Annotated in this window: 51 protein-coding genes (1 of these 51 cut by a window edge); 10 read left to right on the top strand and 41 right to left on the bottom strand. The window is 46.4% G+C overall.

Annotation, left to right across the window (positions count from 1 at the left end; genetic code table 11):
• Positions 1-30: 30 nt before the first annotated feature.
• A complete protein-coding gene (locus BMW94_RS30985) occupies positions 31-225 on the top strand; it encodes a DUF6366 family protein (RefSeq protein ID WP_091000973.1) in 195 nt (64 codons plus the stop codon).
• Between the two features lie 219 nt (positions 226-444).
• Here the strand turns inward: BMW94_RS30985 and BMW94_RS21580 are convergent, their stop codons facing one another.
• From BMW94_RS21580 to BMW94_RS21565, 4 genes are all read right to left on the bottom strand, one after another.
• Complete coding sequence (locus BMW94_RS21580; protein WP_091000972.1) at positions 445-975, bottom strand: HAD family hydrolase; 531 nt, start codon at positions 973-975, stop codon at positions 445-447.
• Positions 976-1,202: 227 nt separating this feature from the next.
• The gene (locus BMW94_RS21575; RefSeq protein ID WP_091000971.1) at positions 1,203-1,649 is read right to left on the bottom strand and encodes a phosphotransferase; all 447 of its coding nucleotides are present in this window, start codon (positions 1,647-1,649) and stop codon (positions 1,203-1,205) included.
• A 385-nt stretch (positions 1,650-2,034) separates the two neighbouring features.
• Positions 2,035-2,622, bottom strand: coding sequence for a hypothetical protein (locus tag BMW94_RS21570; protein ID WP_091000970.1), 588 nt, complete (start codon positions 2,620-2,622; stop codon positions 2,035-2,037).
• Between the two features lie 5 nt (positions 2,623-2,627).
• Positions 2,628-4,211, bottom strand: a complete 1,584-nt coding sequence (locus tag BMW94_RS21565; RefSeq protein WP_091000969.1) for a glycosyltransferase family 39 protein — start codon at positions 4,209-4,211, stop codon at positions 2,628-2,630.
• A gap of 246 nt (positions 4,212-4,457) precedes the next feature.
• On the opposite strand from BMW94_RS21565, the gene BMW94_RS21560 reads away from it, so the two are divergent.
• Positions 4,458-5,033: a dihydrofolate reductase family protein gene (locus BMW94_RS21560; protein WP_091000968.1), complete on the top strand. Its 576-nt coding sequence runs from the start codon at positions 4,458-4,460 to the stop codon at positions 5,031-5,033.
• A 381-nt stretch (positions 5,034-5,414) separates the two neighbouring features.
• On the opposite strand, the gene BMW94_RS21555 is transcribed toward BMW94_RS21560, so the two are convergent.
• Positions 5,415-7,061: an RNA polymerase sigma factor gene (locus tag BMW94_RS21555; RefSeq protein ID WP_175480799.1), complete on the bottom strand. Its 1,647-nt coding sequence runs from the start codon at positions 7,059-7,061 to the stop codon at positions 5,415-5,417.
• Between the two features lie 165 nt (positions 7,062-7,226).
• Here BMW94_RS21555 and BMW94_RS30250 point away from each other — a divergent pair, with 165 nt between their 5' ends.
• Positions 7,227-7,475: a hypothetical protein gene (locus BMW94_RS30250; protein ID WP_139209384.1), complete on the top strand. Its 249-nt coding sequence runs from the start codon at positions 7,227-7,229 to the stop codon at positions 7,473-7,475.
• A 182-nt stretch (positions 7,476-7,657) separates the two neighbouring features.
• On the opposite strand, the gene BMW94_RS21550 is transcribed toward BMW94_RS30250, so the two are convergent.
• From BMW94_RS21550 to BMW94_RS21540, 3 genes are all read right to left on the bottom strand, one after another.
• Positions 7,658-9,220, bottom strand: a complete 1,563-nt coding sequence (locus BMW94_RS21550; RefSeq protein ID WP_091000966.1) for an IS1182 family transposase — start codon at positions 9,218-9,220, stop codon at positions 7,658-7,660.
• A gap of 208 nt (positions 9,221-9,428) precedes the next feature.
• The gene (locus BMW94_RS21545; protein WP_017690565.1) at positions 9,429-9,638 is read right to left on the bottom strand and encodes a helix-turn-helix domain-containing protein; all 210 of its coding nucleotides are present in this window, start codon (positions 9,636-9,638) and stop codon (positions 9,429-9,431) included.
• 78 nt (positions 9,639-9,716) lie between these two features.
• Entirely contained in the window at positions 9,717-9,932 is a 216-nt protein-coding gene (locus tag BMW94_RS21540) for a helix-turn-helix domain-containing protein (RefSeq protein WP_064642162.1), read from the bottom strand.
• A 119-nt stretch (positions 9,933-10,051) separates the two neighbouring features.
• Between BMW94_RS21540 and BMW94_RS30980 the strand changes: the two genes are divergently transcribed.
• Both BMW94_RS30980 and BMW94_RS31370 read left to right on the top strand, forming a co-directional pair.
• Positions 10,052-10,339, top strand: a complete 288-nt coding sequence (locus BMW94_RS30980; RefSeq protein WP_091000965.1) for a hypothetical protein — start codon at positions 10,052-10,054, stop codon at positions 10,337-10,339.
• Between the two features lie 97 nt (positions 10,340-10,436).
• Entirely contained in the window at positions 10,437-10,517 is an 81-nt protein-coding gene (locus tag BMW94_RS31370) for a putative holin-like toxin (RefSeq protein ID WP_363928414.1), read from the top strand.
• 180 nt (positions 10,518-10,697) lie between these two features.
• On the opposite strand, the gene BMW94_RS21530 is transcribed toward BMW94_RS31370, so the two are convergent.
• Genes BMW94_RS21530 through BMW94_RS21520 form a run of 3 tightly spaced genes read right to left on the bottom strand, consistent with a single transcriptional unit; the run spans position 10,698 to position 12,118 of the window.
• Entirely contained in the window at positions 10,698-11,231 is a 534-nt protein-coding gene (locus BMW94_RS21530) for an isochorismatase family protein (protein ID WP_091000964.1), read from the bottom strand.
• Between the two features lie 45 nt (positions 11,232-11,276).
• A complete protein-coding gene (locus tag BMW94_RS21525) occupies positions 11,277-11,459 on the bottom strand; it encodes a hypothetical protein (protein WP_139209382.1) in 183 nt (60 codons plus the stop codon).
• A complete protein-coding gene (locus BMW94_RS21520) occupies positions 11,456-12,118 on the bottom strand; it encodes a M48 family metallopeptidase (RefSeq protein WP_091000963.1) in 663 nt (220 codons plus the stop codon). The genes BMW94_RS21525 and BMW94_RS21520 overlap by 4 nt, the downstream gene beginning before the upstream one ends.
• Positions 12,119-12,288: 170 nt before the next feature.
• Between BMW94_RS21520 and BMW94_RS21515 the strand changes: the two genes are divergently transcribed.
• Entirely contained in the window at positions 12,289-13,047 is a 759-nt protein-coding gene (locus tag BMW94_RS21515; RefSeq protein ID WP_091000962.1) for a GNAT family N-acetyltransferase, read from the top strand.
• Positions 13,048-13,086: 39 nt separating this feature from the next.
• Here the strand turns inward: BMW94_RS21515 and BMW94_RS21510 are convergent, their stop codons facing one another.
• Both BMW94_RS21510 and BMW94_RS21505 read right to left on the bottom strand, forming a co-directional pair.
• On the bottom strand, positions 13,087-13,443 hold the full coding sequence (locus BMW94_RS21510) for a hypothetical protein (RefSeq protein ID WP_175480798.1): 357 nt from the start codon (positions 13,441-13,443) through the stop codon (positions 13,087-13,089).
• A gap of 154 nt (positions 13,444-13,597) precedes the next feature.
• The gene (locus BMW94_RS21505) at positions 13,598-14,017 is read right to left on the bottom strand and encodes an ester cyclase (RefSeq protein ID WP_063567144.1); all 420 of its coding nucleotides are present in this window, start codon (positions 14,015-14,017) and stop codon (positions 13,598-13,600) included.
• 317 nt (positions 14,018-14,334) lie between these two features.
• Between BMW94_RS21505 and BMW94_RS21500 the strand changes: the two genes are divergently transcribed.
• Positions 14,335-16,842, top strand: coding sequence for a transglutaminase domain-containing protein (locus tag BMW94_RS21500; protein WP_091000960.1), 2,508 nt, complete (start codon positions 14,335-14,337; stop codon positions 16,840-16,842).
• Positions 16,843-16,967: 125 nt separating this feature from the next.
• Here BMW94_RS21500 and BMW94_RS21495 read toward each other — a convergent pair whose 3' ends face one another.
• From BMW94_RS21495 to BMW94_RS21435, 13 genes are all read right to left on the bottom strand, one after another.
• On the bottom strand, positions 16,968-17,870 hold the full coding sequence (locus BMW94_RS21495; RefSeq protein WP_024631293.1) for an SDR family oxidoreductase: 903 nt from the start codon (positions 17,868-17,870) through the stop codon (positions 16,968-16,970).
• A gap of 547 nt (positions 17,871-18,417) precedes the next feature.
• Complete coding sequence (locus tag BMW94_RS21490) at positions 18,418-19,797, bottom strand: amino acid permease (RefSeq protein ID WP_091000959.1); 1,380 nt, start codon at positions 19,795-19,797, stop codon at positions 18,418-18,420.
• Positions 19,798-20,026: 229 nt separating this feature from the next.
• Positions 20,027-20,935, bottom strand: a complete 909-nt coding sequence (locus BMW94_RS30615; RefSeq protein ID WP_175480797.1) for a DUF1186 domain-containing protein — start codon at positions 20,933-20,935, stop codon at positions 20,027-20,029.
• A 195-nt stretch (positions 20,936-21,130) separates the two neighbouring features.
• Positions 21,131-22,885, bottom strand: a complete 1,755-nt coding sequence (locus tag BMW94_RS21480) for a SulP family inorganic anion transporter (RefSeq protein WP_091000957.1) — start codon at positions 22,883-22,885, stop codon at positions 21,131-21,133.
• Positions 22,886-23,052: 167 nt separating this feature from the next.
• Complete coding sequence (locus BMW94_RS21475; protein ID WP_091000956.1) at positions 23,053-23,382, bottom strand: ArsR/SmtB family transcription factor; 330 nt, start codon at positions 23,380-23,382, stop codon at positions 23,053-23,055.
• Positions 23,383-23,506: 124 nt separating this feature from the next.
• On the bottom strand, positions 23,507-24,406 hold the full coding sequence (locus BMW94_RS21470; RefSeq protein ID WP_091000955.1) for a carbohydrate ABC transporter permease: 900 nt from the start codon (positions 24,404-24,406) through the stop codon (positions 23,507-23,509).
• 15 nt (positions 24,407-24,421) lie between these two features.
• Complete coding sequence (locus tag BMW94_RS21465; protein ID WP_175480796.1) at positions 24,422-25,396, bottom strand: ABC transporter permease; 975 nt, start codon at positions 25,394-25,396, stop codon at positions 24,422-24,424.
• 137 nt (positions 25,397-25,533) lie between these two features.
• Entirely contained in the window at positions 25,534-27,207 is a 1,674-nt protein-coding gene (locus BMW94_RS21460) for an extracellular solute-binding protein (RefSeq protein ID WP_254790320.1), read from the bottom strand.
• Between the two features lie 158 nt (positions 27,208-27,365).
• Positions 27,366-28,970 (bottom strand): response regulator transcription factor, encoded by a 1,605-nt coding sequence (locus BMW94_RS21455; RefSeq protein ID WP_091000953.1) that lies wholly within the window; start codon positions 28,968-28,970, stop codon positions 27,366-27,368.
• A gap of 11 nt (positions 28,971-28,981) precedes the next feature.
• On the bottom strand, positions 28,982-30,784 hold the full coding sequence (locus BMW94_RS21450; RefSeq protein ID WP_091000952.1) for a sensor histidine kinase: 1,803 nt from the start codon (positions 30,782-30,784) through the stop codon (positions 28,982-28,984).
• Between the two features lie 408 nt (positions 30,785-31,192).
• Positions 31,193-32,554 (bottom strand): HAMP domain-containing sensor histidine kinase, encoded by a 1,362-nt coding sequence (locus tag BMW94_RS21445; protein WP_091000951.1) that lies wholly within the window; start codon positions 32,552-32,554, stop codon positions 31,193-31,195.
• Positions 32,551-33,225 carry a response regulator transcription factor gene (locus tag BMW94_RS21440; protein ID WP_063567131.1) on the bottom strand — a complete coding sequence of 225 codons (675 nt, stop codon included), beginning with the start codon at positions 33,223-33,225 and terminating at the stop codon, positions 32,551-32,553. The genes BMW94_RS21445 and BMW94_RS21440 overlap by 4 nt, the downstream gene beginning before the upstream one ends.
• 53 nt (positions 33,226-33,278) lie before the next feature.
• Complete coding sequence (locus BMW94_RS21435) at positions 33,279-35,252, bottom strand: serine hydrolase domain-containing protein (protein ID WP_091000950.1); 1,974 nt, start codon at positions 35,250-35,252, stop codon at positions 33,279-33,281.
• A gap of 168 nt (positions 35,253-35,420) precedes the next feature.
• Between BMW94_RS21435 and BMW94_RS31365 the strand changes: the two genes are divergently transcribed.
• Together BMW94_RS31365 and BMW94_RS21425 are read left to right on the top strand one after the other, a co-directional pair.
• A complete protein-coding gene (locus tag BMW94_RS31365) occupies positions 35,421-35,786 on the top strand; it encodes a DUF6713 family protein (protein WP_017690584.1) in 366 nt (121 codons plus the stop codon).
• A 33-nt stretch (positions 35,787-35,819) separates the two neighbouring features.
• Positions 35,820-36,809, top strand: coding sequence for a DUF4003 family protein (locus tag BMW94_RS21425; RefSeq protein ID WP_091000949.1), 990 nt, complete (start codon positions 35,820-35,822; stop codon positions 36,807-36,809).
• Positions 36,810-36,940: 131 nt separating this feature from the next.
• Here the strand turns inward: BMW94_RS21425 and BMW94_RS21420 are convergent, their stop codons facing one another.
• The 14 genes from BMW94_RS21420 to BMW94_RS21355 all read right to left on the bottom strand — a co-directional run bounded on the left by BMW94_RS21420 (position 36,941) and on the right by BMW94_RS21355 (position 56,038).
• On the bottom strand, positions 36,941-40,294 hold the full coding sequence (locus BMW94_RS21420) for an ATP-binding protein (RefSeq protein WP_091000948.1): 3,354 nt from the start codon (positions 40,292-40,294) through the stop codon (positions 36,941-36,943).
• Between the two features lie 88 nt (positions 40,295-40,382).
• Positions 40,383-41,333: a substrate-binding periplasmic protein gene (locus BMW94_RS21415; protein ID WP_175480795.1), complete on the bottom strand. Its 951-nt coding sequence runs from the start codon at positions 41,331-41,333 to the stop codon at positions 40,383-40,385.
• 2 nt (positions 41,334-41,335) lie between these two features.
• Complete coding sequence (locus BMW94_RS21410; RefSeq protein WP_091000946.1) at positions 41,336-41,551, bottom strand: hypothetical protein; 216 nt, start codon at positions 41,549-41,551, stop codon at positions 41,336-41,338.
• A gap of 48 nt (positions 41,552-41,599) precedes the next feature.
• Positions 41,600-42,331, bottom strand: coding sequence for a hypothetical protein (locus BMW94_RS21405; protein ID WP_091000945.1), 732 nt, complete (start codon positions 42,329-42,331; stop codon positions 41,600-41,602).
• A 38-nt stretch (positions 42,332-42,369) separates the two neighbouring features.
• A complete protein-coding gene (locus BMW94_RS21400) occupies positions 42,370-43,113 on the bottom strand; it encodes an SDR family oxidoreductase (RefSeq protein ID WP_091000944.1) in 744 nt (247 codons plus the stop codon).
• Positions 43,110-43,415 carry a phosphopantetheine-binding protein gene (locus tag BMW94_RS21395; protein WP_091000943.1) on the bottom strand — a complete coding sequence of 102 codons (306 nt, stop codon included), beginning with the start codon at positions 43,413-43,415 and terminating at the stop codon, positions 43,110-43,112. The genes BMW94_RS21400 and BMW94_RS21395 overlap by 4 nt, the downstream gene beginning before the upstream one ends.
• Before the next feature lie 37 nt (positions 43,416-43,452).
• Positions 43,453-45,912 (bottom strand): beta-ketoacyl-[acyl-carrier-protein] synthase family protein, encoded by a 2,460-nt coding sequence (locus BMW94_RS21390; protein ID WP_091000942.1) that lies wholly within the window; start codon positions 45,910-45,912, stop codon positions 43,453-43,455.
• 16 nt (positions 45,913-45,928) lie between these two features.
• The gene (locus tag BMW94_RS21385; RefSeq protein ID WP_175480794.1) at positions 45,929-46,765 is read right to left on the bottom strand and encodes a GNAT family N-acetyltransferase; all 837 of its coding nucleotides are present in this window, start codon (positions 46,763-46,765) and stop codon (positions 45,929-45,931) included.
• A 7-nt stretch (positions 46,766-46,772) separates the two neighbouring features.
• Positions 46,773-48,074 (bottom strand): dicarboxylate/amino acid:cation symporter, encoded by a 1,302-nt coding sequence (locus BMW94_RS21380; protein WP_091000940.1) that lies wholly within the window; start codon positions 48,072-48,074, stop codon positions 46,773-46,775.
• Between the two features lie 169 nt (positions 48,075-48,243).
• Positions 48,244-48,612, bottom strand: coding sequence for a hypothetical protein (locus BMW94_RS21375; protein WP_091000939.1), 369 nt, complete (start codon positions 48,610-48,612; stop codon positions 48,244-48,246).
• Positions 48,613-48,712: 100 nt separating this feature from the next.
• Complete coding sequence (locus BMW94_RS21370; protein ID WP_091000938.1) at positions 48,713-51,631, bottom strand: NHLP bacteriocin export ABC transporter permease/ATPase subunit; 2,919 nt, start codon at positions 51,629-51,631, stop codon at positions 48,713-48,715.
• Between the two features lie 25 nt (positions 51,632-51,656).
• Positions 51,657-53,813 (bottom strand): NHLP family bacteriocin export ABC transporter peptidase/permease/ATPase subunit, encoded by a 2,157-nt coding sequence (locus BMW94_RS21365; RefSeq protein ID WP_217648195.1) that lies wholly within the window; start codon positions 53,811-53,813, stop codon positions 51,657-51,659.
• A gap of 43 nt (positions 53,814-53,856) precedes the next feature.
• Positions 53,857-54,816: an NHLP bacteriocin system secretion protein gene (locus BMW94_RS21360; RefSeq protein ID WP_091000936.1), complete on the bottom strand. Its 960-nt coding sequence runs from the start codon at positions 54,814-54,816 to the stop codon at positions 53,857-53,859.
• Entirely contained in the window at positions 54,809-56,038 is a 1,230-nt protein-coding gene (locus BMW94_RS21355; RefSeq protein WP_175480793.1) for an ABC transporter substrate-binding protein, read from the bottom strand. The genes BMW94_RS21360 and BMW94_RS21355 overlap by 8 nt, the downstream gene beginning before the upstream one ends.
• 268 nt (positions 56,039-56,306) lie before the next feature.
• Between BMW94_RS21355 and BMW94_RS21350 the strand changes: the two genes are divergently transcribed.
• On the top strand, positions 56,307-57,026 hold the full coding sequence (locus BMW94_RS21350; protein ID WP_091000993.1) for a response regulator transcription factor: 720 nt from the start codon (positions 56,307-56,309) through the stop codon (positions 57,024-57,026).
• Positions 57,027-57,122: 96 nt separating this feature from the next.
• Here BMW94_RS21350 and BMW94_RS21345 read toward each other — a convergent pair whose 3' ends face one another.
• On the bottom strand, positions 57,123-57,671 hold the 3' portion of the coding sequence (locus BMW94_RS21345; protein ID WP_091000934.1) for a phosphotransferase. 441 nt of this gene lie beyond the right edge of the window; only the last 549 of its 990 coding nucleotides appear in the window; its start codon lies beyond the right edge, outside the window; the stop codon is at positions 57,123-57,125.

The following is a 57,671-nucleotide window of genomic DNA, read 5'->3' as shown; positions in this document are numbered from 1 at the left end:
AGAGCACAAAGCGTTCCTGACTTACTTTGGATCACCTGTGCTCTTTTTAAACGTTTGAGACAACAAGAATTAAAGGGAAACCCCCTGGGTACGTTCGGTGATGGCATAAATCGTACTCAATTAGGAAGCTTCGCAGATTTAGTTGGCGGTTGGGGATGGAAAGGCACTGGAATCCTCATTATATTATTGGTAATAGGGTATGCAATTTATAAATTAGTGTTCTGAATAAGGATTGGGATAAATATACATTCTTCGCCACTTGAATAACTCCTTGACGAGCTCGCCTTCCGATGTGGTTTCTCCATGTGAACACCTACCCCAGTTCCGGTTTTAACGATCATTCTATCATTTTCTCACATAAAAAAGTAAAGATAGCCCATGAAGCAGAAGGTTGAATGACATTCAATCCTTCTCTGCTCATGGGCATGGCAAGCAAACATTTATTTATTTGACCTCGGCATTTAGCCGTTCAATAAGTTCAAGCAGCTCCAGCGGTTCACCAACTGTGTAAGTCGGACGCTCTGTTTCATCCACCGGCTCATGAGGATAACGCGGCGTCCAGCTTTGAAAGATGCTGGTGATGCCAAGTGCGTTGGCTCCCTTCATATCACGACTCAGGTTATTACCAATCATCACTGTTCTTGAAAAATCCCCTTCCGACAAATCAAGGGCACCAATGGCTGCCTTAAACATCCGCGGGCTTGGCTTGCTGGCTTTAATATTCTCCGAAATAATCATTGTACTAAAATAATCATGAAGTCCATGCTGCTTAAATACGTTCTTGAAGGATTGTGCATCGCCGTCAGCAACCAGGGCCAGCGTGTACCCTTTTTCATGAAGCTTTTGAATCGTGATATCCGCACCCGGAATCAGGTCCGCACTCAGAACAATTCCTTCTTCGTCCCGAATCTCGGTCGATTCATCAACGATGGTATCGCCGCTGTCAAAAAAGATAATTAACTTTTTGTCGTCCATGTTCGTTATGACCTTCCTTTTCATTCAATTGGTGATACGGCTTGCCGGTTTCCATGTAATCAACATTGATTTCTAATAAAAGGTATAGCGCTTAATCTAATGTTACAATGGAGACGAATAAAAAATCAATCATTATTTCGTTGTGCATATGCAGATGCCTGATTTAAGCTAAATCATCTTGGCCAAAAAAGTAATGAGGATCATTTGGCCGGTAGTTGGAGGGTCTGCTACTGACCAAACTGTTTTGCTTTCACTGTCATCGCTTTATCCAGCCTTGCTCTTAATCCACTCATCCATTCCGGCTCATGCGTCCATTGTTCTGCCCCAGATCGAAGCACACGTACATAACCGTACAGATTGGCAAAGCGACGACATGCCGGGAACATCGACTTCATATCATAGGCGTCTCCTACTTCCTTCCAGTACCCTTGCAAGAATATTCGCTTCTTCTGCTCCCATTCATCCGGCTGAATTTCATCCCGTAAACTATCCAGACTCTGCTCTACATCCATTGCGTACCAGTGGTACATGGCGTCATCGAAATCAATGGCGTAACAGGAATGACTCTCCTCGTCATAGAAGACATTATCCAGTTCAAAATCATAATGAATTAACCCGAAGTTTTGCTGTGTAACGGGCCAATTCGCAAAACCATCCCAATCAAGTTTTAACATGGGCTTATCTCCTTAGTGGTCATTTAATATAGAACGCTTTTAGAGTTCCGAATCCTATTTTTGAGCGCAAAAAGCCGCAGGCTATGCCTGCGGCTTTAAAAATTCTGGACGTACGAGAAATTGCATAAGCAAACAAACCTCGTGCACTCCAGGAAAAATGAGCAGTTATATCCCTATATGTCGGCAGACTTCAGATCGTCACATTAGCGAACTTTAAAACTTCACCATGCGTCCGTTGCTCTGCCGGATCTATTCAGTTCGCAATCACCTTAATTGTTGTAGTCACGCTTTGCATCATCTTAGCCCGTCGTTTCATGACGCTCACTCCTTCCGAAAAACAATTTATTTCCATAATACTCCATCAGATAATCATAGGCAACGAATATCAAGACTGTGTAACAACCATTCGTTCTACGATCTGGGTGCTCTCCTTATACCAAACCCTAACGACATCTCCCTCTTTCAGATCAGACACCTGAATGGATGAATTAGCGTTTTGGTTGTTGCCTGGGGCACCCATGCCCATGCCTTCCGTGATATCCACATCCCCACTGATGTTCAATTTCATTTCGATGCCCGTATCTTTCAAATCCATGCTTCCGCCTCTGGTGGCGCCTGGTTGTCTTCCATTTCCATTCGTGGAGTCTGTGGATGAGTTATCCTCCACCTCAAGCAACGAGATCGTGACGGTACTGCCTGTGGCAGAGATCACTCTGCCTGTAAGATCGGCATTCATCATCCCCCGCATATTGTCCTGACCACCTGTTCTGCCATTCATCCCTTGCCCCCCGCCCCTCTGTGTTCCTCCATTCATACCCGGGCCACCGCCATTCATCATTCCGCCACCGTTTATGCCTTGTGCAGAACCGGTATTCGTAATGTTCTGGGCAGTAATAACATCACAAGCAGAGAGCAAAACGGAGCAGGTCAGCAGCAAGAGCATAGCCGATGTGAGATAACCATTTTTTCGCATATGGATCACCCTTTTCTCAGGGAAGAACGTTCCCAGCCAAGTTTTCTATGAAACATGAAGTTATACACATCTTTAAATCCCATGTACGACAATACAACCAGCAGCGGGTATACGGGGTAGATATACCTCGATTTAATCTCCCACAGAATGTAGAACCCGATAAATCCGAGAATAACCAGAATCAAAGAGACTTCGTCATACCGCTTTCCACGAATCCCACCGACCAAGCGAATGAAAATAAAACAGTACATCATGAAATTCATCACATAAACGATCCAAAGCACCCCCGTCCGGTAGACGGAATCTCCCTTGAATAAGTCTGTTACCGCATTGGTATAACTGTAGGAGCCGGCAATTCCGCCACCTCTTCCTCCTCCCATTCCCGAGGAGCTTTCGTTGCCAAGGCCATATCGATCCATTTGGTAGGTCCCTTCGGTCCAGGTCCAAATGATCTTTTTGTAATACATCTGGGCCAAGTCACTTAAGCTGGCTTCCGATAGCTTGCGTTCAATCTCCTGCTTGTACAGTTCTGTACTTTCAGCTTTATTATAGTTGGCCTGTCTCTGGTAGATATTGTAGCTCTCCATGTTATCCCAAAAGCCGAATCGTTCCAGATTAATACCCATGTTCAGCCACATATAGACCGGTGCCGAATTTTCCCCAACAGGTTCACTTACAGCACCTGAAGATTTCAAGACCGCATTCTGAGTCCACCCTGGGACGTTAATCAAAATAGCCAGCACGAAGATGGAGGCAATCACTTTCTTCAATCCAATACTTCGCATATTCAGCAGAATGGTTAATATAGCAGCAATCAGCACAATAACGCCAATGCTTCGGAAGTAGTTGCCAATGGCTAGTAGAATGGCGGCAATGACGATTGTCTGCCAAGACTTTTCACGTGTAAACCGAATCAAGAAGTATAAACAAGACGTCAGAAGTGCCGTAGCAATGACATCGTTATAGATCAGGTTGTTCAGAAACAGGGATGGCAGATACGTCGCTGCAAAGATCAGAACTCCGTAATCACGTTCCGTGGACTTAGGATTTAACTGTTTATAAATGAGATAAATCATTAATGTCGTTACCGTTGCAAACAAAATATTGAACAGCTTAATCACCAGATAATTATCCGGAAACAGGTACAGCAATGTTTTTAAATACAAGACGGTGGAAAAGTTAAACGGGAACATGTGCAGATATCCGCCCGTTTCGAACGAAGAATAATCCTGATCGTAGAGCATGTTCATCGTGAGTGAAAGCACGGTCTGTGAATCATCCGTAGGCACTCGTGGAAACACGAAGATAATGATAATTTGAATAGCAATTGAACATAGCAGCACCCCCGGAATGACAACTTTGGGACTGTATTTGTTCAGCTTCAGACAAAGGCGGTACAATCCGATTCCCAAAATTAGAAGCAAAGCAATCACCGGGATAAAAATACTCCACTGCTGTGTACCCAGAATCGGATTATCCCCGTACAAGGCGTAGTTGTACTGTGCTCGGATTAACAGGGACGAAACGATAAACACGCCGACAAAAACAAGCAGAATGAGATAAAGCGACTTATGGATCACCTTAGACATGCCAAAACTCCTTTTCCAGTACAGGATTCGGGAATAGTATAATGCCTCTACCTGAAAAAAGTCTGAATATAGATTCGTGCTTAAGACTGCTCATTAAGACAACAAGGAATATGAGGATACCTCATCGAATAAGAAAAATATGTTGGTCGGATCGTGCCAATCCATAAGAATCAACCCAAGTTGAATTAGGGTAAAATGTAGTAAGTGTAAAGTTAGATATCCCTTATGCACAAAGGAGAACTGAAAATGAGAAAACTCGTTCTATTTCTGCACGCATCGCTTGACGGTTTTGTAGAAGGGCCGGAAGGTGCAATGGACATTGGCTGGGTTGCCTACGATGCTGATTTGGAGAGACACGCGAAAGAAATTCTGAGTACTGCCGACACTGTCTTATGGGGGCGTGGGACATATCAGATGATGCACAGTTACTGGCCATCTGTGCCTTCAAACCCATCAGCTTCGGAACATGAGCGGAATCATGCCGAGTGGATCGAAAAGACAGCCAAAATTGTTTTTTCCACGACGCTGGATACCGTTGATTGGAATAATTCAAGACTCGTGAAAGAAAATATCGAGGAAGAGATCAATAACCTCAAACAGCAGCCAGGCAACGATATGGTCATCCTCGGCAGTCCCAGGTTCGCACACCACCTTATGCAGCTTGATTTAATTGATGAGTATAAAATTACGGTTTCTCCCGTGCTGATCGGTAAGGGATTGCCGCTATTCCAAGGCATCACGGAGAAGATCAATCTTAAGCTGATTGAAAATAAAACTTTTGATTCCGGAGCCATAGGTCTCGTTTACCAGACGGTTAGATGACCTTGTCACTTAAGGTGACTGCGCTAAAAGAAAGTTCAATAAGACCAAAAAAGCAGCTGATCAACGTGATCGGTTGCTTATTGAATAGATCTGCTGAGTAGTGGAGCATCTAGCCTCTCACGGTTGGTTGCGGACAAGAAAGAGTAAAAATCGTAAGGTTAAAGGAGATATCCGGCAGATACGATTGCGATTAAAAACTACCCGTGACGCACATGCGTCATGGGTAGTTTTTAATCATTTTCGTACGTTCAGGAGGGGGCCATCGTGAAATAGCGATGTCCTAATCACTTCGTTGGACAGACAGAGTGGAAAGAAAGAGTTTTGTGTAAAAATGGCCACCGCCCGGGAACAGCTATTCTTCGTATACATTTCCGAACCGACTTACTTGACCGGCCCCATCCAGGTCGAAATCGTCTTCTGCTGGTGCGGCAACGGCGGTTTCAACTTCCCGTTATCGATCAAATGCTTCAAAATATAAGCGACCAGCCGGCCTCCGCCGGTGTTGCCTCTCACCATGTAAGCAAGCTGCGGCTCCAAATGCTTCGGCTGATTTTGCAGGAACAGGTTGAGCATTTTGTCGTAGAGCTTGCCGACAGCAGGCGCGTACAAAGCGGACAAATCCGGCATTGCCTTGTTCAACCGATCCAACGTTTGCGGAGAGTCGATCCAAATCGCATTGAACTTGTACCCCTCCTCCGTCTTGCGGATGTATCCCTTCTCCAGTAGGAACGAATATTGCTCAGCGTTCTCTTCGTTGTCGGACAGTTCCCCTTGTTGGAACGCATGACAAATCTCGACATTCCGATATTCCAGGGAACGCCAATCCATCTGGCGGTCGCTCCAGTACGTATTGAATTGCCACAAGTATAAGGGAGAGTCTTCGACGTAGCGGAGCGACGGACCGAAGGTGACGTAACTGCTCATATCAAAACCCGGTTCGGCATAGTGGCTCCGATTTAACGCCGCATAGGCAATATATTGACCTCCGTCCTTTCGCATTGGTGCGACCGCATCGAAGTTTTCGCCAGCCGGCATGCTCCGCCAAGATTGCTCCTCGATGTTCTTGGGCAGCAAGGTCCAGAGCAGGAAGTTATAGTCGCCGTCTGGAACGTACACTCCGCTATCCTCGACTTGCCGGCGAACTTCCATTAACGCGTCAAAATGAACATCAGCCACTTCGGCAGCGCAATCTTGCCAGAATTGATGGCCGGTTACGGCCAACTCGAAGAGGTCCCAGACGATGGTATTGCTTTGATATTTGCCGGGAGAGGTTTGGATGAGAAAATTGTAATCGGCCAGATGCTGGACTTCGCCTTCCAGCAAAGACGGCGGCATTCCCAGCTCCTCCGCGATTTGATGTACGGTACGCGCCTTGTGATAGGCTGCGTAAACGATATTTTGCGCCAAGGCGCGTCCAAGAAAATCGTTGGTTTCGCCCAGTCTGCCGGCCGAACCGGAATGGCCCATTTCCCCCATACTGACTGGATTGACACTTAAAGTTCCTGTTGCACGCATACGTTTCATCCCTTTCCTTAACTTCTTTTTAGCCTCGCTCAAATGCCACTTCACCGTGCCTACAGGAATGTTCAGAGCAATCGCGATATCGCCGATTTTAACCTCGTCGTAGTAATGCATGACCACGATCCGGCGATGGATGTCGGACAGAAACGCGACTTCTCGGCGCAGCTCGCGTGAAGCTTCGGTTGCCAGCAGCCGGTCAAGCGGCTCCCGGGAAGGGGCGGCAGACAGTTCGGACATACCGTTGATTTCGAACGCTTGGGGAGCGTGTGCACGCTTTTTCAACCAATTCACCCAAGTGTATCGAGCAACCGTCCAGACGTAAGCTTCAAGGCTTCTAATGTCCCGCACCCCAGAGAAGGATTTCAACAACTGCAGCATAATCTCCTGAGCCAGATCCTCCGCCTCGGCCCGGTGCTTGACCCGGTTTAACGCAAAACCGAAAATCGGTTTGACATAGCTCCGAATCGCTTCCGCGGCTTCTTTTCCGTTTTTACTAATTGAATCCATTTTTTCCTCCATAGTTGCATCTGTAATTCCTGACAATTATATAGTGTGCCAGGCGAAATAAAGGTTGGGATTATTTCAAAAAAATTTGGGCGTCCTACCGGATTCCTTCATACATGTATAACGGAAGGACAAATATAGGTCAGGTATGAAGTGAATGGATTCATTTTGAAAGAGTATAATGTTTCTTGTAAGCTTTATAATGACGGAAATTTAATTTCATCTTCTGGCTCGACAGATGGAGGCTTAATAGAATTAGACGAACAGCATTATTACTTTGTCGGATTTGAGAATATAGATCAAGTTAATCTGCCTGACTCTATAAATCTAACTGTGGAAATTACAGGGATACCAAATGATTCTGGACAAAAACCTTTAACAGCATTATTCAATGTGGATCTTGATAAAGAAATGTAAATAGAATCAAATATCATAATAGTTTTTCGTTTAATTTCCTTCTACACTAGTTGGTCTCCGTAGTGAAACCATTCAACTAACGGGAAACGATAGCTCAATAGGGGCTGTCTCAAAAGCCCTTAAAAACGAAAATCGGTGAAGAGAATTAACACCGATCCGTCCAAACGGGACCAAGCAGAGGTTCATCCTGCTTGGTCCCGTTTGCGTTTTTCCGCCATTGTCGCTTTTTTGAGCAGATTGTGGGCAAGACAAAGCCAACCGACCTCAAGGCTTACTTTTTGCAAGCCACGAAGCAGGAATCTTCGGAATCCCCGATTGTTTTTTATCTGCCCAAACACGCTTTCAGGCTCGATCATGCGCCGAACGGAAAGCGTGTATCCTTCCTCGCTGCGCAGACGTTCCCGCATTTCATTTTTTTGACGCATGTAGGTCAGGCTGATCGCAATCTCCCGGTCGCCTTTTGCCTTAGTACATGTGCCTTTCAGAGGGCACTGGCTGCAATCCTCACTTCGATAATGACGTGTCCGAATCGTATAGCCAGTCTCCGTCACCGTCCGGCTTTCATACCGAAAATGCAACGTTTGTCCAGCCGCACAGGTCCACGTATCTGACGATTCGTTGTAGTTCCAGTTCTCCACTTTACCGATGGCTTGCTGAAAGGCCCTTGTTTTTTCCTTGTGATACGTCCCGTATTTCACGATTCCCTGAATGTTTTTTTCTTTTAAATAACTGTAGTTCTCTTCGCTGCCATATCCCGCATCGGCAATGACGGTCTCCGGTCTTCTTTGGCCCAGCGTTTTTTCCAGATGATCCAGATGGGGTTTCAGACATTTGGTGTCCGTGGGCCGCTGATGCACACTGTAGCTCAAAATAAACTGATTTTCCGTTCCGATCTGTACATTGTATCCAGGCTTCAATTGGCCATTTCGCATGTGGTCCTCTTTCATTCGCATGAATGTCGCATCCGGGTCGGTTTTGCTGTAGCTGTTCCGCTCACCGGCGGTTTGAAGCTGATATTCATATTTTTGCAGCCGCGGCAGCAAGTCCTTCCGCAACTGGCGCACAGCTTTCTTGAGCGTTTTGTCCTTGGGTTTTTCGAGCAGTTTTTCCTCCAATTGCTGGACGGCTTGCTCCAGCTTGTCTGCCGTGAGAGCCGAGGCTTCGCCAAGCTCCGGCAGGTCGGTTCCGGTGTGAAGGGCATCTTCGTCGTTTTCCGCCTCTTCGATGGCTTGAAACAGGGTATGTACTTTTTCTTGCAGCTTGGCCTGGTGCTTGACGACGGCTTTTTTCCAGACGAATGTGTAGCGATTCGCATTCGCTTCAAGCTTGGTTCCGTCCAGAAAATAGTGATCCAAGGATACGTATTGCTCCTGAACCAGCAGCTCCAGCACATGGGTAAACACGGTTTCCAAGACCTCTTTCATCCGCTCGGAACGGAAGCGATTGATGGTCCGGAAATCCGGTTGTTGCCGCCCGGCGAGCCACATGAACATGATATTTTCGCGAACGGCCTTCGCGATTTGCCGGGAAGAGTAGATGCGCTGAGTGTAGGCGTAGATGATGACTTTAGTAAGCATTTTGGGATGATAGCTATGGCGGCCCCCGCCAGGATACGCCGAGTTAAAAATGGAATCGCTCAGGCGATTGATGGCGTCATTCACAACACGAACGAGGTGATTTTCGGGGATATCTGTCTCCAAATCCATTGGCAAGAAAAGTTGATCCATGGTATATTGAATGTACAAAAGAAGCCCTCCTTAGAAATGGTTGCTCGACACTTCCATTTTACCAAGGAAAGGCTTCTTTTTGTTGTATAACTTTGGAGATCGGGGCTATCCCAAGTCTTTTTATGACTTATGGGACAGCCCCTTTCTTATGGTCACAAATCAACTTTAGAATTTAACATAGCCATTTTTTTAAAAGAGTATAGGGCTTTAAGCTAATCGTTGAAGATCACTTTTCGTCCTTAATAAACTCAATAATATCCTGAATCTCACAATCCAAAGCCTCGCATATTCGATTCAGCGTATCAAACTTCACACCATCTGTCTCCTCATTATATAATTTGGCAATCCCATTTCTATGTAGTCCGGTTAGTCGGGATAAATCGGCAATGTTAATTCTTTTCTCTCCCATAATGCGAGATAAATGAATCTTAATCATACATGTTCTCCTCCAAACAAACAGGTATAACCCCATGATTGTAAAAGTGCACCTCAGCCTAATATTGCCTGTTAAACATCACTTCTCGTCAATATACTTGATTAAGTCGCCTGGCTGACATTCCAGTGCTACACAAATTTTCTCAAGGGTTTCGATTGTGATCGATTTGACTTCAAAACCGCTATCCGTTACCCATTGTCCAATGGTATTCGGACGAACTCCTGTTTTTTTAGCCAAAGCATACATAGACATACCCTTATCCTTCAGAACTTGTTCGAGAGTGAATTTAATCATCTGAAAACATCCCTTAACATAAAATATAGTAACTCTTTACGTTAATAACTAATTAAGTTATCATAACTCTATGAGTTATTAAACCTCTATAGTTCAATTCATAGAAAGTAGGAGAATGCATGATAGAATCTCTTGAATCTTTGGCAGAACCGTTAATCCCAACGCGCTTAGAGTTATTATACAACAATTTGTCTCACACGCAGCCTGATTATACCCAACTATCTGAAGAATCTGATCATTATTTTTATACCATTCGCCAAGCTTTACCTGAACATCTGAATCAGACCATTTTTTTATATGAAGATACTCAACTTTCTATGCAAACACTTCTGGAAAGAGAGATTTATTTACAAGGGTTTCGGCATGCCCTGCAACTAATGAGCGAGTTACATATACACAGATTCTGACCCCATAGCTTCTTACAAAATATGCTATAATCAACAAAGCAATAGAATAGGCTTAAAGGGTCGGTCGGCTACCTCGCCATGAAGGGAGGGATGCCCTGTGACAGTGTTTGAAGCAATTATGCTGATGCTTACCTTCGGTTTGCTCATCGTTGCTATTCTGTCCGATAAACGCAAATAGACCGCCCCCCCAACAAAGGTAGCGGTCTATTTGTCGTAATCCTGTTGTTTGAAGCCCACCGCCCTTAAAAGCGGCTATTGCTCGGAGAGTCGTGTTACCAGCACGGCTCTCTTTGCATTTTACGTCTAATCTGCTCTAATTATACCATACTCAAATCTTTGAAGTCACATATAAACCGTGTTAATCAACGTACATTTCCTTATATTCATGCAAATATAGAACCTCAATACAATTGGACCAGTTTAGAATCGAACCGACAAAGTCCTGAATATCCAACCCTGGCATTTCATACGTCTCTTCTGTGTTTACAGAACCCGTTGCATCCTCGATCAGAGTGACTTTGAATCCTTCATATTCCGCAGTAATTGCCGTAAACAGGCAACAATATTCTGTGTTAAATCCAACAATAAACACATGTTCCACATGATGTTCATGAAGCCATTTCTTCAACTCCGGGTTGCTAAAGGCGTTAGGTTTACTTTTTTCCAGAATCGTATGCCGCCCAGTGTCGACTACAATCTCCAGACCCGCAGCATTCTTGTAAAAAAGTGAAGACCCCTCGTGATCATAGTCTACATGTTTCAAGTAAATGATCGGCTCATTCCGCTGGTCAAAATCAGCGATAACCGCTTCAATTTTGCCTAGCTGTGCTGTGAAATCTCTCAATGACGTAATCCCGTATTGCACATCCAATACAATCAGGGCTTTGTTCATGCGCTCTCCCCTTGCTTTAGTAGATCGATAGGCGTTTCCCCAAATCTACTCCTTCTTTCGCTTCTTTTCCCGAGCCTTTTTCACATTCGCTTGTACTCGAAATTCCAAGATCCGGCGGATCAATTCTTCTGGCAATGGTTGATCCAATGGAAATTGAACCGATCCTTTGGCTCCTTTATACCGTGAGAGTTCTTCCTTAAACGCTTCAATCCCACTGGCATTTTTCACAACGTCATGGCTCGGCCATTTCGCATCAGATAATCTTCCTTCGCTTTGTAGTCGGGCATAATACTGCCCACACGACGCCAGAACGAACGATCATGATTCATGTGGTGAATATGGCACAATTCATGAATGATGACATAATCAATAACTTCCAGCGGTGCCATCGCCAAACGGTAGTTAAACGTCAGCTTTTTATCCCAACTGCAGCTTCCCCACTTGGTCGTCGATTCTACGATATCCACAGACTTCGGCTTCACCTTTAACTCCTGCTGGTAACGGCCGATTCGCTCACCGATCATTCTTTTACACTCGGCAAAATAAAACTTCTTCAGATTCGCACGCAAATCCTCTTCCGAACATCCCTCTACGTCAATTAACTCATGCAGCGCATGTTCTTTGCCAAAGAGCAGAAACTTCCCTTTGCCTTCCTCTTCATATTCTTTCGCTTGAGGACCATCCAACGCCTGCTGCATCAGAGCTGATTTCGTCAAAATTACTTCCCCATGTTGCGCAACAAGCTGCCGGATCATGTCTTCGCTGGTACCATTGGGAGCCTTGATTGTGACCATATAGGGTAAATCCATCGTAATGGAAGCTTTCTTCCGTTTCCCATATTCGATGTGACAGTTAATGATGTGATTGTTTATTTCAATAGATAGCATAACCTGCTCCACTTCTTTCGATATTTCAATTTCAAAATTTGGATTTATTCATTCAAATTGTAACCCATTCTGTGACTCTATGCATAATGTTCCGCGCTATTACATATCTTATATTGAATTTTTATTCATTAATATGTATTATTATAAAATTATGAGATAGGAGGATAGATATGATCCCTACATCGAATCCGGATTATAAAACCATTGAGGAACTATCACTCAACCATTGGCAGCCCTTATCCACCTTGCTTTTTGACGGATGGGTACTGCGTTTTGCACAGGGATATACGAAGCGGGCCAACTCCATTCAACCCCTCCACTACTCTACCCAAGATGTGCATGAAAAGATCGAGCAATGCGAGCGAATCTACGCTTCCAATCAGTTAAGTACCATATTCAAGATTACGCCGTTTATCCAGCCGGATCATCTCGACGAGCTTTTGCATGAAAAGGGGTATGATGTTGTAGATCTGAGCCGGGTCCAGACTCGGAGCCTGGAAACCATTAAGGAGCCTGAGCACTCTGCTGTAAAAATGGACGAACAATTAACCGGAGAGTGGTTGGATCACTTTTGCAGACTGAATCAGGTAAATGATCTGCATCGGGGAACGATGAAACAAATGTTGACCAACATCCGTACGCGCACAGGTTTCATCTCGCTGTTCATCGACGGACAAGTTGTTGCTTGTGGATTCGGTGTGGTGGAACGAGGTTATATTGGACTGTATGACATCATTACGGACGCTAACTTTCGGAATCGGGGATTGGCTGAACAAATGATCCTTCATCTATTGCATTGGGGAAAAGAGAATGGCGCTACCTCCAGTTACCTGCAAGTCGTTGCTAATAATACTCCCGCAATAAAACTGTATGCCAAGCTTGGATTCTCGGAAATCTATACATACTGGTATAGGGTCAAGAAAGCTTAAGCTTTTCTACAATCACTTACCAGCATGAGTCGATGGCTTTTACAAACTTTTCAATTCATTGAGGTCGTTACCCACAAGCACACTCAATCTGCCGGACATCCCTTGTGCAGAAGACACGCTCACATAAAACCAACCCGTTGACCAAGCTTGGTCACTCCAATACGTATGCTCTTTCCCATCTGCTAGGACAGTATAAGACATTTTTGCGGTTCCATCAGTAGATCCTTGGTTCATCGTGAACGTAAACACTTTCGAACCTGTGTTTTTAAAGCTCACCTTCACATATTCAAATCCCACCGGGATATTAAACTGTTTCGTAGTCGCAGTACCTGCGAGCTCCTCGTTATTAATTACTGATAATGTCGTGGATGTAGTGACAACTGTTTCATTATTCATTGATGCTGTTGTTATTACTGTAGTAATGATCGCGGTGGCGGCTAGAACAGCCATTGCCATTTTTGTGATGTGTTTTATGATGTCACCTCCACCTGCTATATCTCTGTATTATACAGTTTAAGAAATCTCTCCTGTGAAAGAGCTGGTTATCTTATCAGCTCTGATTGCGCTCCAATTGTTTTTCGATCCCCAGCCTGTCGATCTGAATCCAGTATTCTGCAATTCTCTCATTCTCCACTCGATATACCGCACTCGCCATTTCAATCACGGGCAGGTTGGTCGGCGCATATCCATCCACTTCTCCAACATGAGTACCCACTTGTCTCCAGCGTACATATACTTTATCCCCCTGTGCAAGCAACTCCTGAATCTGCAGCGAAAAATCTCCGTACGCCTCGATCATTTCCCTCACATGATCCGCATAGACGGAGGGCGTTCTTGTGACTGTCACTTCCTCTTCCGAGATCACCTGGTGAGCCAGTACCTGCTCGGCCATCAGTGTATTGGCATAATCAAGATTGCGACCCGAGCGCACTTCTTCAAAAAAAGTTCTGACAATCTGTTCTGGCGTCATCCGATACACTCCATTTTTCGTTTTATCATGCATTGTACCAGAAGTCTCAACAATTCTCACTCTCTCGCAAAGATCAATTCAACTAGGTTTTATACCGGACTCTCGCTCTATTGTATATAGTCATAATATACCATTACATATCTTGACAATAAGTCTATATAACCATAGACTAGCAAAAGACATTAGGGAATTAATAGGAGGTTTTGCTGAGAAGAGGTTCGAAAATGGGTTTTAACCAGAAATGATAATCTTCGGTGTTTAGATTTTTTAGAAATTAGCCTTTGCAACAACTTAGAAAAACGAGAAAGTGGTGTACCATGAAACGTTTATTTTTGATTATGTTTACGCTCACCCTGTTATTGGCTGGATGCCAGAGCAATGACAAGGAGAGTAGCCCATCCGAGAATAACCCTACAGAAATAGTAGAAGGCTCTAGCGTATTAAGTTTGAAGCAGAAGTACGGCTCCGAATCGGATAAAGCGATTATGCCGATGTATAACGTAGCTCAAGATGAAGAATTTTCGTTCAAGTTTAAAGCGGATCTGAAAAATAGCCGTATACTAGCAAGTGATATGATTAGTGTACATACCGATATTAAGGCGCTTGAATCCAGTAAAGTTTACGCTATACCAGAAATCAATGACAATAGTGTCTCCATTAAGCCTCTTGGATGGGGTGTTTTAACCTCAGATAAGTTACGGACACAGGAGCAAAGCACTTGGGGCGGTGCCCCCATTTATTACATTCGTATTAACTATGATTTGGATGCCGAGAAGCTTACGCTACTGGATCAACCAATGATCATTCCTTTCACAGTAAAATCCGAGCTGCCTGTTCCCAATCTCAAATATGAAATCGACAAGGATAAGCGCTTTAAACTGACTTGGGACAAGGTCGAAGGTGCAACCGAATATAAAATTTATAATCGTGCAGATCGAACGGTTATTTTTGAAACAAACAACGTCCCCTTGCAAGGAGCGGAGAAAGCCTTCAATGGAAGCAATCCATTGGTTTTAACCACAACAACGGAAACATACTTTAATGACTTTATGGAAGATGGAAAAGGCGGTCTTGGCACCATTAATGAACAGATGACCTCCTATCAGAACCATGGTATGAAGGGTGAATATTACGTCACAGCGGTCAGCGGAGATAAGGAATCCAATTTCAGCAACGGTGTTGCCACTGCCCCCCTCTCTAATCAGCTGCCGATGGCTTTAAAAGAACAGCTGTATATGAAGAAATTGAAGAACATGAATGAATTGCCTAAAACAACAAGTATTGAGTACATCGATGGTTCGTTTTCCCAAGGAACGATTGTCTATGATACCGCTGGTGTAGAAATTTCGGAGTTCAACGAAACGAATATTCCGTTTCACATCAAAGGAACAGCTCTGAAAAGTTACGTACGCGTAGAAAATATCACCCAAGAAGATCTCGACAAATTGAATAATCAAACGGTTGCTGAGTCTAGTAACGGACTGGTGGAACCGAAGAACGACACGCCATACGTCCCAGCACCTGATGTGCCAACGATCATCAACAATCATGAGGCACCTGATTCTGCAACGGAAGCAGAAACAGAACCGACGGTGGAAGAAACTCCATCTACGGAGTCCACTACCGATACTGGAACGTCAGAAGATAAAACTGAACCGGTATCCAGCGAGGCTTCCGATAAAGCTTCTGATGAAATTACGAGTGAATCACCTGAGCCAGCTTCCGAAACTGAAGAAGACAACTTGGTGGATGAGCAGAAATCCAATACACAGCAGAATGTAGAACAAGGCAATCAGGAAACGGTTCCTGAGCCAGCTACAGGCGATGCTATGATCAATGCAGATTCTGCATTGGAAGAAGTTTTGGCCAAAAACATGGTTGCTGCCCAAGACAAGATCTCATTAAAAGCTTTTCCAGAAGCCCAAAATTTCACAACGCTCTCCGATGTTGTCCTGAAAGTGATGTACCAGAATCCATTGATTCTGGGTGTGGAAGGTTTTGAATACAATTACGGTACACTTACCCTTTCGATCCATTACAATGAGTCGGCAGATGTCATCCAGAAGAAACAGAGCGAGATTATTGCCAAAGCAAACGAAGTTGTTGCTTCCATCATCAAGGATGGCATGAAGGATGATGAAAAACGGAAAGCCATCTACGATTATCTGAACGATAACGCGAAGTATGATGATGCGGCACTTGAAAATGCGGAACAGAACAACTTTAAAAATGTGGATGCTCAGTTCAATGATTCGTTTACCACTTACGGTATCCTTGTCAAAGGCGTTGGCGTATGTGCCAGCTATGCTTCCGTCTACAAACTGCTCTCCGATCTGTCTGGACTGGAAAGCATCGTCGTAACGGGAGCCTCTAGCGGTGTTCCTCATGCATGGAATAAGGTCAAAATCGGAAATGAATGGTTCCATGTGGATGCCACCAACAATCTGACCAATTCCGGTATTCCTTACTTCCTGTACAATGCAAATGATGAGACGGCTGCAAGTCAGAAAACGATAGCCGATAAGGATTACTGGCTTGATTCCGAACTCTCCCTATTTAATGGCGAAAGTGATGCGAACGATTATTATATACAGAACGATCTCGAAGTCGCTTCGATTAGTGAATACAAAACGAAGGCTGAGAGTGAACTGAAAAATGGAGAAAATCGGGTCATTCTCCGTTTCGCCTCACCTGTTGACTCTGATGAGCTGATGACAGCTGCCGGTGAAGCCCTCGCTGCGGTAGATGAAGCCCTGCTGAATACGGCGCAATTGGCGACACTGGGCAGCTACGCTATTCTGGAACCTAACCCGGATCAGAAGTAAAGCAATAATTAAGAAAAATTCCATAACAACAAAGAACTCCATTCACCTTTATCGGGAATGGAGTTCTTTGATTCACTTGCCTATGATTACTGACCTATTACTCATAGGGCTTTTTGTATCCAAAATTACGGACTAACTGTACCGCCATTGGCGTTCAGTGTCTCACCGCTCACATAGCTGGATTCCTGGCTCGCCAGGAACACAAACGCTGGTGCCATTTCAGCAGGCTGCCCTGCACGGCCCAGCGGAGTATTGGAGCCGAAATCAGCAAGCTTTTCTACAGGCTGTCCACCAACCACCTGAAGCGGTGTCCATACTGGGCCTGGTGCCACGACATTTACACGGATACCTTTGCTACCTACTTGTTGGGCCAGCGCTTTGCTGAAGGTGTTGATTGCTGCCTTTGTTGTCGCATAATCCAGCAGGATTGGAGATGGCTTGTATGCCTGAATAGAAGACGTGTTAATGATGGAGCTGCCTGGTTTCATGTGTTTCACAGCTGCTTTGCAGAGCCAGAACATCGAATAGACATTGGTTTTGAATGTCGCATCAAATTGTTCTGTGGTCAGGTCGGCGATCTGCTCAACAAACTGCTGTTTACCTGCCACATTGGCGAGGATATCGATCCCACCGAGCTCTTTTACAGCAGACTCAATAAGTTCTTCGCAGTATTTCTCATCCTTGAGGTCACCTGGAATCGCAACAGCTTTGCGGCCTGCTTCTTCGATCAGCTTGACCACTTCCTTCGCATCGGCTTCTTCCTCGGGAAGGTAAGCCAGAACGACATCCGCACCTTCACGGGCAAAAGCGATGGCGGCTGCCCGACCAATACCGCTGTCTGCTCCGGTTACAACAGCTTTACGTCCGGTCAGACGCCCGCTGCCTTTATAGCTTTTTTCACCTGCATCAGGTACAGGAGTCATTTCACGCTGAAGCCCCGGCTCCTCCTGCTGCTGCTTCCAATCTGATGTAGCCTTCGGATATTGTGTCGTCGGATCTTGCATGGTGTGCTGGTCTTGATTAGCCATGTACAATTCCTCCTCGGATTAATTTACAATGATCACTACGATCACAGAATAACCTTACAATCGCTGTTACCCCCAGATTTTTTTCTCTCCTTTTATAAGGGGAAAATCCGGGGATAAAGGCGAACACTACGTTTCTCCAGGTTATTTCTGCGCTCTTCGTTATCGTGTAAATTTAAATTTATTTATTATGTTGTTTTCATAAAAGTTGCACTCTTTCCTTTGTAACCGAGATGGGCGGAATTTAAACTGGCTCTGAATAGCAGCTCTTCTATTTCCAATCACCAAACCTCTATTTACAGGAGATTCAAGCATGAATTTTGAAAAACAAAAAATGCACTCCCTGCATGACACTGGTTCTCCCGAAGGTTCTCCCATGTATTCAAGGAATGCACGTGTGATATTAAGATATTAAGTTGACTAGGGAAATTATACACCTTGCCACTACGAGTGCAGTACCATCTTCAGATTGTTCTGCACTCTCCGTTCCGGTGTAAAATTCAGGTACAACTTCTAAACACATTAACATCAACGATTTTATAATATAAGGCTAGTGATCCTCGCCTTCATCTACCCGCTGTCTTTTCCCTATGCCAAATACAAAATAACCGATCACAACGATGGCCATAAATGTAGCCCCGACAATCAGGGGTAACCGCGTATCCGGGTTAAATGCCATACCGATAATGACGAGCGTCAGATATACGATAATGATATAGTTGCTGATTGGGAACCATTTGGATTTAAAATTGTGGTCTGCCATCTCATTGCCCCAACGCTTTCTGAACCGGAACTGGCTGAAGGCCAGCGCGAACCATGGAACCATCCCCGGAAGAACACTTGCGCTGTAAATGTACAGGAACAGCTTGGAGTCCGGCATCAGGTAGTTGAGTACCACACCAACCAGCAGCAAGGAAATCGTGATGATGATACTGTTGCGGGGGACCCCGCCTTTGGACAGCTTTTTGAAAAAGGCCGGTGCCTGCCCATTCTCCGCAAGCGTGTAAAGCATACGCCCTGCACTATAGATCCCACTGTTACATCCCGACATCGCGGCGGTAAGCACGACAAAGTTGATAATTCCCGCAGCAGCGACAATCCCGACTTTGGCAAACGTCAGTACAAACGGACTTCCCGTCTCTCCAACCTCATTCCAAGGGTACAATGTCACGATGACAAAGATGGCACCAACGTAAAAAATAAGAATACGCCACACGATGTTTTTGATCGCTTTACGCAGCGTGACCTTCGGATTTTCTGCTTCACCTGCCGTAATCCCTACCATTTCAACGCCCTGGTAAGCAGCCGTTACGATACACAGGGCAAAGAGGAAACCTTTGATGCCTCCTGGGAAAAATCCGCCATGGCTCACCAGATTCGATAACCCAATGGGCTGTCCTCCGTTCCCCCAGCCGAAGAAGATCAGTCCGGTTCCGATCACGATCATGAAGACAATCGCCGTCACCTTGATCAGTGCAAACCAGAATTCGAATTCTCCATAGTACTTTACCGCTGCCAGATTCGCTGCTGCAATAATGAGCACGCCAACCAAGGCAGGCAGCCATTGTGGAATATCCGGGAACCAGTAGCCTACATAAATCCCAATCGCGGTGACTTCTGCCATACCAACCGTTACCCAGAGGAACCAGTAACTCCAGGCAGTCAGAAACCCGGCGAGTGGACTGATATACTTATGAGCAAATGTGGCAAATGAACCGGTGACAGGTTCCTGAATCAACATTTCCCCCATAATACGCATGACAAAAAAGATAATGATTCCAGCCAGCAAATAGGCCAGCAGCACTGAAGGGCCTGCCCATTTGATTGTACTTGCCGATCCCATGAACAATCCGACGCCAATCGTACCCCCAAGTGCAATCAGCTCTACGTGACGGGGCTTTAGCCCTCTGGATAGTTGCTTCGATTCCAAACGATTCTCCCCTTTTCACATTCACATTAACGCAATGCAGAATTACTTCACCAAATTGTACGAGATGTGCCGTAGAAATACAACAAGGAATGTAAGGAAGCGGATACACTATATCAATCATAGACACCTATCATATACGTCAGGGGTTTTCACCCAAAATTAAAAGAGGGGCTGCCCCCTCTTTTGATCTATTTTACTCCTATCTTGTAACCACGCTGATTCATCGAAATTATGACTTTCCGCAGCATTTCTTGTATTTCTGACCACTCCCACAAGTGCAAGGGTCGTTGCGACCCGTTTTTTCAATCTTGATTGCCGAATTTCGCGCAGGTTCGCGAATGATTTTGCTATGCTGATACATCGGATAAACAGGCAGCATGGTCTCCTGAACTTTATTGGGATGATGAAAACAGTACCATCCTTGCAGTTCCTTGATTGTATTGGTGATATACTGAAATAGATGCTCTTGCTGCTTAAGTTTCAAAACAGATTCTTTTGTTTTCTTTAGTGTTCGTCTGACATCAGCCAATCCTATGACGGTTTCATCAACGACCTGCTCTTCATACAGCCGTTCGATATCACAATATACCTCCTCAGGGTAAAGATCATCACAACAACATACAATTTCTGAATATAAGTATTCACTCAAAGCTACATGTCTTTCAGTGATCAAATGCTTGAAGTAGCTCATCACTTCTTCTCTTGGCAGCCGGCCATGCAAAACCAGAACAACCAGAGCATTCATTGCTTGTCCCCGTGCATACTCATTTGCCTTTGTATTCTCAATCAAGCCGTACAATAAATTAACATCCCCATCATATATAGACGCAAGGACTCGTCCAATTCCCTCCGTTATATTATCACCAAATATATGTTCACACGCTTCATCAGGCATGGATAAAATATCTATCATGATTGGGAAGAAATCTTTCACCCGAAACTGTGCCAGCAAGTAATAAGCATAGACGAAATCTATTCTGGTTGGCCTGTCGACCACTTTTACATAATTATCTCTCAGATTGTGCATGATTTGAAGCAAGTAGGGAATGGCCTCTTCCTTCTTATCTATCATTTGCTGTATTTCACTGCTTGGAAATTTTCCATGGTTATATCGAATGCGACGTAAGATTTCCTCCAAACCTATCATCCCTTTTCATTTTAATCTGATTTAATTGTGTCAGTTCACAATTAATTTGATACTATGATTTTCTAAACAATCGTAACATAATCAGGGGCATCCGTATCCCTTGCAAATAAACACAGCCTCCAGTCCCATCACCCAGAATCTGCGAACGATCAAAGATAAACGTGTATTTTTTATTCATTTTCCGGATTATACCGAAGTAGGCTCCAGTAAACTTTTCCGTCCAGCAACTGCATCCTCCTGAGACAACACCGCACATTCACGAAAAGCAAAATGCTTGCAGCCTACGCACTTCTGATGATTCAGATGCTGTAATGCATAATTGATCGCTTCACCGGTATGCTCAAACATATGATCAGGATGAATGCGCTCCATTAAACCCGTTTTCCTCATCATCTCCACTGGCTGCGCCTGGACGCCTGAAAACAGTATCATGCCGCCGGATCGCTCAAAATGCTTCACCAAACTCGCCAGATTCGCTTCACCCGTTGTATCCATAAAAGGAACCTTCCCCATGCGCAGCAGCAGAATGCCTGGTCTTCGATGAATCGAATCCATCACCCATTTCTCAAACATATCCGCTGCACCAAAAAACAACGGGCCTTCAATCGTATACATACTGATCTGCGGACAGTCATGTCCCTCCTGAACCATATGCGCCATCACCTTCTCATGCTTGTGATCGGGATCAGGCAGCACTTTGGCGACCTTCAGCATCTCGCTCATGCGCTTCACGAATAGAAGAACGGCCAGGATCAACCCCACCTCCACAGCGGTGGTTAGACTCGTAAAAACGGTGAGCAAAAAGGTAATGAGCAGCACGAGTGAATCACTCGTTTTGGTTTTCATTATATGCATGAACGATCTCCGCTCACTCATATTCCAGGCAACCAGCATCAGCACCGGGGCCATACTGGCCAGCGGGATGTGGGACGCATATGGTGCGAAGAGAACAAGCACAAGCAAAACCACTACCCCGTGAATAACGCCAGACAAAGGCGAAACTGCGCCGGACTTAATATTTGTTGCCGTACGTGCAATCGCTCCCGTCGCCGGAATGCCTCCAAACAGAGGTGTTACCATATTGGCGATCCCCTGCCCAATCAGCTCTCGATTGCTGTTATGACGGGTCCCGGTCATGCCATCCGCAACCACAGCAGACAACAGCGATTCGATGCCCCCCAGCATGGCGATGATAAAAGCGGGCTGCAGCAAGCTCACCACACGTGCCCAAGTGATCTCCGGAATATGAAACTGGGGCAACGCTCCCCGAATAGCGCCAAATGACGATCCGATCGTAGCAACCTGCCCTTCAAAAAAGAACGCTGCAACTAGCGTCGATAGAACCAACCCGGCCAGTGAAGCAGGCACCTTGGGTGCAAACTTGGGCACAAACAGAAGAACAGCCAGACAGATTCCAGCCGTCAACAAACTGTATATATTAATCGTCGAGATGTGCATCCCGATTTCTTTCATATTGGACCAGAAATCCTCGTGCTTCACAATGCCGCTCAGCCCCAGAAAGTTCGCAATTTGCCCACTAAAAATAATCACAGCAATACCCGCCGTAAATCCAATGGTCACGGGTCTTGGAATAAATTTGATCAGCGCGCCAAGCTTGAAAACGCCCATAAGTACAAGCATCAATCCGGCCATTATTCCAGCAATCAGCAGATTTTCGTATCCATACTGCATGACAATGGCGAAGAGGATCGGAATAAATGCACCAGTTGGCCCGCCAATCTGGAATTTGGACCCACCCAGCAAGGAAATGAGTATGCCCGCAATGATTGTCGTGTACAGACCATACTCGGGCTTGACCCCGGAAGCAATGGCAAACGCCATCCCGAGCGGGATAGCGATAATTCCCACAATTAGTCCCGATACCAGATCCTTGCGAAATGCGGCAGCATTATACCCTGCAAATCTCCCCATCCATTTCATCTGCCCTAACCTTCTTTTCTTTATATATTTGAATATTTGAATATAATAAAAAGACTACTCCCGTCTGTGCTCTCTGTCAATCGTAATGCTCACAACAGTGCCCCTCCTAAAACGCAAAAAACAAGAAGTTACCTGAACTTGCTTCCGGTTCCCCTTGTTTAATGTGTTTAAGTATCTTTACGAATGTCTTCCAGCATGGAAATGGCGTCAACCAGATGATTGTCAAAAATCTGTTTGGCAACGGCCAGCAGGTCTTTAATCAAAGGGTCGCGAAGCGAATACGTAACTGTCGTTCCTTCTTTTAACCCCTGGACAACGTTTTTGCTGCGCAATACAGCCAACTGCTGCGAGACGGCAGAGCCTTCCGATCCCAGAATGCTTTGCAGTTCATTCACATTTTTCGCCCCATCGCTCAGCAGCTCCAGAATCTGAATACGCATCGGGTGTGCCAACGCTTTGAAAAAATCCGCTTTAAACTGTTGTATGCTCTGATTCATAAGCTATGCCCCTTCAATCAAACTTTTGAAGATGCAAATATCATAACATATAACATATTGAAAGGAAGCTGGATTCCCCGGCCTTCATTCACAACCGGCCATCCTCGCCCTGAATTGCTTTTTTTTATTCTTTCACCCCTCCAATGGTGAGTCCAGTCACAAAATATTTTTGCAAGAACGGATATAGTAAAACGATGGGCGTGGCCGTCACAACCGTAATTGCTGCCCGAATCGATACGGGAGTGACCATGTTTGTTACATTTTTGTACTGGTCCACATTGACAGTTCCACCCTGTGAAGTCGCAGAGGACAGCAATTTCATCAACTCATACTGCAAGGTGGTCAAATTCCGGTTGCCAGCGGTGTACAGCATGGAATCAAACCAGGAGTTCCACTGTCCTACGGCGATGAACAGCGCGATGGTGGCCAACACCGGTTTGGACAGCGGAAGCACGATGCGCATAAAGATTTTAAAATCGCCGGCCCCGTCCATCTTCGCCGATTCGAGCAGTCCTTCTGAAAGTCCCTGAATATAGGTGCGGATCACGATCATGTTGAAGACACCGATTAATCCAGGGATAATATACACCCAAAAGTTATTCAACAGCCCCAGTTGCTTAATCAGCATGTATCCCGGAATCAATCCGCCGCTGAAATACATCGTCACCACAAATAGTGTTGTAACCAACTTGTTAAACATATACTCCTTGCGGCTCAACACGTAGGCCAGCATCGCGGTACAGAACAACTGCACCATCGTCCCCACTACCGTTCTGGCGACCGAAATAAATGCCGCTTGCGTGAGATGGGGATTCTGGAACACGGAAACGTAGTTCTGAAGTGTCCATTCCCTCGGCCACAGATATATCCCTCCGCGGATCGTATCAAGCCCATTATTGAAGGATACGGCAATCGTATTTAAAAAAGGATATAACGTAACAACCATAACGAGTAACATCAACAAACCGTTTGTAATTGAAAATAAATAATCGCCAAAGCTTCGTTTTCCATTAAATCGCTTCACAGCTATACCTCCTTATCAAATCAAACGCTCTTCACCAAGAGCCTTGGCGAGCCCGTTAGCCATAAATATGAGCACTAGGCTGACTACGCTCTTGAAAATGCCTGCGGCGGTTGCAAGAGAATAGTTGCCCAGGTTAATTCCGTACTTCAATACGAAAATGTCGATGGTCTCGGACACGTCCTGCACCAATCCGTTCCCCAGCAAATATTGAATCTCGAAGCCCGCGTTCAGCACGTTGCCAACATTGATAATGAGCAGGATAATAATCGTTGGTTTAATGCCTGGAAGAGTGACATTGAACATTTTGCGAAACCGGCCTGCCCCGTCGATCGAAGCCGCTTCGTACAAGCTCGGATTAATCGACGTCATGGCAGCCAGGTAGATGATGGTGCCCCAGCCGATTTCTTTCCACATGCTGGACAGGCCCACGATGCCCCAGAAATATTTCGGCTCGGCGAAGAAATTAATTGGAGCGCTGATGATGTGAAGCTTCGTTAGCAGCACATTCACGATTCCCGTCTCAGTGGATAATACGTTGGCAACGATGCCTGTAACGATGATCCATGATAGAAAATGTGGAAGATAGGAAACCGTTTGCACAACACGCTTGAACAGCACCATCCGCAATTCATTCAACAGAAGCGCCAGCCCAATCGAGCCGACAAACCCCAGAAACAGACTGATAAAGCTCATCGCCAGCGTATTTCGGATGACACGTACAAATGTAGGGTCCGTGAACAGGGTTTTAAAATGCTCCATGCCTACCCATTCCTGCTGAAAAAAACCAAGGCCGGGTCTGTAATTCTGAAACGCCATCAACCAGCCCCATAACGGTCCATACGCAAAAATTGCGATAAACGCAACAAATGGAAATGACATCCACAATAATTGACGCTGACTTTTCATTCGTGACAGGTTATACCCGATCCAGCTTTTTCCTGACGGAAAATGGCTTGCATTTATGGGATGCTGCAACTCATTTTTGGCCATTCTTTTTCTCTCCTTGCATACGAGTTTATCTAGATCACCCTCGTGTGGATGAATCGATTCCGTTCCATTCCAATCTCCGATTTTATCGTGTAAGAAAGGCTACAGGATTCCCCATAGCCTTTCTGCATAACCGTTCCTTATCCCCACAGCTCCACGCGTCTGCGGACTTCCTCCGTCAATGCATCTTCATATGCTTTGATATCCACACTCTCCTTGAGTGTGGCCTGATATTCCTCCCAGGCCTTGTCAAACTCTGCTGGTGACGTCATGATCACTTTAGGCAGCCATTTTCGTTTTACGTCGTCCATTTTCTGTCTGGCAGTCGTCTCAGGTTTGTTGGGTTCAAAGTTATAGGTATAGATCGGGAACCATGGTTCGTTGTCCTCCGCAGGCTCCAGGAAATCCGTAAACTTCGTATATCCGTAAGCCTTCAACACTTTTTTGTCGATGTCATTCAGTGTGGCCAGATACTCCTCCGGCTGCTCCTTAGGGTCCAGTGCATTTTTTCCGTCAGCAGTCATGCCTTCATGATGTGGAAAATACACCAGGGGACTTCCCGTGTTCGCCAGCACCCAGTCTGGATCTTTGGAATGGGCACGCTGCTCTTCATTCCGGGAGAATACACCTTTTTCATCGACCTGGTAATCCACGCCTTTCTGTCCCCATGTTCTTAATACTTCGATCTCAGGGTCCAGCAAATCATTAATATACTGAAGCGCTCCCTCTACATCCTCGCAACTCGTTGTAATGGCCAAGCCGCCATTCACGTTAAGGATTGGCTTGTGCTGATAGCGCCCCTTTACATCCTCGGAAAGCGTGATGGACAATGGCACATAGGTTTTGTCGTACAATTTTTGCTTCACGAGCGATGCCTCGGCGTCAAGGAACTGCCACCCTTGGTCCACCATGCCCAGCACACGTCCAGTTGAAAGTTTGGAAATATATTGATCATAGTTTGCCGTAAAGGTCTCGTTATCGACCAAACCTTTATGGTACACTTCATTGATCTTTTTGAAATACGCCTTCGCTTCAGGAATCGTATTGTAGTTTTTGGCCGTCAGCGTTTCTTTGTCTACGATAGCTGCCCCTTCATTGGGGTAACCAGCCAGGAAGAGCGGAGGGTTTTCCAGCGCAAAATAGCGCCAGTCATACGAGATAATTTCAAATCCAATCGTCGGCTGACCGTCAACAGTCGGATGAGCTGCTTTATACCGTTCAATCAAGTCAAAGTATTGGTCCAGCGTCTTGATGGTCGGATAATTAGCCCACTCCAGCACAACTTTTTGAATCCAGAACGCTTCCCCATCATGCGTTACCTTCATGGACTCGCCTTGTACATTGCCGAATTGCGGGATGAAATAGATATGACCATCTGTGGTATTCTTCATTTTCTTCCAGTCTTCGCCCAGATAGTTTTTGATGTTCGGATACTTATCGATGTAATCCTCAAGCGGGACCAGCGCCCCTGCCGATACCAATTGCTGAGTACCATCACTTCCATCGATAAAGTCGGGATATTCGCCGCCTGCAATCAGCACGCCAATCCGTTCCTTGGCCGTTTGGCCGGTAAGCCAATCCATGGTCATGCGGACACCTGTTTTATCCTCAATCGCTTTCAGCACCCGATTATCGTCTGGTTCAATTTTCCCCGGCACGGCAAAAAATGCGGAAAATTGCTTCAATTCCTTGCCGTCCGCTGTCTTTTCGCCAGACGAGGATGAGCTCGGCGTACATCCGGCGAGTGCAATGACCAATATTAAAGCCAGCAAAACGCAATGCCTGATTCTTTTTCTAACATCCTTTTTCATCATGACCCCTCCATTTATTATTTGGACAAAATCTTTTTTGGAAAGCGCTTTCCAAAGGCTACGTTAAAATTACCATGTTCCCCTGCCCCCCTCAACGGGAGAAATTATAGGCGAAATCCCAATAATTCCAGTTCAATGGCAATAAAAATCCTGCCCCTCCATCAAGGAGAGCAGGATGTAGAATCGGCAGCGTACGCTGCCTGGGCTCTTTTGCGATATTGCGCAGGCGTCTCATCCATGAGTTTCTCGAACCGGTTAATAAAGTAATCGGAATCGCGATATCCCACAGCTGTTGCAATTTCATATACCCTTTGATCGGTTCTGCGCAGCAGCCGGGCGGCTTCCTCCACACGCAATTGATTCAAATAATCATTGAAGGACAGGGCATAATGCTTTTTGAAAATCTGACCCAAATACGCACTGTTCATGTAAAATTGCTCTCCCAGCAATTTCAGGCTGATGTTTTCCCTGTAATGCTCATGAATGAATGCCTCAATTCTGGCCAATACCCCCATCGCGTTCCATTTTTGCTGCTCCCTCAGCTTCTCTGCGCACAGTCGCGAGAACTCCCATAAATTTTCAATGTTAGCTTCCATGGATAGCATCACGTAGTTCATCTTGAGAAACGCTGACTGCATCAACCCGGAATCCGGGGAACCCGACTCACCTTTTACAAGTTCCAACAGATTGTACGCTAAATAATGCAAATAAATGTGGACGATGCCCGGATCGATTCGTTCATTGAGAAAAAATTGAAAGATCGCCTCTGCATGGCTGCGAAGCTCATCCATTTGCTGTTGCTCAATCGACTTGATCAGGCCATCAAACAATTGTTTCTCGCGTTGTCCCGGCCGTTTCGTAAATATTTCAGTATCCATATGCTCGAAGTAATAAATGGGTCCACTCGTAGTAAAAAAACGCAAGCTCTTCATTTTGCCGCAGGATTGGTAGGACTCATACAGTTCCTCCACCCTCTGCACTTCCTTTCCGACATAGAAGGCAACTGCCGGTTCCTCACCCTGATTCAGCTCGCCATGCAATCGGCCGATATATTCCACCAATGAAATAGCCTCATCCTTCATTATCAGATCCGTGAGAATGAGCAAAACCGCATTCTTTTCCCCCGTGAACGGCTTCAGCACTTGTCCCTTGAAGGGCTCGCCAACCCATGCTTCTACCCGGGAGAACCAGTCCATTTTCCGTTCTGAACCCGCTGCTGTCTCCGCTGTCGCCTCGATCAGCATGCAGCGCAGGAAGTTGGCACTCTGATAGCTGGATTGCACATTCGCAATAGACTCCTTGTCGGCCATTCCAAGCAAGATCGACTGCATATGCTGAGCCATAATAATTTGATCCTTTCTTTGCTGGTGTCTTTTCTCTTCTGCACGCGCATCAAATGAGATTCTGAATTCCTCAAGCACTTGAACCAGTTCCGTCTTCACGACGGGTTTGAGAATATATTCATTCACCTGGTATTTAATCGCCTGCTTGGCATATTCGAACTCGTAGAATCCGCTTAGCAGGATCAGCTTGATCTCGCCGCCATACTGCTCGTACAAGGTTTTCGCAAGCTCCATTCCGTCCATCTCCGGCATCTTGATGTCGGCGATGACTAGATCAGGCTGCACAACCCGCATACACTGCAGCGCCTGCAAGCCGTTTGAGGCCTGACCGCAAATCCGGAATCCGCACGACTCCCAATCGATAAGCAACTGAAGTCCCTGGCGAATAAATGGTTCATCGTCCACAATCAGCACGTTGATCATATTCTCGCTCCTTATCTTTTAGATGCCTGCAAAAGGGGAATATGGATGGCAACCGTTGTCCCCTGGCCTTTTTCGCTCAAGATGTCCAACTGCACGCAATCATTGAAATACATCCGCAGCCGAATATAGGCATTCATCATGCCGATGTTGCTAAGCTCACTCATCCGATCCATGTTTGGATCACTCATCATTGCTCGAAGCAGCGCCAGCTTGTCTGGCTCGATGCCGACTCCGGTGTCCCGAATGGTTATGGAGAGCTGATCGCTTCGAATTTCGAACAACACCTCTACGATCCCGTCACTCGATGTACTCTCGATGCCATGGATGCAAGCATTCTCGACAAAGGTGAGCACGGTCAGCTTGGGGATCATCATGTTTGAAATGGAATGGTCCGTGACCTTGATTGTGAATTGCAGCTTTTCGCCAAAGCGATATTGCTGGATGTTCAAATAGCTCTCCACAAACTTGATCTCCTCTGCAATGGTAATCAGGTCATCCCCCCAATTAATCGTCTGGCGCAGCAACAATGCCAGCTTATGAATGATATCCGAGGTTTCAAGCTCGTCCTTGATCAAGCTCCGCATGCGGATCGTTTCGAGCGTATTGAACATGAAATGGGGATTCACCTGGCTCTGTAGGGCTTTCAGCTCCGCTTGCTTCTTGGAGAGCTCAAGAGCTTGCCGCTCCACCTGGCCCTTAAATACAATCTCGATCAGGTTCCTGATCTTGATCACCATCATATTGTAGCTGTGAGTCAGGCTACCGATCTCGTCCTTGCCCGCAGGACCCGGAATCACCTCGAATTGCTCATGCTTCACTTGGTCCAGATGCTTCGATATCCGGTCCACCCTCGTTACCAGCGATCTGGATATCATCCAGATCAGCAGTGTAGGCATCAGCAGATTAAGGATCATCAGAACGGTCACATTCAGCTTGGAATCAATAACCTCGGACAAAAAGTCCAATTTGTCGGCGCTGACGATAATCTGCCAGTTCTCAGATACCACAGGAATCGATTCCATGGAATGAATAGGCGATATTGGACTGTTCGCCATCAGGTTAAATGGCTGACGCGTTTGGTTCATTTTCGAATTATTTGAGAAAATGACCTTGTCATCCGAAACCACGTATACATTTCCGTTCGTTCCCTCGTTCTTGAGCGACTTGTTAATAAAGCCGTAGTCCAGATCGACCTTCAACACCTTCTCCACCCGCTGCTCCCCAAAGTAATCCAACTTCCGAATGATGCTTACCTTACGTCCTCCCTGACTTTGCGACATCTCTGCCTGCTGCTTGTCGAAATACGAATAAATCATGATATGGTCGCTCGTGTTCATCAACGCTTGGTACCACTCACTTGCTCGAACCGCATCATCCAGCTTAATGAAGTTTCCGCCATTCACGAAGGTATCGTTGCCGACATAAAACGTTACTTGATTCACCTGCTGATAACTGTAATAGTATCTGACCAGATTGTTGTTGCTAAGCATGTCATAGTAAGCAAGATAATAGTCTTCGTCATCGCGATATCTGGACTCCATAAATCGGTTCAGCGTAACATCCGTATACAGAAAATTGGACACATACAGGCTGTTGTCGATGCTGTTCCGCAGGTTGAACCTGATCCTTTGCTGCATTTCATTGAAACGGCTGTGCTCCTTCTCCTCGATGTTGCCTTTGATGCTTAGATAAAAGACCGTATTGGTTGCCAGGACCGGGACTAGCACACAAAAAATGAACAATATGTACAGCTTCGTTTTGAGGCTCCAATCATCCAAAAATTGAATACGCTTACAGAATAACTTTCGGTTCATCTTTCTCCTTGTCTCCTCTAACCATTACATAGCATCAACGTTATTATAACGTTTCTCCACTCGGAGTTGGAACAAATAATCCATGGCTCTGATGTGTCCCATCCATCGGAATATCATAGCACCTGGGATTGAACAACATCATGCATTCCTTGCCAACGTGCCAGAAAGAGGTTGAGGCTTGAAGAATTGGAGCATGAAAAGACGCTCGGCGCAACAATCGGCCGAGCGTTCGTTTCCCACTGTCATTGGCGCCCATGAGTAAAAAATGTCATGAGGATATGTTAACTCATCAGTTCGTTGAATACTATTCAGCGGAAATAAAAAACATGCCAATCATGGCGCGTTTGAAGCGATTATGCTAATGCTAATGCTTACCTTAGCTTGGCTAATGGTCTCGATGCTGTCCAATCAGGCAATGGAATCTAATGGCAGATGAACCAGCACTGTCGTACCCTCACCCTCCTGGCTTTTCATTTCTACGGTTCCGTGATGGAGCATCACGATTTTCTTGACGATCGCAAGGCCCAGACCGTTACCACTGATGCTGCGGTTTCGCGACAGATCTGTTTTATAAAACCGATCAAACACATAATCGAGCTGCTCTGGCGCTATTCCAATGCCCGTATCCGTTATCGTGATGAGAATTTCGTTCTCTACCTGGTGCGTTCGTATGTGAATATGGCCACCAGTTGGCGTAAACTTGATGCTGTTCCCCAGCAGATTCATCCAGACCTGATCGAGCTGATCCCGATCTGCTGTAACTTGAATCGGTTCTGCCACCTCCAGATGAACCTGAATATTTTTGGTGGACCACTGCGGCTCGCAGGTAACGATAATTTGCCTAATTTGCTCATCCAGATTATAGGTAGCCGCCTCGAACGGATGATGATCGGAGTCCAGCGATGCAAGCTCCAGCAGATTATCGCTAAGTCTGGATAGCCGTCCACTCTCCGTAATAATGATATCCAGATAATAATTACGATCAGCCTCAGCTACCAGACTACTATTTTTCATCGCCATGGCAAATCCTGAAATAGAGGTCAGCGGGGTTTGAATCTCATGAGATACATTGGAAACAAAATCCTGTCTCATCTGTTCCAACTGTTTGAGCTCACTCGCCATCTCATTAAAACTGTGCGTCAAAGCTCCCATTTCGTCCACACGTTTCGTTTGGATTTCCACGTCAAAATCACCCTTCGCCAGCAGTTTGGTTGCACGAGTCAATACCTGAATCGGTTTCACCAAATACCTTGCAGCAATAAAAATACATAGGCTTCCGATAAACAGTGCGAGTAATAATATCAGGAGGACCATCCGATTAATGATATTTTCGTTCTGCGGGGAATATTGCATAAACACGGCTTGCGGCTCCCCTTGGAATGGGAAAGGAAGACCGATAAAGGTCTGATCCACCTCAGCCGGAGAACGATAGACCTGACCCTGCAATACCATTTGAACCATCTCTGGTGCAATTTGAACGGTCTCCGTATTGTCCAGATCATAGTATGTTACGTTGCCGGAAACATCATATAGATGAATGGGATAGGTGGATATCTTCACCATACTTTTAATGAATGCCTCCCGGTCCTTTGGGTGTGTCTGTTCATAGAGACGTATCATTTCCTCACCTGCTGCAATCATGTCATTCTGACCGAGATGGTTTACTTCTTTTTTGAACAGAAAGAGCCCTATGAGGAAAGACGACAGTAGGCTGAAAATAATGACAACCAGAAATGTGAAAATGATGCGAACGTATAAAGTCTTGATCATGTGATCACTAACCGGTAGCCCAAACTGCGGGCCGTTTCAATCTGAAAATGGTGGGCATCACCAGCGAATTTTTCCCTTAATCGCTTAATGTGAACGTCAACCGTTCGGTCATCCCCTTCATAGTCGCTCCCCCAGATTTTCGTAATCAGCTGTTCCCGGGTAAATATCTGCCCAGGCTGATTCGCCAGCATGAACAGCAATTCGAACTCCTTTAAAGGCAGATTAAGCGTCTCTTCCCCTCGAATCACTTGAAAGCTGCGGCGATTCAGTGTAATGCCCCCCAATTGAATCGTTTGGGAAGAGACAATCAGATACCGTTTCAGCAATGCTTTCACTCTCATCACAAGCTCCAGTGGATCGAAGGGCTTCGTCAGATAATCATCTGTTCCAAGCTGGAATCCCTTCACTTTCTGAGCCGATTCCCCTTTGACCGTAACCATCAAGAGCGGCATATTCAGATCCATGCGCCGGATCTCCCGGCATAGTTCCCAACCATCCAATTTGGGCATCATAATATCGAGGATAACCAGATCAATTGGGGATTTCTCAACAATATCCAATGCTTCGGCACCGTCTTTAGCCACCACGATCTCAAATCCCTCATTCCGCAAAAACAAGGTAATCAGCTCACGAATGTGCACATCGTCGTCCACGACAAGGATTTGGGTCATATCAAATGCATGCCTCCAATAGATTTCTTCTCCTCTTCCACCTGGGTGGAGGGTCAACCAAAATGCCAGCCCAACAGATTCCAATGATAGAAAAATAAACATAAGGTTACTGCTGCTAGAGTTACGAACGTATAGTACACACGCTTAGGTAACGTCCAATATTTGTTTTTCCATGCCAGAACGTTCATTGTTACGATTGCCACACTCCATCCCACAAGAATCAGAGGCATGAACAGATAAAGACGTAGAGATAGTGGAATATGACTGAGTCGATCGATCAGATCTATGTTCATCACCAGAAGTGTAGCTCCCAAGGTCACCAATGACCACACGGACGTAACTACCGACAGCAGGACTGCCCATTTCTGCGCCCTTGGCATCGCTTTGATTTTGCGTCTACGATAAACAGCTCCCAGTAGTACGGTAATGAACAGAACGGCCGAGATACCGAGCAACGGAAGCCAGAACTTCGATTGATTAATTAACGGGGTTGGTTCCAGTGGCATGGGGTTGAGTATATCCAGAAACAGATACGTGACCTTGCCCTCTGTATCCGTACGGAATCCCATCTGATGCTTGCCGCCGACTTCCTGGAATAGATTCACTCCAATCGGAGTGTATACTTGCTGATCTGCACCACTTCCAATCGACAACCGGTTATCCGAAACTTCAATATTGATCTGAGTCAGAAAACTGAAAAACTTATCGATCTTCGTGTGATTACGACGTGTAAATTGATAGGAACCTGCATATTTCTCCAGAGGCTCCCCCAGTTCAATAGAGGTTGCAGCAGGCTGATTCGTCATATGGGCAGGATAGTAACGATCAAAGAAGGCTTGCGCCAATCCTCCTGCTGCCGTTCCACCGTCCCCTCCACTATAGGAAACAAATATGCCGACTTGTTGGTCTGGTACAAGATAAAGCGCTGTATTAAATAGCTCGTCGGCACCTCCATGAGAGATCACACGCAGTCCATTCATGTTCAACTCATAAAAGCCCAAGTCCATGGCGGGTAAACGTTCGTCAAACTGGAATGCCGGGGAATGCATAAGCCTGGCGGTTTCCGGCTTGAGAATTTGCTTATCCTCATATTGTCCGTCCTGTAAATGGGCAATCATGAAATGAGCCATATCATTCGCCGAGACACTGCCTGATCCTGCAGGTCGGAAGCCACCTTCAAACGTAGGACGCTTGGTTACATACTCGCCATTGGCTCGGGCATATCCAAGTACGGCATAGGGCTTCAACGATGCCGGAACAGGCTCCTCCACCGTAGCATACTTCATGCTCAGCGGATCAAATATATTTTTCTGTATATAGTCATTATAAGCAATGCCACCAACTTCTTCGACGATAAGTCCCGCGAGTGAGGCACCATAGTTGGAATAGGCCATCATCTCGCCTGAAGGCATGACCCGTGCTGGCATATGGTTTGCCATTGTTTCTACAATGGAGACGGGGAGCTTCTCTGGATCGGTGGTAATCTGATATCCAACACCGCCTTCCTCAAAGCCTGCCGTATGGGTCATGAGATGACGTAACGTAATTGGTTCCGCATAGGTTGGTGGTATTTTCACCGTTTTCAGATAGGTGTTAACGTCAGTGTCCAGATCAAGCTTTCCCTCCTCAACCAGCTGCATCACTGCGGTCCATGTGAACAGCTTTGTGGTCGACGCAATCCGAAACAGGCTGGTCTCGGGATCAACGGGTTTATTTTCTTCGATGTTCGAATGTCCGTACCCTTTGGAGAGCAGAATCTTCCCATCCTTCACAATCGAAATGACGGCACCCGGAATCTGTAAAGAATCCATTTGAACATCCATAATCCCATCAATGAATGCTGTTAACTGATCAGTATCCTCCAGATTAGCTACGACTCCTTGCTCCAATTTGCCCGAATTTAATCCCGGATTGGATACTGCTGCCGATAGTGGCATGGTCCCTAATCCAGTTGCCCCTGATATCATGCCTAACAATAACACCAGTAAAATCATTTTCCCATAAATCTTTCTTATCAACGTTGACATGACTTGTCCCCACCACTCCGCATATTTTTTAATACCTGTTCCTAACGCTTTCTTTCGAGAGCATATCAAGCACGTATGAACGGAGCGTGAACCTTTTTTTCATATTTTGCCAAATCAAATTACCTTTAGTAAGATAGGAGCAGATTGAATAGGAAAAGGAGACTTAGCATGCCTGACTTTTTACTGGTTTTATTTTTGTTTAACCTGTCTCTCTTTCTGCTTCACGAAATGGATGCCATCCGGCGGTCCGAGTGGAAATTGTTTATGGTGTTAAAAGATATGGAAGATGATAAAGCCTACAGGTATTTCACTTGGATTCACTTGCCAATGTATACGATCATCCTCTCTCTTCTTTTTAGCTCGTATCAAACCATTACATTTTGGGTGCTGGATATCTTTTTCATCATACATACCGTATTACACTTCTTTTTCGAAAAGCATCCTCGAAATGAATTTAAAAATGGGTTCTCCAGATCATTGATCTACCCTATGGGAATAATCGCTTTAATTCATTTGATATTCCTAATTATCTAACTGTAAAATAAAAGTGAGTATGGAGGTGTGCCTATGCAACAACAACATACAGAACGAGTTGAATTATTTGTTTCCAACACCCAGATCATCAAGAAGTCGTTCAAATGGCAACATGCGATGATGCAACGTCTGGTTGCCCTGCTCTATGCAGCGGAGAATAAAACAGCCGATGGGGAAGCTATTCGTCAAAGCCATGAGTTGATTAAGCAAAACACAAAACTCTTCTCTGCATTCAGAGGTAATTCGGCCATTAGCATTGCTGCCATGCTCTCCCTTACAACAGATGAAGAGACGAAGCTGGCAGACACCCTGCATGTCTATGACTTGATGAAAGAGACCAAATTTCGCAACTCCGATTATCTGGTTATTGCCGCCTATCAGATCGCTACTCAGACATCACCTGACCAGTTTCAACCTACGGTGGAGCGGGCCAAATTATTTTATGACGGCATGAAAGCAGAGCATCGCTTCCTCACTGGACAGGATGACTACATTTTTGCTGCCATGTTAGCCCTCTCCGATCTCGAGGTGGATACTGGTGTGGCACGTATGGAACAACTCTATGGGGAATTAAAACCAGAGTTTTCTTCCAGAAACAGTGTGCAGGCGTTAACACAGGTACTGGTTCTTGGAGATAATCCCCCGGATGCCGGTGCTCGGGTGATTGCCTTAAATGAAGCTTTTCGTAAAAGGAATCTCCGCATGGATAAAATGTACACACTACCCTCTCTCGGGATACTTTCACTACTGCCTTCGGACAGAGACGCGTTAGTGGATGAAGTCGCGGAAACAAATGACTGGTTACGGACTCAAAAAGGCTTCGGTGCCTGGTCGATCGATAAACAGGAGTTGCTCCTGTTCTCATCCGCGTTGATAGCCATTCAACATGTGGAGAATCTGCGAAACGGTGTGCTTACGACAGCGATCTCAACCAGTATCACGAATCTTATCATCGCTCAACAAGCTGCCATGGCAGCAGCTGCCGCAGCATCGGCTGCAGCCGCGTCTTCATCATCGAACTAACCGATTAAAATGAACTTCTAAGGCGCTCCATGCAAAACAAAAAAACGAGTACCCGGGTGAACACTGAGTACTCGTTTTCCTGTTGAACGCCACTCATTAATGGCTAATTACTGTAAATCCTTGTCATTCCCCTAATCCAAAACATACAGAGGCAGCGTGAAATAAAAGGAACTCCCTTTTCCGACCGCACTTTCTACGTAAATGTTCCCATTATGATATTGGATGATTTCCTTCGCAATCGCAAGTCCAATACCACTACCCTGAACCACATGCCGATCGTGTTTCTCACGGAAAAAGCGATCAAATACAAAGGGAAGTGACTCTTCCATAATCCCCGCTCCATTGTCCTCCACACGGATGGTGAGTTGTCCTGGCGAATCACCACCACTTTCCCATTCCTCAATGGAACAATGAAGACGAATCATCCCCTCTGCACCTGTATGCTGAATCGCGTTAAACACCAGATTGGTCAAAACCTGGGTAATACGATCCATATCAATCACGACTTGATAATCCCTTCGCTGAGCAATAGGAATGTTCACCTGAAACTCATAGCTCAGATCGGCACGCGTAATGTCCAGCCTGAATTTGTCCTGAATGGTATCCATTAATTCCTGTAAGCTCATCATGATTAAGATCATTTCAGACTTGCCAGATTCCAAACGGGACAGCTCGAATAGATCGTGAATCAGACGATTCAAACCCAGAGCCTTCACTAAGACCATTTGCAGATATATTTTTTGGTCCTCTTCGTTATCCACCAACCCGGATACAATCGCCTCCACATAACCCTGAATTGCTGTCATCGGTGTGCGCAGTTCATGGGATATATCGCTCAGCAATCGTCTGCGTGACAATTCCAGACGGCCCAGATCCTTATTTTTCTGCTCCAGCTCTACCGTACGACTCTGAATACGATACTCCAGGTTGATATTCAACTCGGATAACTGCTGATTCAGCTCTGCAAGTTGCTGTGCATTCAGACTTAACTCTTGAGCAGACCTTTTTAATAACAACAGTGTACGTACACGGCTTATGAGTTCATTGCGTCCAATCGGTTTTGAAATATAATCATTGGCTCCAGCAGCAAAACAAGCTGTAATCGTGTCATCTCGATTGCTCGCTGTCATAATCAGAATAGGTAAATCAATCAGGCTGTAACGCTCCCTGATCAATCCGCATAGTTCATATCCCGACATGCCGACCATCATCATATCCGTGATCACCAGATCGATATCCTGCAATTCATTCAAACGCGCGAGTGCTTCAGTACCACTGTTCGCAATTTCAAACACACATGCCAGTGGTGCAAGCTGTTGAATCACCACTTGCAGGTTAACGGGTTCATCGTCCACAATCAACACGTGATAACGTTGTAACTCCGATTCTTTCTCGGAACTGACTTCGACATTAAGATGATGTGAACTGGCTATCTTAACTTCTGTAACAGAACTTAGGGTGTTGACACCGTTCTGATTAAATTCATTGTTTTGCTTATCCGGTAGCGCAGATGAAGCATTCTTCTTCTTATGCTGCCCGATCGTGAACGAGAAAAGGGAGCCCTGATTCACTTTTGACTGTACCTTAATCTCTCCTCCATGCAGCTCGACAAGGTGCTTGGTGATTTTTAGTCCAAGTCCGGTACCCGTGTTATCAATGGATTCAAGCTTCTCGAATGGATTGAAAATGATTGCAAATTTATCCTCAGGTATGCCAATCCCCGTATCCTCTACCTGAATTTCCACATCACCCTGCACAACATGTGCACGAATCACAATATGACCTGATGGCGTGTACTTGATCGCATTGCCGATCAGATTAAATAAAATTTGCTGCATTCGATTCTCATCTGCTTCAATCGGTGGAAAATGAGGATCAATTCGATTGTGTAATATGAGATCCCTGCCTGTAATGAGCGGCTTAACCACGGTGAGGACTACCTGGACCAATTGGTGCAGATTTATTTGGGTTCGATGCAGACGCATATCGTTATTCTTAAGAAGTGCATAATCCAGAATATCGTTAATCAGAAAAGACATACGCTGGCCACTTGAAACGATCATGTTCAGGTGCATCCGCTGACTATCTTCCAATCGGTCATTCATGCTATATAGCAACGACTGGGTAAGCCCGATAATTCCGTTGAGCGGTGTACGAAGCTCGTGAGAGGTATTAGCGAGAAACTCATCTTTAACCCGATCCAAATCAAGCAGACGCGAAGACAAGCGTTCATTGGTTTTCATGGCATTGGAAAATCGGGTTGATACAACAATCGACAGACAGAGAATGAGAAAGAGAAGACCGTACGAGAAGTAGATTCCTGTTCGAATCATACCGTTATTCATTAAGATATCATTCACTACAGTAATGAAGAATACGACGCTACCTGCCAGCATCCAGCGCGCACCAGCAACATTTTTCATAGCAGCTCGGACCACATATTGAATGATCACAAACCCGATCAAAATGGCGTATGCCTGCATGAACAACGCAAACTTCGTGTATACCTGAGCAGGTGTAAACAGGATAAATAAAGTGAACAGCAACCCTGGAATCCAAAATATATCACGCAATCGTTTGGACATTTCGTTGGGGAAAATGGAGTAACAAAAAAGTAGAGCAAGTGGGGAGCTGCCCAAGAAGCCTAAATACTCAATTTTAAGGAACGTATCACCACTCATTCCCGGAATAAGCTCTGATAAAATGTACTGGGAATCAGAGCTGTTCTTCATGGCCAGCAGAATACAGATCAGACCAAAATACAGAGACTCCCGATTTTTGCGTAGCAGTGTGTACAACAGGATATGGTAGAGCCCCATAATCAACATGCAGCCAATAATCATGCTCTCGGATACCAGTTTGTATTTCATGGATTGATTCAGTTGATTATATTCACCAATCATTAGAGAGCCAAACAGTCCCGCTTTTCGATGTGTATAGTTCGAAACTTGAATGATAATATCAACTTGGGTCTGCCCTGCCTCTATTCGGATCAGAGCAGGCACCTTATATGAAGAAGATTCCTTTAACGTTCGTCCCACAATCCCACTTTCCGATACAAGTTTGCCATTAATCCACAATCGGTGTGCGGAAGTTATCCCTGAGGTTAATAATCCCAGCTCTATATCTTGCTCAGGTAAATCCACCACCAGACGATACGTGGCAAATCCCGTATTACCAAGCTTGTGCCCATTGATCTCATAATTCCCCCAAGATTCTGGAACATTAACGTAACTTACCGGACCCGTATGGCCACTTGCAAAATCCTTGGGCTCCAGTAATTGCTCCCAATAGAATGCCCACACACCATCCAACTGGCTCCCTTCGTCAGTGATTAGGGATTCATGAGTCATGGACAGATGTCCATCCTGAACTTCCTGCTTATTGGGACTAGGAGGTAATTGGAACAAAATCAGTACAGTGAGAATCAGAAAAAACAGAACAATCGGAATGATGAAATACAGATAGGGTATATGTTTTTTCATGGAAGTCCCACCGCTGATTTCCTCCCTTTTATTGAATTAAAAAGTGTACTATAAGGCTCATCTATGTATCATAGCACAACCCTATTGTTCAGATGCCATAGTTTTCAAGCCAGCGCTGAATGTTCTTTTCCTGCATGTGAAGATACGTGTTAATCCACTGGTGGAGATGCATGCGGCGCGGATCAACGGCGATGGCAATATCGTCATCCTGATCCTCCAGCTGCACATATTGAAGGTCAAGGGAGTAGGCAGGATTCTGATTCAAATAACGTGAGATTTCAAAAGCATCATAGACAGCAGCGATCACTTCGCCTTGCCGCACATGATCAAACAATTCGGAAGTATTCTTGTAGGCAGTCTGTTCTTGCGTGGGAAAAAGCTCGCGTGTAAAGCCTACGTAAGACGTACCTCGCACAATGCCGATCTTTGTTCCGCGTTGCTGAAGCAGCGTTAGCACATCCGGATATTCGCCTTTTTGTCCGAGTTCCGCAAGTTGAAGACGGTTAATGAGCAGTGCTTGTTTGAAATGCAGATAGGCATCCGAGAACAGAACTCGCTTCGCCCGCTCCAGCGTGATACTTAATTTGGATATGCCGACATCCACCTCCCCGGAAGACACCTGATCAATCACCTCATCAAAAGAATCAGCCGTTCGGATATATTCCGGCTTCACACCGAGTTTAAGAGCGATGTCGTTGGCAAGCTCGACATCGCTCCCGCGCAGTATACCTTCTTCATCGGTGTAAAAGAACGGATAACGGTCCTCCACCTTCAATCCAATCCGCAGCTTGCCCCTCATCAAAATATCCCGAATATCCTCCGGATATCCTTCCAATTCTTCAGCAGTATAGACTCTTGGCTCACTTTCCTTAGCTGCTGCGACGTCCGTATCTACTACTGGAGCCTGAGCCGTTTCAGTCTGCGGACTTACTTTTGTTGGTGCAACGTCTCGCGATACACTTGTACAAGCCGAGGTCATGAGTCCTATGATTAACATGAACAACAATAAGAAGGTCAGCCGACCATATCTCCTGATCATGGTTAGCCTCCTTCTCCAGCAAGTGGAACCTGGGTCTTGCGAAAACAAGCTGCGCATACGCTCATCTCGTACACGGCAATTCGAATGTGACAGACTTTGCAACGCGCAATTGAAACGGTTGCCAGTCCACCGACAACCTCTTCCAGCTCTTCTTCCAGCAGTTCATCGGACTGGCGGGTTTCCTGATCCGAATCGTTTCTATTCTGTTGATATTCCATCTTCTGCCTCTTTCGAAGATTACTGAACCCGTATTGTCTCAGACCGTATTAGAGAACAGACGGAATACCGTAACCCCACGTTATATTTTGACCACTCATTCCCTGACCATAATCGAGTAACAGACCTAGACCCTGTACAAGCTCTTCCAACTCTGGCACAGAAGGTTTTAAGGTAAACAAATCGTAGATCTTCCTGCGACTTCGTCCGGCACCCCTGTGGTTCTCCGCTCGGTAGTAGCCAAACGTCAACGTATTGACCGAGACCCGAAAAGGTGTCATTTCTTTGGCGAAGCTTCTGACATAAGCCATGGCCCCCTGGTTATACACCGGGGAAGAAGGAAATCCACTATAATGCAGCATATCTGCCAGTATGGGTACAATCATCTGCCCACTCTGTTTACGAGCCATGATATTACCTGCTGCACGGGTATATAAAAAGAGTTCACTCAACTGACGATGACTGGTTAGAGCAAAAGCTGCCGGATCACTTTGGAGTTCAGACTGTTCATCTACCCAGCTACTGCCATGAATATAGAAGCCGAGTCCTTGCATATGCTCGGCAGCTGCTGACAGTGCGAATTCAATTTCCTTCATCTCCAGATTCGGCGCAACGAGAGTCCGGCAGTTATTCTGCTCTTGCACAGACAGATCGGAATGAAATTGCTCTGCTTGTTCTGATGTGGCGAAGCTTGCTGTAACCTGCAGGCCACGCTGTAACAAATATACAACCATCATCTGCACAGCTGTACTCTCTGCATGATGCACATATACCGTCTTCATTAGTTCTCCTCCCTCTGATCTCAATTCAAGTTTCAAGCTTAAAGCAAAAATCCACCATCCAGCTTTAACGTCTGTCCGGTATGATAACAAGCCGCAGGTCCTGCAAGGTACACTACTGCTTCAGCCACTTCTTCTGCAAATCCTTGTCTTCCAGTCAGGGTGTGGCGCAAAAAATCATTAAGCTTCTCTTGCGGCACTTCCCCCGTCATCTCGGTATCAATCATACCGGGTGCGATGGCACTGACCTGAATGTTGTGTGCGGCATACTGGCGGGCATACAACTTCGTCAGCCCCATCAAAGCGCCTTTGGAAGCTGCATAATTGCACTGGCCTTCCCTGCCATATATGCCGCTCACGGATACCAGGTTGATGATGCTCCCCCTGTACTGAAGAACCATGTATCTAACGGCTTCCTGTGAACAATAACAGGCGCCAACATAATTGGTGTCCAGCACCTCATTCCACTGCTGCTCTTCCATCCGCAGTGCCATCTGGTCGCTCGCTCTTCCGGCATTATTGATTAATGCATCAATGCGGCCAAATGTATCAAACACCTTTTTCATCACATCCGCTACAAAACCATGGTCCGTGACCGAACCTTTAAACAACAGCATCCGTCCACCAACTGCCTTCACCTCTGCTGTTAACTGATCCGCCGCGGCACCATCCCTGACATAGATGCCTGCCACAATGGCTCCTTCCGCAATAAATCTCAGCGCTATGGCCCGGCCTATGCCCCTTGTTACGCCTGTAACCACAACGACGTGATCACGAAAGGTCATTGCTCTCTCGTTCCTTTGGTCTTTCTGGCCATAATCAATTCTGCAATGGACTGCACATTCTTCAGATGAATCTTCAATTCCGTCGCGGGAAGGTCCTCCACCATCACGCCATACACTTCTTCCATACCAACCATAACCTCGAACGCCTCCACAGAGTCCAGTCCCAGTTCTTCACCGAACAAAATCATATCATCTGTAATTTCCTCTGCGGTGATGTCCTCCAGTTTGAGCCGATCAATTAACAACGTTTGTTTGATCGTCTGTTTGATCTCATCCATCTCTACCTCATAATCAACTGTCATATGTGTAAGCCTCCTATATTTTTTCAATTAACACTATTCACTCAGCGACGCTACTGACGACTGCAGCAGAGTAACTTCCATTCACTGTAGAGCTGATGGTCAAAATATGATGATATGCAAAACTGCGCTCAGGCAGGCCCAGATGGGCGTAAGTTCCTTTGGCACGTTCATTCATGGCTCTCGGGCTCACTAGCTCAGCAGCCGCAGCCAGATGTAACATCGAACTGTACGATTCTCCGTAACCAGCGCATGCATTAAGGGTAACGATTGGCACGGATTGTGCGGCTTCACCTTTCCACATCGAAGATATGGCGCTCTCCTCTAACTCCAATTCACCGGGACGTCCCACTGAGTTGAGTAAAATCAAATCCATCTGCCCCATATCTGTTCCAGCTTCATGGAGTGCATCGGTAACCGCCCGGATTAACGCCTCCCCCAGCTTTGCAGTGTCCTGCGTTGTTCCAGAAGCAGCACCGAGTCCTCTCAATTCTGCATAGATTGCGGAGCCCGAATGATCAGCTGCTTCCAAATCACTGAGGACCATACAGACACTGCCTTCCGTCATATCGTAACGGCTTTCCTGCAATCCTTTGGCACGGTCGATATCCTCCGCAAGCTGGGATCGTTCATCTCCAGCACCAATCAGACAAGACGTCAGGGCTCCCTCTCGGATCTTGCCCGTTGCATATAATGCGGCAGTCAATCCCTCATTGCCTCCTGTGCTGAAGGAGCTATTAAATCCTTTAAATTGCAATTTCTCAGCTGTCTGACCAGCGATGGAATTAATGACCGTGTGCGGGAAATAGATCGTACTCGCATACTCCGGGCCTTTGACAAATACAGATTCCAGAAAGTTTGAAATACTGCTCGTACTTCCTCGTGCTGTGCCATAAATAAAGCCAGTATATTCCCGCTGAGACTCGCTCATTGCTGCATCCTCCATCGCTGCAAGGACTGCACCAATTGTATTCTGTGTGAGCTGGTTCATTCTGCGCTCATATTTGCTCTTGTCGTAATCTTTTAACGAGAATAAGGAAGTGGTCGTCATCTGATCGGCGTCCTCACCAAAAGCCGTGAGTACATTCCCCTTTAGAATATCCCCTTTGCTGACGGCACCTACTCCAGTAATGACAACACGTCGTCTGGGGACTGGCTTGCCCTGATGGCCATCAAGTGAATTCTCACGTTCAGGATTCTGCACGCTTGAATGCCGCTCTTCTTCAATTCCATTCGTGCGCAGTACGAGCGAAACGTTGTGTCCTCCGAACCCCGAATTGTTGCAGATCATATATTCAGGGCGCATCGTGCGCATCGAATGTTGAATGATATCCACTTCCTCGCAGCCTTCGCGCGGTTCTTCGAAATGAAGCGTAGCAGGAACGTATCCTTGCCTGATGGCGTAGAGCGAGGTAACCAGCTCCAATGCAGCAGAAGTACCTAGTGTATGACCAAAATAGGCTTTGCTTGAGCTAACAGGAATCGTCATATTAGGCCCTAAACTCCCCCGCAGGCCGCTAATTTCAGCACGATCATTCGCCTGTGTCCCGGTCCCATGTGCGTTGACATATTCAATATCCGTTTTGGATACTCCGGCAAGGCTGATTGCCATCTCCACTGCTCGTTGTATGCCTGCACCTTCCGGGTGAGAAGCCGTCATATGATGGGCATCGTTGCTCAATCCATAGGCACATAATTCAGCATAAATCGTAGCGCCACGTTCAAGTGCAGCGTCCAGTCTCTCCAGTACCACGAAGGCTGCACCTTCTCCCAGATTCAATCCGTATTGGGTGCTGAAGGGTGAAGAGGGACGGGAATTAAGTGCACGGAGTACATTAAATCCGGCATATACACTTTGCGACAATGGGTCAGATCCACCAGCGAGCATCACATCGGCATACCCCCAGCGAATAAGATCACTTGCATAGCCTATGGCATTGCCACTCGCAGCACATGCCGTATTTAACGTTGCCACCGGACCTTCCACATTAAGTACTCGCGCTGCATCATCGCCCTGCTGATAAAATGGATACCGGGACGTATGATCGACGTCCAACTCAGACAGGTTCCACTGTTCTTCCAAAGATAGAACTCCACCGTTACACGTACCCAGCGTGAGCCCAATCCGCGCAGGAGCAACAGTTGGCTCTCCGCCTGTTTCATTTGCACTGTCATGTTGCTTAAGGTTATCCATATGTGCTATTGAAAGGCCACTATCGATTAACGCTTTTTTTGCAGCAGCAATGGCATACCGTGCACACAAATCCATGGATAGCTCCGCTGTGCCCGAAAGTGCCGCATCTAGGATGGAATCCTCCAACTGGCCTGCAAGTGAACTCTGCAACTTATCCGTGTTGAAGCGGGTGACTTCCCGAATTCCGGTCTCAGCAGCAAACATTCGCTCATATACCATCTGCGGATGATCGCCGAGTGCACATAATACGCCCATACCTGTAATCACGATACGATCCTTCGTGCTGGTGTTCTCTCTGTCTGTCATATTCGTCCTCCTCTCCTTATCCCAATCGAATATAACTGCTTCGCTTCTCACTCGTCTTCCAGGAATAAGGTGCAAGCCACTGCCGGGCAAGCTTCATCATGACCGGTGTACTCTGGTTAACCGTGAACATCGCGTAAGGGATACCTGCCTCCGTTTGAACACGGATGGATCTGCCCAGCATCTGAAAAGCCAGACCAAATTGTTGATATTCCGGCGAAATATATAGGGCATCATACAAAATCGTGTTTTCGTCCAGTCGATACGTCATCGACCACCCCTGAATTCCTTGTGTGGATTTAATACCGAAGCTGTTGCTTGGTTCCAGAGGAGCAAACGTTTTGAACGGAGACAGAAATGAAGGGAAATCAAGCCCTCCTGCTTCAATGGATTGTCTAAGTTGTCCTTCCTCTCGATCTGCCCAGAGAAATAACTCCAGCCCCCGCGGGATAGCGCGTTCCCTTAGCCAAGCTGTCTGAGCAATCCCACTGTGAAGATGAATATGGAAAACAACCGATTCACATTGCGGCTGTGTCCAACCTTCCTTATGTAATAAGGCTTCGATTGCATTCGTCGAAGACTTGTCGGAGTAATAGCTTAAGGAGAGCGTAGCCAGCTGTTTCTCCACACATAAGCTTCGTGCTTCCCGGAGCAGGAGTGTAGCGATTTTTTGCCTGCGCCATGGCTTCGATACAAAGATACACTGCAAGACTGCATGTCTGTCTCCACCCCGCTGTTCAAGCACAAGCAGACCCACCGGGACACCGTCCGACTCTGCCCCGATCATTATGAATCGGTCTGATTCAATTGGATCATTCAAGCTCTGCTCTACTTGTTTGTATAACCACTGAAACATGAACGATTTATACTTCAACCTGTCCTGGCTCGTTAACCGTTTGATAGTGATCATAGTTTTCCTTTCTGGCTGATAGTATTGAAGTGGTTAGACATTGTATTGATACATTTGCAGCCGTAATGATGGGATCAATAATTGGATTCATAGCCAAAAGCAGAATGATGGTGACCTCGGAAGGCAGACCAAGCATCCCCGCAATTATTGCGAGCATGCCAATAGAGACGACACCCGGGGAGCCTGCACCCGCAATGGATATCACTACGGCCCCTGCAAGCACCACGATCCACTGCGACAACGTGAACTCGAATTCGTACAATTGCACGGTAAAGGTGATGCCCAGCGTATACACGAGTACCATACTGTATCGGCACATGATCATGCCCAGGGGTACGACCAATTGAACGATACGTGAATCTTGCTGAAGCTTCATACTCAGCGCATCCATACAGGTCGGAACGGTGGCAATACTATTACGTGTACCGAAAGCCAGAATTAACGTATCCTTCAACGCAGACAGGATAACCCGCACAGGCTTCCGCAATGTCACAGCCATTATCACAACAGATAGCACAATCAGAATCACGCTGGAAATGTAAAACATCATGATCAACTTCATCATGGCGGGTAAAATATCCATATTTAGCGTTGCGAACTGCCCTGCCATCATACAGAAGAGTGCAAAAGGCAATGCGTACATGGACCAGGAGATCACCTTTTGAAACGCCCCAAACAATACATCAGCAATCTTCAGCACATCTTCTCCCTGCGATGTCCGCATCATGCCGACTGCCACCCCAACGATCACGGAAAAAAACAAGATTTGCAGCGTATTGTTTTCCGTCAGCGCTGTGAATATATTGGATGGAATCATATTAAGCAAAAATGAAAATACCCCTTGCGGTTTCTCATCGGACAAGGAACTGGTATCGGCGCTCAGATCGTATACAATAGCTCCAAGTACATGCTTGGATTCTTCTGGCAACCCCGCACCCGGGCGACCGATCCCCCCAAGACTGAGACCCAGCAGACCACAGAATACCAACGCCAAGGTATATACCAAGCACATGCGAACGATCATCTTCATCGCTCCACTCTGGATCAACAGACTGCCGATGCTGGAGATGATAGCGGTCATCATAATGGGAATGACACACATCTTCAGAAAGGACAGATACAGATCGCCAAAACGTGATACCGCATGAGCCAACTCAGGAACGTATAATCCTGCCGCGATTCCAGATACCATACAGAACATAATCATCCAGAACGATTTGATCCATTTCAATGAGAAAGCTGTCTTTCTTGACACGCAGGCACCCTCTTGTTCGTCTATGTAGCCATAACGACCACTTACTGAATTCCCGATCAGACAGCAGTCTATATGGCTCGTGCTAAGCAATTTGGAGTGCTACACTCACCTGGTTAGGTGGACAGCACTCCAACTTATTCACCGCATTTAATATAAGTATGGATAAGAACTATTTCGCGTAAGAATTACCAATATTCTCTCCAACACGGATGGCTGTTCTTGCAGCATCCTCGGCAATACTACCAACGCCATTGAAGAAATCAGTTGCACCATCCTTGCTGCCACCAGCAACAGACTCCAGCTCGGTTTCTGTCAACTCATCCGCTTCACCGCGTGCTTCTGGCAATACAATCGTTGCGTGGTAACCTGTTCCATCCACTACATTGATTTTGAACTCCCGTGGTACTTCTTGACCCGTTTCTTGCTGAATTGCTGCGTAGATGTCGCTTACAGCCAATGCGCGGAATGCTGCATCCGAACTTGCCTTAGCCATAACTGCGTTAACCGTTTGTTGAATCTGCTCTTCTGTCCAACTCATGTAATGATTCCTCCAATAGATCGATTTGGTTTCTTACCTTATTCAGCATAACAGCCCAGTTTCAAGCAACGTTCAAGGTTACTTCAAGTTTAGTTCAAATCTACGCCAGCTGACGGCTGGCAAGTTCCGCGAAGAGCCCGTTCTGCTCCATCAGCTCCTGATAGGTGCCAGACTGAATGATTTTGCCTTTATCAAACACATAGATATGATCCGCCTGCGTAATGGTACTGAGTCGGTGCGCAATCACAATCCGTGTCACCTGCAGCTTGCTGAGACTTTGGCTCACAATACGCTGTGTCCGGTTATCCAATGCACTTGTGGCTTCGTCGAAAAAGAGAATCTTAGGCCGTTTGGCAATCGCTCTGGCAATCATTAATCGCTGCCGTTGTCCACCAGACAGGGTACCTCCACCCTCAGAAATCACCGTATGCATGCCCATGGGCATACTACGGATATCATCATCGAATCCAGCCATGGCTGCGGCCTCCCAAGCATCCTGAATCGTCAGATCGGACGTTCCTGTAATATTCGTGAAAATATCACCGGACATCAGCTTACTATTTTGCAACACCACGCCGAACTGACTGCGAAGCAAGCTGATATCGAGGGAACGCAGATCCTGACCATCGAAATAAATAGAACCGCTCTGAGGTTGTTCAAAACCAAGCAACAGTCGCATCAACGTCGACTTTCCACAGCCCGATGCACCGACAAAGGCCACATATTGTCCTGATTGGATGTCCATCGACAGATCGTTCAACACAAGCGCCTGATCCTCTTCATACCGGAACTGGACATGGCGAATCTCGATCGCTCCGCTTACCTCACCCGGATCTTCCAACTGATCATGAATTTCAGGTAACGTTTTGAGGATGGGTTTCGCCCGTTCATATAATGGAACAATGTTCACTACGGATAACAGTGCTGTAGCCATACCGAGCATAGCCATGAGGAAGCTGGTAAATGCAGCAAAGAATGCAATAAACTGTCCTGCAGACATTTCCGAATGGGTGGAGACCACGAGGTAGAACAGCACCATCGATGTCAGCAACGGGAAAAAGGATTGGAACACACTGGAGAAGTTATCCAGCATACGAACCTTATAGGACCACTTTTTCTGCTCTGCGAATGCTCTGGCCCACAAGAAGAAAGCTCGATTCTCGGCTGCCGCCATTCGAAATTTGCTCATTCCGTTCAATAGCTGAAGTACCGTTCCAGCAATCTGTCCCTGAAGCTGCAACAACCGGCGCTGGTAACGTACCTGTAACAAACCAATCGCAACGGTAAATGACATGGAGATGAGGACAAGGCCACCCGCCACCAAGGCAAGAACAGGGCTATACCGGAACAGTAATACAAATTGGAAAATGGAGAACACACCTGTCAGCAGCGAACTGATTACTGCACCGGATAACAGCTGCCGGATCGCATTGATACTTCCCGCTCTGGAAGCCAGATCCCCGGCTGAATAGTTTCGGAAGAACGAAACTGGCAAATTCAGCAATCGATCCCAGATGGCAGCCTGAACCGCATTCTCCACCCGTCCTTCCATACGCAGAGCGGCAAGTGAACCTGCGAGTCGGAACAAGGCAATCGATAGTACAACCGCGATGAGGATAAAGGCCATCTGTACCAACGGCCCCCGATAAGACTCCGGAATAATGGTATCCACCAGAATACCGCTGGCGAGCGGTACCATAATGCCCAGTAATCCAGCCAGTGCCCCCATTAGAATCACCATCACGAGATCCCGACGAACCGAGTGGTGAGCACCAAACTGAAGCAGGTCTTTGATGCCAAGCTCCCGGGCAGGAAAAGGCCGATAAAACATGTATGCCATCGGCTGTATGGTCACCGCCATTTCGGCATTGACGATTCCTTTTTCCCCGTGCAATGGATTCTCCCATCGGTAGGAATTAGCCCCTGACGGAATCAGCGCGATCGGCTCTCCTGAAGTCTCCAGATATCCAACAAGCGGTCCATTGTCTGCTTCCCACCATTCCCCTTTAAGTGCGACCTGGCGGGAACGTACACCGGAAGCTTCCGCCATCTCCTGAACAGGCGAACGCTTCGATTGGCTTTTTAATTTCCGTGTAACAGGCTTCATCACGATGCCAGCATAGTCTCCAACGACCTTTCCTACAGGGTAGAGCGGATCGTTAGAATAAAAGGAAACGACTGGCTGCTCATCCGGCCCGGTAACGGCGATCAGCTTTTTGAGCGCATGGTCCATTAAGGAATCATCATGCTCCGTACGCTGTTGCAAGCGTTCCTGTTCCTGCAAGCGTTCCTTGGCAACCACGACCGCCAGCCTGCTGGCGATTAATCGATGAAAGGCATATAACCCGTGAAGTGACGGATCTCTGGGTAACCAGGACTGCGTTGCTTTTACATCGACCACAGCCGCTTGTTGCGTCTCCAGCCAGCCCGAGGACGTGACCGGTATGTAATCGGCATCTTCTGTAGTAACGGCATGTTCTTTCCCCCAGAATACCAAGCCATCCTGTACTTTAATCCATACGGTACGCATGGGTCTCCAGCTCTGGTCGGGTGCCAGATTCTGTTCTTCTCCGGGTTCCAACAGCGTGAATTCCAGCGGTGAATTCCGTACATTCAGTGCTGCAGACCAGCTGCCAATCCACTGATCTACCTTGGACGCCAGCCAATCGTTATCCCATTGCTCGTTTGCTATTTCGTTCAAGAAGAGCGACCTGTCCATCCAGAACACTTTCGTACCGACAGACGCTGTCAGCAACAATCCCATACGTTCCAGCATCTGATCATTGTCAAATCCGAATAAGAGCGCACCCTCATCCAGGCTAAACATATAACGGCGTTTATGTCTTGTTCCGGTGTTTTCTCCTTCCATGACTACGGCGAATACATCCACGTAACCGGAAGCGACATACCATACCCTGTTCTCATCTGTGATCAGAACAGGGTTATTTCCTTCCACATCGTGACCCGTTCCAACCTTTGCAAAAAATGAACCCATATCCGGCCTGATTGGCTCTGCCACTCTTCCACCCCCTTCTGCACCCCTATTACTGACTCTGAATGAGACGGGTGTAATATCCGTTTTGCTCCATCAAAAACGTATGCGTTCCCCGTTCAATAATTTTCCCGCGTTCCAATACAATGATCTCATCGGCATCCCGGATGGTGCTCAAACGGTGAGCCACCGTAATACAGGTCAGACCTCTGCGCCGAAGACTGTCATCTACCAATTTCTCCGTTGCCGGATCAAGTGCACTCGTCGCCTCATCCAGGATCAGAATCGACGGATTGCCCGAAAGTGCTCTCGCTATTTCCAGGCGCTGCCGCTGTCCACCGCTAAAATTACCACCATTCTCCGAAATCATGTGGTCATATCCACCGCTTCGTTCCGCGATGTGATCATGAATTACGGCATCCTTGGCTGCACGAACGATATCTGTCTCCGGAATCGTCGCATCCCAGAACGTAATATTTTCCTTGATTGTGCCTTCAAGCAGTACAATCTCCTGATCGACAACAGCCAGGGAATTGCCCATCCGATGCCTTGAAATATCATCCCGACGCAGATCATCGAAACGAATCTCGCCTTCCCATGGTTCATAGATTCCGGCAATCAGCTTCGCAATCGTAGATTTTCCGCTGCCTGAACCTCCAACCAAAGCCACTTTCATGCCTGGCTGAATGGACAGATTAAACTGATCAATCAATGGTGCTTCCAACCTGCTGTATCCGTACGTCAGATTGCTGATCTGCACCTGACCCGATAATTTCGCGGTATCCTTCTGTTCTGCTGCTTCATCCAGATCCGACTGAATATGACGATCTACTGGATATTGCAGAACGTCATCCAGCCGTTTCATGCTTCCTCCCGCTTCCTGAATCGTTCCGGCCAGCATGACCATCTCATTCACAGGCTGACTGAAGCTTGTAGCGAGACTTTGAAAAGCAACCAAGGAACCAATGGTTAGCGCCCCATCCATGACTTGAAAACCACCAAAAAACAACACGGAAACAGCTCCCAAACTGGTTAACAGCGCGGGAACAGACATCAGAAATTGATTTGATACGCCAAATTGCTGATTGGATTGTAATAGTTTTGCCTGATAACCTGACCATTTGACGAAAAAATCGGACTCAGAACTATTGGACTTCAATGTCTCAATAACCTGAAGTCCATTCATGGAGACACCTTGCATCTTGCCGCTTTCCTGCAATAGGCGCAGATTCTGATCGTTGCGCTTACGCGTGATGAATTGCATGAATAGAAGATTAAGCAGGGATACCCCCACCGTGACCACGGTCAGCAATACACTGTACTGCAACATCAGGAGCAAATAAAACAGGATCATGACACAATTCAGTGCCGCGACAGCCAACTGTCCAGACAATAGTTGTGCGACCCGGTCATTAATGGCGACCCTTGATGCGATGTCTCCGCTATGCCGTTGGGAGAAAAATTCAATGGGCAACCGGAGTACATGCCAGAAAAAACGACTGGATGAGCTTAAAGCCAGCTTCATCTCCAGCCTTAGCAGGTAATAGCGCTGCAACCACGTTAGAAATGCACGCAGTAGTGCCGTTATTCCCATACCAATCAGCAGCGGGAATAACCAATTGTTCAGATGACCAAGTAAGACCTGATCAATAAAAATTTTGCTGAATACCGGAATGATCAGACCCGGCAGAACCAGAAACAAGCCCGCTATGATCGCATAGACCAGTGCCTTCTCCGAGCCTTTGATACGACTGGAGAGAGAGCTAAGCAGACTTGATGTCTTGCCCTGTGGAACATAACCTTCCGCAGGCTTCATCGTCAGTACAACACCCGTGAACGACTGATCCAATTCCTCAAAGGTAACCTCCCGTGGACCCGTAACCGGATCATTGAGGAACACACGATCCTTCTGAATGCCCTCCAATACAAGAAAGTGATTGAAGTTCCAGTGAATAATGACCGGCCATGGCATTTTTCTCAGATCCTCCGGATTTTTGCGGTATCCTTTGGCTTCCATTCCATATTGTCTTGCTGCCTTGAGAATATTGTTCGCTTTACTACCATCACGGGACACACCGCAGGACATGCGAAGCTCCTCCAGCGGAATGAAGCTTTTGTAATAGGAAAGTACGATCGACAGTGAGGCAGCTCCGCATTCTACAGCTTCCATTTGTAATACCGTCGGCGTTTTCACTCTTCTTGGGGCCACTATTCCATCATCCTCCCTGTGCCTGTTAGACTATATTGACTCATCATTTGAAATAGGGAATGACGGTTGCAATCGGCCGCTGCGAACGAACTGTAATGCTTCCTTCCACCGTCATACCGCTATTCAGACGCACAGGTGGACCTTGTTTGGTTGTCCAGTTATACCCGCTCGACAACTCCGAGTTAGGCGAGAGATTAACGCGCACCTCCAGCGAGAGACCTTGTGAGGCCATCTGCTCCACAAGACCCTCGTTACCCAACGTAGACTGTAACTCCTGTAACGTTACCGGGAATTCGGATACCGAAACGACCTGCCCAATCATGGAGCCGTATTCTTCACGGTTAACGGTACTTGGCGAGACACGCACTTCCATGCCCGGAAGTAACTGCTTGCCTTGGTTCACCGGCACATACATAACCCCTATTAATTCATCAGTCTGAGACCCGTAGGTCTCCATCCGGAACATTTCCGTTCCTTCGCCCACATAGGTTCCATTCTTAACTAACACCTCGGTGACCTTGCCCGTGTAAGGACTGACTACTCGTGTCTGGTATTCATAGTTAAGTAACTGCTGCACCTGCTGCCGTCTTAACTTGTTCAGCTCCGCTGCAGACCCTGACTTGCTTTGGGACGAAGCGCTTTGCAGATTGACGATGGCGAGCTTCGTTTGCCGGATCTGGTCCAACAATGCCGGTTGCTCGATCCGACCAATCACCTCTCCTTGCTGAACTGTATCATTCTCCACCACTGCAATATCGGAGATTGCGCCTTCTGAAGAGGTGTGTACTGTTTTTAGACCGCCCGGACGAATCAATACACCTTGTCCTTCTGCCTTCGTGGTCATGGTGCCAAATATTCCCCAATACAGCGCAGCTGCCAGAATTAAACCTGCTCCGATGAGCATCAACCAGCCACGGGGAGAGGTGACTCGTACCAGATTATCCAGCTGTTCAGGAGAAGATAGCCTCTCAAGGGTTACTTTTCGAAAAACCTGATTATTCATCCTGACCTCCCTGTCTTGAACCTTCCACTGAATCTCGTGATAAATCCGAAACGGGCTTCTCTTTCAGGATCTGAAACTTGCCCTGCTGCAACTTCTTCATCACAATGCTCATTCCCTGAACATCGCCCTGGGCATCGAAGAAGTGTTCACCCGTCACCCCATCCCATGACGTCAGGTTGGATAAAGCTTCTGCTATATCCTTCGGACTTCGGGAGCCTGCTTCATCTATACCAGCAGCGAGCAGTTTCAGAGAATCATAAGCCTGTGCCGCCCATTTGTCTGGCGCCTTTCCATATTCTTGAATGTATAGGGATCGGAAATCCTGATTGATGGTCGATTGCCCCTGTTCGTCATATACGGAAGCCACGATAACCCCTTCTACGGACACGCCACCTTGTGCAAATTCAGCAGAGTCAAGCGCATCCCCACCAATGACTTGGGTGTTCATACCCGCCGCACGGATCGCTTTGACAAACGTAATTCCTTCGTCCGCCCTTGTCGCGACCATGATCAGATCTGTGTCCAGGGTCTCCCATTTATTCACGATCCGCATCATGTCTGCTCCGTCCTTATAACCGGATACACGGTCAACTACATTCTGCCCGGATAACGTAACCTGTTGTTCAAACGCATTCGCGAGCCCTCTACCATACTCGTCATCGGTATAGTAGATTGCAATATTCTGATGCTTCGTGCCCGCAGCATACAGGGCAAGTGATTGCCCGATCTGATTATCATTCGGTATATTCCTGAAAATATAAGGACTGCTCACATCGGTCAATTTTGGCGATGTCGATGCCGGGGACAACAGTAGAATGCCCGCATTGGCATATATGCGTGAAGCTGGTACGGTTACGGAAGATCCCCGATGTCCAATGACCGCACTGACGGAGGGATTATCGGCGAATTGCTGCGCGATGGCCATACCCTTTGTCGTGGAAGCCCCATCGTCCATCTCCAGCAATTTAATTTTCTTGCCTCCCAGAACACCCTCCTTGTTAATCTGCTCCAGCGCCAACTGAAGCCCTTCACGGAATTGTTCATTCTGCTTCTCAAAAGGCCATACAGCTCCAACGATGACTTCATTCGATGAGCTTCCAAGCGTCTTTTCTCTGATCTGGTCTGGCGCAGCGTCGGATGAACACCCACTGATTACCAGTGCACCAAGCATTGCCACACTCCACAACACCCATTTCAGGCGTTTCCCCCCAATACCATTCACGAGTACTATCTCCCTCCAGTAAATCAACTTGGGACGCCCAAGTTTTAATATCATTAATTATAGAAGGAGCTTAATCCTCAAGACCATAAATTGAAATTCAAGTTAACCTCAATTTCATATCAAATTTTGTGTATCCAATCGACTTATCCCGGTCCGCATGCGATACTTGAAATAGAAAGCATGGATGACGATTCTGCATATTTCGACGAAAGATTGGAAGGATACGGACTTTGACCAAAGCGATATACCTAAGGAGAATGAACGCCGTATGTCTTTGAAAAACACGATTTTGATTGTCGATGATGACCATGAAATCAATGAATTATTGACGATGTCTTTGAAACGGGAAGGTTTTCAGACCGTGTCTGCCTATACTGGCGTGGAAGCACTTCGAGCCGCACAGGAGCACTCACCGGATCTTGTACTGCTGGATGTGCTGTTGCCCGGGATGGATGGCTTCCAGATCTGTAGTGAGATTCGCAAAACGAGTAATGTACCTATTTTGTTCGTAAGTTGTAAGGACGAAGCCACAGACAAAGTCATCGGACTGGGCCTGGGCGGGGATGACTTTATCTCCAAACCGTTTAGTCCGATTGAGCTGATTGCACGAGTCAAGGCCCATATTCGGAGAAACAACATGCCACAGAAGCAAGAGGAACAGATGGATGAAACACTGGTATTTGATCAACTACTCATCGACCCAGCCACCCACCGTGTACTCGTAGGTGACAAACCCATTGCTTTGTCGGCCAAGGAATTCAAATTACTGTTCCACCTAGCGAAAAACCCTAATCGCGTATACAAAAATGAACAGCTTTTCTCGCTGCTCTGGGATGATGTACATATGGGCGATACACATACAGTCATGGTACATATCTATAATCTGCGGAAGAAGCTGGAGAAAAATCCGGCCAAGCCACAATATATCCGTACAATTCGGGGTGTTGGGTACAAGTTCAATGACAAGTCTATTGAACTCGCAGAGTAAACGTATTACAGCACAAATATGTAAGTTCTATTCAAACCAAAAAAGCCGCCAGATTGGCGGCATGATGATGACTATATTTTATTTTTCATTGAACAATTAACCAACGAGACCTGCGTCCCGGAACTCTTCCACGAAATTATTGAGCCAATCTGAACCATAATCCAGCGCACCCATATCACTTTCGATAAAAGCAACATCCAGACCCATAACCCAAAACCGGCGAGCGATAATAAAGAGATCAACAGCCTGTTCATCTTCGGCAGAGAAGCTTCTAACCGAACGATATCCTGCCATGAGCGCACTCCATAGCACTTCTTTTTGCTCACCAGACTGTCTCTTCCGAGCCTTCACCTGCGCCAGATCGTAGGCACGCCAGCCTCTAGCTGCCCACTCGAAGTCATAATGGATAAACTGATTGCCCTGCTGAAAAGCGTTATTGTTCCCATGCATATCGCCATGGCTTAATCCAAAGTCTAAACCTTGTCTGGAAACGGCAGTGATGCGTTCTTTTAACTCTCTAGCAAACGTATGTAGAAACGATGCTGCTTCATTTTTTTCACCGATGTAGTTGATGATTCGTTCAAGAGGCTCGTCAATGAGAAGCTTCGTATCCAACTCATATCGCTGCTGCTCCAATACCACTTG

The sequence above is a fragment of the Paenibacillus sp. OK003 genome, from assembly GCF_900109515.1.
GTDB classification, from domain to species: Bacteria; Bacillota; Bacilli; order Paenibacillales; family Paenibacillaceae; genus Paenibacillus; species Paenibacillus marchantiae.
This window is presented reverse-complemented; position numbering and strand designations above follow the sequence as displayed.

Coding starts and splice junctions, on each gene's coding strand:
- BMW94_RS21580 (WP_091000972.1), bottom strand. CDS start 975: ATGGACGACAAAAAGTTAATTATCTTTTTTGACAGCGGCGATACCATC.
- BMW94_RS21575 (WP_091000971.1), bottom strand. CDS start 1,649: ATGTTAAAACTTGATTGGGATGGTTTTGCGAATTGGCCCGTTACACAG.
- BMW94_RS21570 (WP_091000970.1), bottom strand. CDS start 2,622: ATGCGAAAAAATGGTTATCTCACATCGGCTATGCTCTTGCTGCTGACC.
- BMW94_RS21565 (WP_091000969.1), bottom strand. CDS start 4,211: ATGTCTAAGGTGATCCATAAGTCGCTTTATCTCATTCTGCTTGTTTTT.
- BMW94_RS21560 (WP_091000968.1), top strand. CDS start 4,458: ATGAGAAAACTCGTTCTATTTCTGCACGCATCGCTTGACGGTTTTGTA.
- BMW94_RS21555 (WP_175480799.1), bottom strand. CDS start 7,061: ATGGATTCAATTAGTAAAAACGGAAAAGAAGCCGCGGAAGCGATTCGG.
- BMW94_RS21545 (WP_017690565.1), bottom strand. CDS start 9,638: ATGATTAAGATTCATTTATCTCGCATTATGGGAGAGAAAAGAATTAAC.
- BMW94_RS21540 (WP_064642162.1), bottom strand. CDS start 9,932: ATGATTAAATTCACTCTCGAACAAGTTCTGAAGGATAAGGGTATGTCT.
- BMW94_RS30980 (WP_091000965.1), top strand. CDS start 10,052: ATGATAGAATCTCTTGAATCTTTGGCAGAACCGTTAATCCCAACGCGC.
- BMW94_RS21530 (WP_091000964.1), bottom strand. CDS start 11,231: ATGAACAAAGCCCTGATTGTATTGGATGTGCAATACGGGATTACGTCA.
- BMW94_RS21520 (WP_091000963.1), bottom strand. CDS start 12,118: ATGCTATCTATTGAAATAAACAATCACATCATTAACTGTCACATCGAA.
- BMW94_RS21515 (WP_091000962.1), top strand. CDS start 12,289: ATGATCCCTACATCGAATCCGGATTATAAAACCATTGAGGAACTATCA.
- BMW94_RS21510 (WP_175480798.1), bottom strand. CDS start 13,443: ATGAATAATGAAACAGTTGTCACTACATCCACGACATTATCAGTAATT.
- BMW94_RS21505 (WP_063567144.1), bottom strand. CDS start 14,017: ATGACGCCAGAACAGATTGTCAGAACTTTTTTTGAAGAAGTGCGCTCG.
- BMW94_RS21500 (WP_091000960.1), top strand. CDS start 14,335: ATGAAACGTTTATTTTTGATTATGTTTACGCTCACCCTGTTATTGGCT.
- BMW94_RS21495 (WP_024631293.1), bottom strand. CDS start 17,870: ATGGCTAATCAAGACCAGCACACCATGCAAGATCCGACGACACAATAT.
- BMW94_RS21480 (WP_091000957.1), bottom strand. CDS start 22,885: ATGAAATGGATGGGGAGATTTGCAGGGTATAATGCTGCCGCATTTCGC.
- BMW94_RS21475 (WP_091000956.1), bottom strand. CDS start 23,382: ATGAATCAGAGCATACAACAGTTTAAAGCGGATTTTTTCAAAGCGTTG.
- BMW94_RS21465 (WP_175480796.1), bottom strand. CDS start 25,396: ATGGCCAAAAATGAGTTGCAGCATCCCATAAATGCAAGCCATTTTCCG.
- BMW94_RS21460 (WP_254790320.1), bottom strand. CDS start 27,207: ATGATGAAAAAGGATGTTAGAAAAAGAATCAGGCATTGCGTTTTGCTG.
- BMW94_RS21455 (WP_091000953.1), bottom strand. CDS start 28,970: ATGATCAACGTGCTGATTGTGGACGATGAACCATTTATTCGCCAGGGA.
- BMW94_RS21450 (WP_091000952.1), bottom strand. CDS start 30,784: ATGAACCGAAAGTTATTCTGTAAGCGTATTCAATTTTTGGATGATTGG.
- BMW94_RS21445 (WP_091000951.1), bottom strand. CDS start 32,554: ATGATCAAGACTTTATACGTTCGCATCATTTTCACATTTCTGGTTGTC.
- BMW94_RS21440 (WP_063567131.1), bottom strand. CDS start 33,225: ATGACCCAAATCCTTGTCGTGGACGACGATGTGCACATTCGTGAGCTG.
- BMW94_RS21435 (WP_091000950.1), bottom strand. CDS start 35,252: ATGTCAACGTTGATAAGAAAGATTTATGGGAAAATGATTTTACTGGTG.
- BMW94_RS31365 (WP_017690584.1), top strand. CDS start 35,421: ATGCCTGACTTTTTACTGGTTTTATTTTTGTTTAACCTGTCTCTCTTT.
- BMW94_RS21425 (WP_091000949.1), top strand. CDS start 35,820: ATGCAACAACAACATACAGAACGAGTTGAATTATTTGTTTCCAACACC.
- BMW94_RS21420 (WP_091000948.1), bottom strand. CDS start 40,294: ATGAAAAAACATATACCCTATCTGTATTTCATCATTCCGATTGTTCTG.
- BMW94_RS21415 (WP_175480795.1), bottom strand. CDS start 41,333: ATGATCAGGAGATATGGTCGGCTGACCTTCTTATTGTTGTTCATGTTA.
- BMW94_RS21410 (WP_091000946.1), bottom strand. CDS start 41,551: ATGGAATATCAACAGAATAGAAACGATTCGGATCAGGAAACCCGCCAG.
- BMW94_RS21405 (WP_091000945.1), bottom strand. CDS start 42,331: ATGAAGACGGTATATGTGCATCATGCAGAGAGTACAGCTGTGCAGATG.
- BMW94_RS21400 (WP_091000944.1), bottom strand. CDS start 43,113: ATGACCTTTCGTGATCACGTCGTTGTGGTTACAGGCGTAACAAGGGGC.
- BMW94_RS21395 (WP_091000943.1), bottom strand. CDS start 43,415: ATGACAGTTGATTATGAGGTAGAGATGGATGAGATCAAACAGACGATC.
- BMW94_RS21390 (WP_091000942.1), bottom strand. CDS start 45,912: ATGACAGACAGAGAGAACACCAGCACGAAGGATCGTATCGTGATTACA.
- BMW94_RS21385 (WP_175480794.1), bottom strand. CDS start 46,765: ATGTTTCAGTGGTTATACAAACAAGTAGAGCAGAGCTTGAATGATCCA.
- BMW94_RS21375 (WP_091000939.1), bottom strand. CDS start 48,612: ATGAGTTGGACAGAAGAGCAGATTCAACAAACGGTTAACGCAGTTATG.
- BMW94_RS21360 (WP_091000936.1), bottom strand. CDS start 54,816: ATGAATAATCAGGTTTTTCGAAAAGTAACCCTTGAGAGGCTATCTTCT.
- BMW94_RS21350 (WP_091000993.1), top strand. CDS start 56,307: ATGTCTTTGAAAAACACGATTTTGATTGTCGATGATGACCATGAAATC.